Annotated in this window: 56 protein-coding genes, 3 tRNA genes and 1 rRNA gene; 55 read left to right on the top strand and 5 right to left on the bottom strand. The window is 38.0% G+C overall.

Going from position 1 to position 54,906, the window contains the following annotated elements:
- Nucleotides 1-158: 158 nt before the first annotated feature.
- The 12 genes from rrf (at nt 159) to rsmI (ending at nt 8,568) form a co-directional block, all read left to right on the top strand.
- Nucleotides 159-274 (top strand): 5S ribosomal RNA (rrf, locus tag PI85_RS16185).
- 110 nt (nt 275-384) lie between these two features.
- The gene (locus tag PI85_RS16180) at nt 385-822 is read left to right on the top strand and encodes a CoxG family protein (protein ID WP_036122005.1); all 438 of its coding nucleotides are present in this window, start codon (nt 385-387) and stop codon (nt 820-822) included.
- Between the two features lie 186 nt (nt 823-1,008).
- A complete protein-coding gene (locus PI85_RS16175; protein ID WP_036122008.1) occupies nt 1,009-2,442 on the top strand; it encodes an aminotransferase class I/II-fold pyridoxal phosphate-dependent enzyme in 1,434 nt (477 codons plus the stop codon).
- 18 nt (nt 2,443-2,460) lie between these two features.
- Nucleotides 2,461-3,090, top strand: a complete 630-nt coding sequence (gene tmk, locus PI85_RS16170) for a dTMP kinase (protein WP_036122013.1) — start codon at nt 2,461-2,463, stop codon at nt 3,088-3,090.
- A 146-nt stretch (nt 3,091-3,236) separates the two neighbouring features.
- A complete protein-coding gene (locus PI85_RS16165) occupies nt 3,237-3,566 on the top strand; it encodes a cyclic-di-AMP receptor (protein WP_004229230.1) in 330 nt (109 codons plus the stop codon).
- A 131-nt stretch (nt 3,567-3,697) separates the two neighbouring features.
- Complete coding sequence (locus tag PI85_RS16160) at nt 3,698-4,138, top strand: YaaR family protein (RefSeq protein ID WP_008179711.1); 441 nt, start codon at nt 3,698-3,700, stop codon at nt 4,136-4,138.
- 301 nt (nt 4,139-4,439) lie between these two features.
- Entirely contained in the window at nt 4,440-5,444 is a 1,005-nt protein-coding gene (gene holB, locus PI85_RS16155; RefSeq protein WP_036122015.1) for a DNA polymerase III subunit delta', read from the top strand.
- On the top strand, nt 5,437-6,252 hold the full coding sequence (locus tag PI85_RS16150; RefSeq protein ID WP_036122018.1) for a stage 0 sporulation family protein: 816 nt from the start codon (nt 5,437-5,439) through the stop codon (nt 6,250-6,252). Before holB ends, PI85_RS16150 begins: the two co-directional genes overlap by 8 nt.
- Before the next feature lie 27 nt (nt 6,253-6,279).
- The gene (gene yabA / locus PI85_RS16145) at nt 6,280-6,636 is read left to right on the top strand and encodes a DNA replication initiation control protein YabA (protein ID WP_025116340.1); all 357 of its coding nucleotides are present in this window, start codon (nt 6,280-6,282) and stop codon (nt 6,634-6,636) included.
- Nucleotides 6,637-6,699: 63 nt separating this feature from the next.
- On the top strand, nt 6,700-7,449 hold the full coding sequence (locus tag PI85_RS16140; protein ID WP_036122021.1) for a tRNA1(Val) (adenine(37)-N6)-methyltransferase: 750 nt from the start codon (nt 6,700-6,702) through the stop codon (nt 7,447-7,449).
- Nucleotides 7,433-7,696 carry a GIY-YIG nuclease family protein gene (locus PI85_RS16135; RefSeq protein WP_008179720.1) on the top strand — a complete coding sequence of 88 codons (264 nt, stop codon included), beginning with the start codon at nt 7,433-7,435 and terminating at the stop codon, nt 7,694-7,696. The genes PI85_RS16140 and PI85_RS16135 overlap by 17 nt, the downstream gene beginning before the upstream one ends.
- Nucleotides 7,693-8,568, top strand: coding sequence for a 16S rRNA (cytidine(1402)-2'-O)-methyltransferase (gene rsmI, locus PI85_RS16130; protein ID WP_036122024.1), 876 nt, complete (start codon nt 7,693-7,695; stop codon nt 8,566-8,568). Before PI85_RS16135 ends, rsmI begins: the two co-directional genes overlap by 4 nt.
- A 183-nt stretch (nt 8,569-8,751) precedes the next feature.
- Here rsmI and PI85_RS16125 read toward each other — a convergent pair whose 3' ends face one another.
- The gene (locus PI85_RS16125; RefSeq protein WP_004229214.1) at nt 8,752-9,030 is read right to left on the bottom strand and encodes an AbrB/MazE/SpoVT family DNA-binding domain-containing protein; all 279 of its coding nucleotides are present in this window, start codon (nt 9,028-9,030) and stop codon (nt 8,752-8,754) included.
- 334 nt (nt 9,031-9,364) lie between these two features.
- Here PI85_RS16125 and metG point away from each other — a divergent pair, with 334 nt between their 5' ends.
- The 25 genes from metG to PI85_RS16000 all read left to right on the top strand — a co-directional run bounded on the left by metG (nt 9,365) and on the right by PI85_RS16000 (nt 33,486).
- Nucleotides 9,365-11,356 carry a methionine--tRNA ligase gene (gene metG / locus PI85_RS16120; protein ID WP_254636231.1) on the top strand — a complete coding sequence of 664 codons (1,992 nt, stop codon included), beginning with the start codon at nt 9,365-9,367 and terminating at the stop codon, nt 11,354-11,356.
- A 253-nt stretch (nt 11,357-11,609) separates the two neighbouring features.
- Complete coding sequence (locus tag PI85_RS16115; protein ID WP_008181618.1) at nt 11,610-12,380, top strand: TatD family hydrolase; 771 nt, start codon at nt 11,610-11,612, stop codon at nt 12,378-12,380.
- Nucleotides 12,381-12,515: 135 nt separating this feature from the next.
- On the top strand, nt 12,516-13,727 hold the full coding sequence (locus tag PI85_RS16110) for a G5 and 3D domain-containing protein (protein ID WP_036122029.1): 1,212 nt from the start codon (nt 12,516-12,518) through the stop codon (nt 13,725-13,727).
- 193 nt (nt 13,728-13,920) lie between these two features.
- Entirely contained in the window at nt 13,921-14,487 is a 567-nt protein-coding gene (gene rnmV / locus PI85_RS16105; protein ID WP_036122031.1) for a ribonuclease M5, read from the top strand.
- A complete protein-coding gene (rsmA, locus tag PI85_RS16100; protein ID WP_036122032.1) occupies nt 14,480-15,361 on the top strand; it encodes a 16S rRNA (adenine(1518)-N(6)/adenine(1519)-N(6))-dimethyltransferase RsmA in 882 nt (293 codons plus the stop codon). The genes rnmV and rsmA overlap by 8 nt, the downstream gene beginning before the upstream one ends.
- A 156-nt stretch (nt 15,362-15,517) precedes the next feature.
- The gene (gene veg, locus PI85_RS16095) at nt 15,518-15,778 is read left to right on the top strand and encodes a biofilm formation stimulator Veg (RefSeq protein WP_004229199.1); all 261 of its coding nucleotides are present in this window, start codon (nt 15,518-15,520) and stop codon (nt 15,776-15,778) included.
- 115 nt (nt 15,779-15,893) lie between these two features.
- Nucleotides 15,894-16,073, top strand: a complete 180-nt coding sequence (locus tag PI85_RS16090) for a small, acid-soluble spore protein, alpha/beta type (protein WP_025116349.1) — start codon at nt 15,894-15,896, stop codon at nt 16,071-16,073.
- A 220-nt stretch (nt 16,074-16,293) separates the two neighbouring features.
- The gene (gene ispE / locus PI85_RS16085) at nt 16,294-17,160 is read left to right on the top strand and encodes a 4-(cytidine 5'-diphospho)-2-C-methyl-D-erythritol kinase (RefSeq protein ID WP_036122035.1); all 867 of its coding nucleotides are present in this window, start codon (nt 16,294-16,296) and stop codon (nt 17,158-17,160) included.
- Nucleotides 17,161-17,216: 56 nt separating this feature from the next.
- The gene (gene purR / locus PI85_RS16080; protein WP_036122037.1) at nt 17,217-18,050 is read left to right on the top strand and encodes a pur operon repressor; all 834 of its coding nucleotides are present in this window, start codon (nt 17,217-17,219) and stop codon (nt 18,048-18,050) included.
- Nucleotides 18,047-18,421, top strand: a complete 375-nt coding sequence (locus PI85_RS16075; protein ID WP_008181603.1) for a RidA family protein — start codon at nt 18,047-18,049, stop codon at nt 18,419-18,421. Before purR ends, PI85_RS16075 begins: the two co-directional genes overlap by 4 nt.
- A 224-nt stretch (nt 18,422-18,645) precedes the next feature.
- Nucleotides 18,646-18,948 carry a septation regulator SpoVG gene (gene spoVG / locus PI85_RS16070; protein WP_036122039.1) on the top strand — a complete coding sequence of 101 codons (303 nt, stop codon included), beginning with the start codon at nt 18,646-18,648 and terminating at the stop codon, nt 18,946-18,948.
- A gap of 271 nt (nt 18,949-19,219) precedes the next feature.
- On the top strand, nt 19,220-20,590 hold the full coding sequence (gene glmU / locus PI85_RS16065; RefSeq protein ID WP_036122041.1) for a bifunctional UDP-N-acetylglucosamine diphosphorylase/glucosamine-1-phosphate N-acetyltransferase GlmU: 1,371 nt from the start codon (nt 19,220-19,222) through the stop codon (nt 20,588-20,590).
- A 24-nt stretch (nt 20,591-20,614) separates the two neighbouring features.
- Nucleotides 20,615-21,574: a ribose-phosphate diphosphokinase gene (locus PI85_RS16060; RefSeq protein ID WP_036122044.1), complete on the top strand. Its 960-nt coding sequence runs from the start codon at nt 20,615-20,617 to the stop codon at nt 21,572-21,574.
- A gap of 267 nt (nt 21,575-21,841) precedes the next feature.
- The gene (locus PI85_RS16055) at nt 21,842-22,438 is read left to right on the top strand and encodes a 50S ribosomal protein L25/general stress protein Ctc (protein WP_036122047.1); all 597 of its coding nucleotides are present in this window, start codon (nt 21,842-21,844) and stop codon (nt 22,436-22,438) included.
- A 156-nt stretch (nt 22,439-22,594) separates the two neighbouring features.
- Nucleotides 22,595-23,155: an aminoacyl-tRNA hydrolase gene (gene pth, locus PI85_RS16050; protein ID WP_036122048.1), complete on the top strand. Its 561-nt coding sequence runs from the start codon at nt 22,595-22,597 to the stop codon at nt 23,153-23,155.
- A 202-nt stretch (nt 23,156-23,357) separates the two neighbouring features.
- On the top strand, nt 23,358-23,585 hold the full coding sequence (locus PI85_RS16045; protein WP_008180264.1) for an anti-sigma-F factor Fin: 228 nt from the start codon (nt 23,358-23,360) through the stop codon (nt 23,583-23,585).
- Between the two features lie 138 nt (nt 23,586-23,723).
- Nucleotides 23,724-27,233 carry a transcription-repair coupling factor gene (mfd, locus tag PI85_RS16040; protein WP_036122050.1) on the top strand — a complete coding sequence of 1,170 codons (3,510 nt, stop codon included), beginning with the start codon at nt 23,724-23,726 and terminating at the stop codon, nt 27,231-27,233.
- Nucleotides 27,234-27,481: 248 nt separating this feature from the next.
- Complete coding sequence (gene spoVT, locus PI85_RS16035; protein ID WP_012291886.1) at nt 27,482-28,018, top strand: stage V sporulation protein T; 537 nt, start codon at nt 27,482-27,484, stop codon at nt 28,016-28,018.
- A 159-nt stretch (nt 28,019-28,177) separates the two neighbouring features.
- A complete protein-coding gene (locus PI85_RS16030) occupies nt 28,178-29,800 on the top strand; it encodes a polysaccharide biosynthesis protein (protein WP_036122053.1) in 1,623 nt (540 codons plus the stop codon).
- Between the two features lie 8 nt (nt 29,801-29,808).
- Complete coding sequence (gene mazG, locus PI85_RS16025; RefSeq protein ID WP_036127494.1) at nt 29,809-31,278, top strand: nucleoside triphosphate pyrophosphohydrolase; 1,470 nt, start codon at nt 29,809-29,811, stop codon at nt 31,276-31,278.
- Nucleotides 31,275-31,565, top strand: coding sequence for an RNA-binding S4 domain-containing protein (locus PI85_RS16020; protein ID WP_008180273.1), 291 nt, complete (start codon nt 31,275-31,277; stop codon nt 31,563-31,565). Before mazG ends, PI85_RS16020 begins: the two co-directional genes overlap by 4 nt.
- A gap of 139 nt (nt 31,566-31,704) precedes the next feature.
- The gene (yabP, locus tag PI85_RS16015) at nt 31,705-32,004 is read left to right on the top strand and encodes a sporulation protein YabP (RefSeq protein WP_004229167.1); all 300 of its coding nucleotides are present in this window, start codon (nt 31,705-31,707) and stop codon (nt 32,002-32,004) included.
- Entirely contained in the window at nt 32,001-32,492 is a 492-nt protein-coding gene (yabQ, locus tag PI85_RS16010; protein ID WP_036122056.1) for a spore cortex biosynthesis protein YabQ, read from the top strand. The genes yabP and yabQ overlap by 4 nt, the downstream gene beginning before the upstream one ends.
- Nucleotides 32,493-32,509: 17 nt before the next feature.
- Nucleotides 32,510-32,914: a septum formation initiator family protein gene (locus PI85_RS16005; RefSeq protein ID WP_008180279.1), complete on the top strand. Its 405-nt coding sequence runs from the start codon at nt 32,510-32,512 to the stop codon at nt 32,912-32,914.
- 134 nt (nt 32,915-33,048) lie between these two features.
- Nucleotides 33,049-33,486: a S1 domain-containing RNA-binding protein gene (locus tag PI85_RS16000; RefSeq protein ID WP_008180281.1), complete on the top strand. Its 438-nt coding sequence runs from the start codon at nt 33,049-33,051 to the stop codon at nt 33,484-33,486.
- Nucleotides 33,487-33,576: 90 nt separating this feature from the next.
- On the opposite strand, the gene PI85_RS15995 is transcribed toward PI85_RS16000, so the two are convergent.
- The 4 genes from PI85_RS15995 to PI85_RS15980 all read right to left on the bottom strand — a co-directional run bounded on the left by PI85_RS15995 (nt 33,577) and on the right by PI85_RS15980 (nt 34,210).
- The gene (locus PI85_RS15995; protein ID WP_036122059.1) at nt 33,577-33,828 is read right to left on the bottom strand and encodes a hypothetical protein; all 252 of its coding nucleotides are present in this window, start codon (nt 33,826-33,828) and stop codon (nt 33,577-33,579) included.
- A 143-nt stretch (nt 33,829-33,971) separates the two neighbouring features.
- Nucleotides 33,972-34,043 (bottom strand) — tRNA-Glu (locus PI85_RS15990).
- 5 nt (nt 34,044-34,048) lie between these two features.
- A tRNA-Met gene (locus PI85_RS15985) sits at nt 34,049-34,125 on the bottom strand.
- Nucleotides 34,126-34,135: 10 nt separating this feature from the next.
- A tRNA-Gly gene (locus PI85_RS15980) sits at nt 34,136-34,210 on the bottom strand.
- Nucleotides 34,211-34,659: 449 nt separating this feature from the next.
- Here PI85_RS15980 and PI85_RS15975 point away from each other — a divergent pair.
- The 18 genes from PI85_RS15975 (at nt 34,660) to PI85_RS15890 (ending at nt 54,405) form a co-directional block, all read left to right on the top strand.
- Nucleotides 34,660-37,044 carry a SpoIIE family protein phosphatase gene (locus tag PI85_RS15975; protein WP_036122061.1) on the top strand — a complete coding sequence of 795 codons (2,385 nt, stop codon included), beginning with the start codon at nt 34,660-34,662 and terminating at the stop codon, nt 37,042-37,044.
- 37 nt (nt 37,045-37,081) lie between these two features.
- Nucleotides 37,082-38,488: a tRNA lysidine(34) synthetase TilS gene (tilS, locus tag PI85_RS15970; RefSeq protein WP_036122062.1), complete on the top strand. Its 1,407-nt coding sequence runs from the start codon at nt 37,082-37,084 to the stop codon at nt 38,486-38,488.
- 67 nt (nt 38,489-38,555) lie between these two features.
- Entirely contained in the window at nt 38,556-39,098 is a 543-nt protein-coding gene (gene hpt / locus PI85_RS15965; protein WP_008180288.1) for a hypoxanthine phosphoribosyltransferase, read from the top strand.
- A 283-nt stretch (nt 39,099-39,381) separates the two neighbouring features.
- A complete protein-coding gene (gene ftsH / locus PI85_RS15960) occupies nt 39,382-41,412 on the top strand; it encodes an ATP-dependent zinc metalloprotease FtsH (protein WP_036122064.1) in 2,031 nt (676 codons plus the stop codon).
- Between the two features lie 162 nt (nt 41,413-41,574).
- A complete protein-coding gene (locus PI85_RS15955) occupies nt 41,575-42,408 on the top strand; it encodes an aldo/keto reductase (RefSeq protein ID WP_036122065.1) in 834 nt (277 codons plus the stop codon).
- Between the two features lie 179 nt (nt 42,409-42,587).
- Nucleotides 42,588-43,355: a type III pantothenate kinase gene (locus PI85_RS15950; RefSeq protein ID WP_036122067.1), complete on the top strand. Its 768-nt coding sequence runs from the start codon at nt 42,588-42,590 to the stop codon at nt 43,353-43,355.
- 21 nt (nt 43,356-43,376) lie between these two features.
- Nucleotides 43,377-44,258, top strand: coding sequence for an Hsp33 family molecular chaperone HslO (gene hslO / locus PI85_RS15945; RefSeq protein WP_008180295.1), 882 nt, complete (start codon nt 43,377-43,379; stop codon nt 44,256-44,258).
- Nucleotides 44,242-45,213 (top strand): peptidyl-prolyl cis-trans isomerase, encoded by a 972-nt coding sequence (locus PI85_RS15940; protein WP_036122069.1) that lies wholly within the window; start codon nt 44,242-44,244, stop codon nt 45,211-45,213. Before hslO ends, PI85_RS15940 begins: the two co-directional genes overlap by 17 nt.
- Before the next feature lie 274 nt (nt 45,214-45,487).
- On the top strand, nt 45,488-46,417 hold the full coding sequence (gene cysK / locus PI85_RS15935) for a cysteine synthase A (protein ID WP_008180299.1): 930 nt from the start codon (nt 45,488-45,490) through the stop codon (nt 46,415-46,417).
- Between the two features lie 150 nt (nt 46,418-46,567).
- The gene (locus PI85_RS15930; protein WP_036122071.1) at nt 46,568-47,977 is read left to right on the top strand and encodes an anthranilate synthase component I family protein; all 1,410 of its coding nucleotides are present in this window, start codon (nt 46,568-46,570) and stop codon (nt 47,975-47,977) included.
- Entirely contained in the window at nt 47,974-48,555 is a 582-nt protein-coding gene (gene pabA, locus PI85_RS15925) for an aminodeoxychorismate/anthranilate synthase component II (RefSeq protein ID WP_036122072.1), read from the top strand. Before PI85_RS15930 ends, pabA begins: the two co-directional genes overlap by 4 nt.
- Nucleotides 48,556-49,395 carry an aminodeoxychorismate lyase gene (pabC, locus tag PI85_RS15920; RefSeq protein ID WP_036122074.1) on the top strand — a complete coding sequence of 280 codons (840 nt, stop codon included), beginning with the start codon at nt 48,556-48,558 and terminating at the stop codon, nt 49,393-49,395.
- Nucleotides 49,396-49,408: 13 nt separating this feature from the next.
- A complete protein-coding gene (gene folP / locus PI85_RS15915) occupies nt 49,409-50,263 on the top strand; it encodes a dihydropteroate synthase (protein WP_036122077.1) in 855 nt (284 codons plus the stop codon).
- Nucleotides 50,263-50,628, top strand: coding sequence for a dihydroneopterin aldolase (folB, locus tag PI85_RS15910; protein WP_036122082.1), 366 nt, complete (start codon nt 50,263-50,265; stop codon nt 50,626-50,628). The genes folP and folB overlap by 1 nt, the downstream gene beginning before the upstream one ends.
- The gene (folK, locus tag PI85_RS15905; RefSeq protein ID WP_036122085.1) at nt 50,628-51,140 is read left to right on the top strand and encodes a 2-amino-4-hydroxy-6-hydroxymethyldihydropteridine diphosphokinase; all 513 of its coding nucleotides are present in this window, start codon (nt 50,628-50,630) and stop codon (nt 51,138-51,140) included. The genes folB and folK overlap by 1 nt, the downstream gene beginning before the upstream one ends.
- Nucleotides 51,141-51,207: 67 nt before the next feature.
- Nucleotides 51,208-52,248 (top strand): tRNA dihydrouridine synthase DusB, encoded by a 1,041-nt coding sequence (gene dusB, locus PI85_RS15900; RefSeq protein WP_036122088.1) that lies wholly within the window; start codon nt 51,208-51,210, stop codon nt 52,246-52,248.
- 177 nt (nt 52,249-52,425) lie between these two features.
- Complete coding sequence (gene lysS, locus PI85_RS15895) at nt 52,426-53,928, top strand: lysine--tRNA ligase (RefSeq protein WP_191967810.1); 1,503 nt, start codon at nt 52,426-52,428, stop codon at nt 53,926-53,928.
- Between the two features lie 195 nt (nt 53,929-54,123).
- Nucleotides 54,124-54,405, top strand: coding sequence for a hypothetical protein (locus tag PI85_RS15890; protein WP_008180315.1), 282 nt, complete (start codon nt 54,124-54,126; stop codon nt 54,403-54,405).
- Nucleotides 54,406-54,906 lie beyond the last annotated feature (501 nt).

Here is a 54,906-nt window from a genome sequence, read left to right as displayed (position 1 = left end):
TCCAGTTTTGAAAGAACAATTTCTTTTATGAAGGGTTTCAAGATACGAGTAGTTCGAGGAAGCAATGGAGAGAGGGAAGGAGCGTACTTCAAGTACGTGACTGACTGAACGACAGAAGCTGACGAAGAAATGCGATGTATATTGAAAGCCGAAAATAGTCTAGTGATGATGGCAAAGAGGTCACACCCGTTCCCATACCGAACACGGAAGTTAAGCTCTTTAGCGCCGATGGTAGTTGGGGGCTTCCCCCTGTGAGAGTAGGACGTCGCTAGGCAATTGTAACCGCTGAGATATATCTCGGCGGTTTTTATTTTTGTCTGTCTTTGTAAGCACCGAAAATGGTAAAATTCAATAGTAAAGATTGGACAAAGGGGATGAAATAGAGTGGCTACAGGACTATATACTAGTGATGCAATTTATATACAGAGAGAAAAGGTAGAGAGCTTTATTCAAAATAGAGAAAAGTGGGCTGTTTTAATACCAGGTTATTTGCATCATGAGTTGCTAAATGAAAATAACATGATTTGGGTTTTTCAAGGTGACTTCGGCATCATTCAAAAGGCTGTGAAGGTGGAGCTTCAATTGAAACCTTCAGAACCACATCAAGTCTTATTTGATTTAATTGGCCTATCGGATCCGATAAATGGTGATGGGTCATTCGAAATTAAGCACCAAGATGAATCAATCCAACTTACTGGTAGCTTAACTATGAAGGCTAGTGGCTTTTTAGCAGGAATGATGAATCCTGTATTAGAAAAATTTGTTCCACAATTGGTGGAGCAACTCGTTAGTCAAATGGCTTTGACGGTAGCAAAAGAATAATAGTTTCATTTATAAAGGGTGGAGAACCGATTATTGCAGAAGGTGGCAATGGTCGGTTTTTATAATAGTAAGGCATTTTATTGAAAAATTATAACTTTACCTGTAAATATAGAACAGCTTGCTGAAGGATGACTTTTTTATCGCGTTATAATCTCGTATAATTAGATGAGAATATAACGAAAATAGGTGTTTGTTTTGCAAAAGAAAAAGCCGATTATCGAGGGGTTAGAACGTTTTCGACAACAACAAAATATTTCTTTTCATGTCCCTGGCCATAAGCATGGCGAACTGTCTCACCTTCCGCAAGCATTTAAGGATGTTATGCGTTATGATGTAACTGAATTATCAGGACTGGATGATTTGCATTATCCTGAGGAAATGATCTTAGAAGCAGAACATTTATTAGCTGATACATATGGAGCGATGAAAAGTTTCTTTTTGGTAGGAGGCTCTACCGTTGGAAATTTAGCAATGATTTACGCTACTTGTCAAAAAGGCGATACCATTATTGTTCAAAGGAATGCGCATAAGTCTATATTTCATGCCATTGAACTTGTTGGGGCCAAGCCTATTTTCGTGTCACCGATATGGGATGAACGAACATTAACGGCAACACATGTTACGTTTCAGGATTTAAAGGAAGCTGTAGAAAATTATTCAGAGGCGAAAGCAGTTGTTTTAACATATCCTACTTATTATGGGGTAACCTCTAGTGAAATACAGCAACAAATTGCTTATTGCCATGAAAAGGGGATCCCTGTATTGGTGGATGAAGCACATGGCGCTCACTTTCATGCATGTTCATTATTTCAACCATCAGCTTTGTCTCTTGGGGCAGATGTTGTCGTACATTCAGCGCATAAAACTCTACCTGCGATGACGATGGCATCCTTTATGCATGTGAGATCGGAGTTAATAGAAGCTGACAAAATTCATCACTATTTACGTATGCTACAATCTAGTAGCCCATCTTATGTGCTATTAGCTTCATTAGATGATGCTCGTTATTATGTACAGACATATATGGAGAGTGATGGGGCATATATAATAGAAAAAAGGAATCAATGGGTTGAAGCATTACGATCGATTGGCTCTTTGGAAGTTATTGAAGTAGATGACCCTCTCAAATTACTTTTACGTGTCAAAGGTTATACTGGCTTTCAATTACAGAAGGCGCTAGAGGCAGAGCATGTCTACGGGGAGTTAGCTGATAGGAATCAAGTTTTATTCATATTACCATTACTCAAGCAAGGACATACCTATCCGTTTGCTGAAATAAGAGTCCGCATAAAGGAAGCTGTAACATTGCTATTAGAAACAGCAAAAACTGATAGCAGCCAGGCTTCTCAAGCGGCTTATAAATTTGTTCAGATAACTGAGCCTATTTATACTTTCAATGAGATTGCATCTTTAAATAAAGAATGGTTACCATATATGCGTACAATGGGACGAATATCGGCAAGTATGATTATTCCATATCCACCCGGCATTCCATTACTAGTGCCAGGAGAAAGAATAACAGTAGCAAAACTAAGTCAGTTAGAAGAATTACTAGCAGCAGGTGCAACATTTCAAGGAAATCATCGTTTAACAGAAAAAATGATTCAGGTCATTAAATAGTTGGAGGCAATTAACAGCATGAAGAGCAATTTATTTATAACATTTGAAGGTCCAGAGGGAGCAGGGAAAACAACCGTCATTCAAAAGATTGCAGAGCGGTTAGCAGAAAAAAATATTGATGTTCTAGCAACAAGAGAACCTGGTGGAATTGAAATTGCAGAAAAAATAAGAACGATTATTTTAAATCCTGCACATACAGCAATGGATGAACGAACTGAAGCATTGTTATATGCTGCAGCAAGAAGCCAGCATTATTTTGAAAAGGTTCAACCTGCTTTAGATGCTGGGAAGTTGGTAATATGTGATCGCTTTATCGATTCATCTTTAGCCTATCAAGGTTATGCAAGAGGTATAGGTATTGATGAGGTGCTTTCCATTAATGAATTCGCTATCGGAAAGAAATTACCTGATATGACGTTATTATTTGATATTGCACCAGAAGTAGGGTTAGCACGTATTTATGCAACGGGAAATCGTGAAGTAAATCGTTTAGATGTTGAAAGTTTACCGTTTCATCAAAAGGTGCATGAAGGATATTTACTACTCGTTGAGCGTTATCCAGAACGTATACGTATTGTGAATGCTGACCAAGATATTGATAGTGTTGTTGAAGATGTATGGTCATTATTATTGGACGCAATACAGTAAATACATGAAGTTGTCTATAACAATGTGATATAATGATACTATCCATTATTTTATCTTCAATTAGATTATTAATAGTGGAAGTATTAAAAGCTTATGAATAATATTGAAACCTATTTAGGTTAATTTTATAAAAGGGGTGAGTGCGAATGAAGTTAGTCGTAGCTGTAGTGCAGGATCAGGATAGCAGCCGCTTATCAAATGCTTTAACGAAAAATCAGTTTCGCGCAACTAAATTAGCGAGCACAGGAGGATTTTTACGTTCAGGAAATACGACGTTTCTTATAGGAACTGAAGACTCTCTCATACCCAAACTTTTAGATATTATTCGGGATAATTGTCGTGCTCGGGAGCAGATGGTTGCGCCAGTTTCTCCACTAGGGGGAAATGCTGATTCCTATATTCCTTATCCTGTAGAGGTTGAGGTAGGAGGAGCCACTGTCTTTGTTTTACCGATTGAACAATTCCATCATTTTTAAAAAAGAGCCTCCTCATAAACATTAGGGTTCACTGTTTGAAAGGCAGAATCATGATTAGGGTTTGGCCTATTGTTATCCTAAAGCAATCATGCTGAGGAGAAATAGATAAAGATCGTGGGGGCGAAACAAGCTTGAAAATTAATCAAGATATACGCGTCGGGTTAAATACAAATCGTAAAGAGCCACTACAAAATAATAATCAAAATAACCGATTTGGGGATATGGTCGTCAAGCAAGGAACAAAGTTGCAAACTGAGCAATTGACAAGGTTGTTAGGGGATATATCTACTGCAGGTGACCGAGTTGCGAGATCGCGTAATTTACGAGAACTTGCTAGGTTTAAAATGCTAGTTAAACGATTTCTACAAGAGACAGTAGAACATGGTATGGAATTAAAGCAATCTCATACTTGGAATCGTTTTGGTGAAGGAAGACGTTTGAAAATCATTGACACGATTGATACACGTCTGGTTGAACTTGCGCAAGATCTTTTAGACGAAGAGAAAGAAGCGATTGACCTCCTTGATAAAATCGGTGAGATTAAAGGCTTACTAATTAACTTATATATGTAAAACCCGTGTCTCATTCTCCTATAGGCGCGGGCTTTTTTCGAATATGTACCTTCATTCAATAGTAGACCCATGATCATTGAAAACCAATAACGTTAAAATACTAATCATTTCACTTTTGAGTCAGTCAAGAGTATCTGTTAATTAAAAACGCAGTGATTATCTTCCTAAACGTGTGAGGTGACAATGGCAATTTTACACAAAACGCAATCGCCAATAAAGAACTACTGCAATGTTTCTATGGAAAGTTAAGAGTGGGAACAGTCCCATCTTTACAATAGAAACAGGAAGGAATTTTAAATATATGGCCAAGAATGTTGAAGAGCTATTCGCGCTACAACCAGTTGTAATGAAGCAACTTCAAACGATTTTTGACAAAAATAGATTAGCACATGCGTACATTTTTGACGGTGAAAAAGGGACAGGCAAAGCAGATATTATGCATTTTTTTGTCAAACTAATGCTATGTGAGCACCCAAATGAAAATGTTCCATGTGAAACATGTCGAAATTGCAGACGTGTGGATTCGGGAAATCATCCAAATATTCATCAAATTTATCCAGAGGGTCAATTTATTAAGATTGATCAAATGCGTGAATTAATTGGTGAAATGAAAATGATGGGCGTAGAAGAGGGACGCAAAATCTATGTTCTTCATCATGCAGATCGTCTCAACACGGCTTCTGCCAACATGATACTTAAATTTTTAGAGGAGCCAGATGGTGAGGTTACTGCTATTTTATTAACAGAGCAAATGCAATCGATACTACCAACAATCCGCTCGCGCTGCCAACACATAAAATTCCAAAAAATGCCCCGTCATGTTTTATTACAGCATTTACAGGAAAATAATATTTCGCATTCGATGGCTTCAACCGTAAGTATGATGACGAACGAGGTCGAAATGGCGATATTTTTAGCAAGTGATGAGCAGTTTGCACTTGCTCGAAAAACAGTGTTAAAATTAGTAGAAGCTATTCGGCAAAATGTACATGAGGCCATGCTTATTGTGCACGAGGAGTGGCTACCACACTTTAAAGAAAAAAGCGAAATAGAGCAAGCATTGGATTTACTACTATTTGCTTACCGTGATATAGTGTCAATAAAAGCTAATCCCGAGGCAGCTTGTACTTATCCAGACATGTTACCACTATTCAAAGAAGTCGCGTTATATTCCACTTATGAGCAATTGTCTAAGCAAATGGAATCTATTTTACAGGCGCGTGCATCTTTACAGCGTAACATGAATAGGACGTTATTGATGGAGCAGTTAATGCTAAATCTGCAGGAGGGATATACATTTGTATAATGTAGTAGGAGTCCGCTTTAAAAAAGCGGGTAAAATATATTATTTTGATCCAGCATCATTTCTATTAGAAGATAGTCAATATGTTATTGTTGAGACAGCGCGCGGGGTCGAATATGGTAAAGTGGTTGTCCCTCAAAAAGTAGTAGGTGAGAATGATGTTGTATTACCACTTAAACAAGTACTTCGACCGGCGGATGATCGTGATCGTATACAAGTAGAAGAAAACGCTGCTGAGTCAAAACGAGCATTTGAACTTGCAAGTACTAAAATTATAGAACATAATCTAGAAATGAAGCTTGTAGATGTTGAGTATACATTTGATCGTAATAAAATCATTTTTTATTTTACAGCTGAAGGACGAGTTGACTTCAGGGATCTTGTAAAAGATTTAGCTTCGGTATTTAGAACACGTATCGAACTCCGCCAAATCGGTGTTCGTGATGAAGCAAAATTATTAGGAGGCATTGGGCCTTGTGGTCGTATGCTATGTTGCTCTACATTTTTAGGAGATTTTGAGCCAGTTTCTATTAAAATGGCTAAAGATCAAAACTTATCTTTAAATCCTTCAAAAATATCAGGACTTTGCGGACGTTTAATGTGTTGCTTAAAGTATGAGAATGATGAGTATGAAGAGGCAAAAGAAGGTATGCCAGATTTAGGTGAAGTAGCTATGACACCAGATGGCCGCGGTAAAGTTGTAGGTTTGAATGTGCTGGAAAGACTTATTCAAGTATATTTACAAGAGCAGGAGCGCACAGTTGAGTATACACTAGAAGAACTGCTAGCATGCGAAAAAAATCTTATATAAGATAGAGAATTTAACGAGGTGGCTTGGGTGAAGGACCGTAATTTCTTAGATACCGTTATGGAGTTCGAACAACAGCTCGAAGCAATGCAGGAGCAATTTGGTGCATTGAAACAATTTGTAGCGTTAATGATGGAAGAGCATAAGGCACTCGAAACAGAAAATCATCATCTTCGCACACGTCTAGAAGAACTACTTTCAAATACACACTCCGTACAAGCTGCTGAAGTAAAGAAAGAGAGTCCGCTAGATATAGGTGAAGGCTATGATAACCTAGCTCGTCTATACCAGGAAGGTTTCCATGTTTGTCATGTTCATTTTGGAAGCTCTCGAAAAGGTGAAGATTGTCTGTTTTGTCTATCATTTTTAAATAAACAAAATGTATAATAGAAGGCTGATTCCCACCACGGTGGTATCAGTCTTTTCTTTTGTAGCATAGGAGGAATTAGCATGGAAAAATGGCTAAAAGGTGATGAACGTCTAGACTATTTATTGGCTGAGAATTTACGTATTATTCAAAGTCCATCTGTCTTTTCATTCTCATTGGATGCGGTATTGCTTTCAAAGTTTGTCAATATTCCCTCTCATAAAGGAAATATTGTGGATTTATGCTCGGGAAATGGTGTAATCCCTCTCTTTTTAAGTGCACGAACGAAGGGGCAAATAATAGGAGTTGAGCTTCAGCCACGCCTGCTTGATATGGCAGAGAGAAGTGTTCGCTATAACCAATTAGAAAATCAAATTCAAATGATTCTTGGAGATGTAAAAGTAATACCGAAACAACTGGGCATTGAAAAATATGATGTTGTTACGTGCAATCCCCCTTATTTTTTAGCGCATGAAGCAAGTGATAAAAATCTTAGTGAGCATCATGCTATTGCACGGCATGAACTCTATTTAACATTAGAAGAGGCCATTCAATCAGCAAGCAAATTATTAAAGCAAGGTGGGAAAGCAGCATTTGTGCATCGACCAGGGCGATTATTAGATATAGTCACGGCAATGCGTGCAAATCGTTTAGAGCCAAAACGAATGCAGCTTATTTATCCGAAAGAAGGAAAAGAAGCCAATACATTATTAATAGAAGGAATAAAGGATGGGAAGCCTGATTTGAAAATATTACCACCATTGTATGTCTATAATGAGAATAATGAATACACTGCAGAAGTGAGAGAGATTCTTTATGGAAAAGAGCAATAGTCACTATTTTTACGTGCTAGAGTGTGCGGATCAATCACTTTACGCAGGCTATACAAATAATTTAGAAAAGCGTGTAGCTGTACATAATGCTGGCAAAGGGGCAAAATATACAAGAGCTAGAGGGCCAGTAAAGTGTATTTATAAGGAAGAATTTGAAACAAAGGAAGAGGCAATGCGCGCAGAATATGCTTTTAAGCAACTAACAAGAACTCAAAAAATAATGTATATAAGGAGGGGTGAATCGTGAAATCACAAAAAAGTACAATACACGATCAGACAGGCTGTTTATATCTTGTAGGAACACCTATCGGAAATCTAGAGGATATTAGTGTACGGGCGCTCCGTATTTTAAAAGAAGCGGATATTATTGCAGCAGAGGATACTAGAAATACAAAGAAATTATGTAACTACTTTGAAATTGACACACCTTTAATGAGTTACCATGAACATAATTTAGCTGTAGGTGGAGAAAAATTATTAACTTTTCTACAGGAAGGGAAGACCATCGCATTAGTGAGTGATGCAGGTTTACCTTGTATTTCTGATCCTGGAGCAGATATAGTTGAAAAAGCAATTGCTCAAAACTTTCCGGTTGTGCCTATACCAGGTCCAAATGCAGCAATAACTGCATTAATAGCTTCAGGATTAACACCCCAGCCATTTTTCTTTTATGGTTTTTTAAATCGTGGAAAAAAAGATCGTCGCCAGCAATTAGAACAATTAAAAAAACGACAAGAAACGATTTTATTATATGAAGCACCTCATCGCTTAAAGGAAACATTAAAAGACATGGAAGCTATTCTAGGAAATCGTCGTATTGTTTTAGCGCGAGAGCTGACTAAGAAATTTGAAGAATTTTTGCGTGGGACCCTAGCAGAAGCTATAGAATGGTCACAAACAGAAGAAATACGTGGTGAATTTTGTATAGTCCTTGAGGGGAATCAGGAAGTTGAAGTGGAAGATTCTGAAGAGGCTTATTGGCATACACTGTCTATTATCGAGCATGTGGATTATATCCTTCAACAAAACGATGTAAGTTCTAAAGAAGCCATTAAAGAAGTAGCCAAGGAACGACAATTAGCGAAGAGAGATGTCTATAACGAATATCATAATCAATGACATCAAGAGTTACCTTAGGGTAGCTCTTAATTTTTTGGATTGATTACAAATATAAATAATAGTAACCTTACATATAAAGGTCTGACATGGACATTATAAGGGGTTCACAATTTGGGTATAGTAGATAGTATACGTTTATATTAAAAACACCTAAATCACTGTCTTGATTTAGGTGTGTAAGCATTATTTTTTTAAGTTTGATTGAATTTCTTTTACTAACATTTCAGCGCCTTCTGGACTTAAAATTAATTTGCCTCCAACTAGACGGAAGTTATCATCTGAAACTTCGCCAGTAACAGCACATGTCATATTAGGCATATATTTTTTTAAGATGATTTTATCATCATCCACATAGATTTCTAAAGCATCCTTTTCAGCGATACCTAGTGTACGGCGTAATTCGATAGGTATTACTACACGACCTAACTCATCGACTTTACGAACAATTCCTGTTGATTTCATAATAGTTTTCCTCCTAATTTATAAAAGTTATATTGGCATTTCGTCAAATTTCGACATCATTTCTTTGTCTGATAGTTATCATACCAAGTAATGCCATAAACGTCAATTAATTAATGCACTAATATTATGGTTTTCTAAAAAAATTTTTGAGAAGAATGCTGTTATTTCTGTTTTTTTAAAAGGTTTTTAATAAATATTTTTGATTATAGTATAAAAGGTTCTTATTTAAGTCAGTAAATGGATTAAATATATTATTCGACAATTTTCGCGAATAATAAACTTTCATTGAAACGAATTTCGGACTTCGTTAGAATAGAAAGTATATTGTAAAACAATGGAGGCAGTTCTTGTGAGTGAACAAAAGAAAACATTCTATATAACAACACCCATTTACTATCCAAGTGGGAAGTTTCATATTGGTACGGCATATACAACAGTTGCATCAGATGCGATAGCACGTTATAAACGTTTACGTGGTTATGATGTTCGTTTTTTGACAGGTATGGACGAGCATGGACAAAAAATTCAAGAGAAGGCAGCAGAAGCGGGCAAACATCCTCAGGATTATGTCAATGAAATTGCAGAGGCTGCGAAAAAGCTTTGGGCGTTAATGGATATTTCTTACGATGATTTTATTCAAACAACGCAAGAACGACATACAAAAGCTGTCGAAAAGATTTTCCAAAAGTTTTTAGATAATGGAGATATATATAAAGGTGAGTATGAAGGCTGGTATTGTACGCCTTGTGAATCATTCTTTACAGAGACTCAACTAGTTGATGGAAATTGTCCAGACTGTGGTCGCCCCGTCCATAAAGTAAAAGAAGAATCGTACTTCTTTAATATGAAGAAATACGCGGATCGTTTATTGTCTTATTATGAGGAAAACCTTGGATTTATTGAACCGGAGTCTCGAAAAAATGAAATGATCAATAACTTTATTAAACCGGGGTTAGAAGATTTATCAGTATCGAGAACATCCTTTGACTGGGGTATTAAAGTACCTGGGGATCCCAAACATGTTATCTATGTATGGGTAGATGCATTAACGAATTATATTACATCATTAGGATATCTTTCAGATGATGAAACATTATTCAACAAATATTGGCCAGCAGATGTGCATGTAGTAGGGAAAGATATCGTTCGCTTCCATACAATATATTGGCCAATTTTCTTAATGGCTTTAGATTTACCATTACCAAAAAAGGTTTTTGCTCATGGTTTTATTATGATGAAAGACGGGAAAATGTCTAAATCAAAAGGTAATGTCATTTATCCAGAAATGTTAATCGAACGTTATGGCCTTGATGCAACACGTTATTTCCTTTTACGCGAATTACCTTTTGGTTCAGATGGAGTATTCTCTCCAGAATCATTTATTGAACGCACAAACTTTGATCTTGCAAATGATTTAGGTAATTTATTAAACCGTACTATTTCGATGATTAACAAATATTACGATGGCATTATTCCTTCAGAGAATCTTCAATCGACAGAATTTGATACAGCATTAAAAGAGCAGGCTGAGTCGGTACGTATTAAATATGAAGAAAGTATGGAAAAAATGCAATTTAGTGTGGTATTGGCAGACTTATGGACATTAGTATCACGCACGAATAAGTATATAGATGAAACACAACCATGGGTATTAGCAAAAGAAGAAGCGGATAAACCAAAATTAGGTTCAGTAATGCGGAATTTGGCAGAAAGCTTACATCAAATTGCGGTCATGTTACAACCATTTATGACAACAACACCTAAACGTATGATGGAACAGCTTGGTTTGGATGACAAATTCTTAGCATGGGATACAATTGAAACATTCGGCAATACTATTCCAGCAAACATTAAAGTGGTAGAAAAAGGGATACCTATTTTCCCTCGTTTGGAAAATGAAGTTGAAATTGCTTATATCCGTGAAGAAATGCGTGGTTCAGTAAAAACTTCACAAGAAGAAGAAGTTAAAAGTGAGACAAAGAGTGATGGAAACCCAGAAATTCCTGAAATTACTATTGATGATTTCATGAAAATTGATTTGCGTGTTGCGACTGTAACTGCTTGTGAAACGGTGCCTAAAGCTGATAAATTATTAAAGCTTCAAGTCGACCTAGGATACGAGCAACGCCAAGTAGTTTCAGGTATTGCGAAATTCTATTCTCCAGATGAATTAGTTGGTCAAAAAGTGATTGTCGTAGCCAACTTAAAACCAGTTAAATTACGTGGTGAATTATCACAAGGTATGATCCTAGCCGGTGAAAAAGATGGGATTTTAAAATTAGCATCTGTAGATTCAAAACTTGAAAATGGTGCAAAAGTAAAGTAACAAACGAAGAATGGCCTGCTGAATAGATATTATTCAGCAGGCTTTTCAAATCTGCCGGTAGAATTAGCCTTATTATTATTTCGAAATAATTTATATGCTGTAAAATTAATGGGTTTTTAGGTATATAGGGCCAAATCGAGCTTTGTCGATTAAGTGGATTGTCACAAACCCGAATCGTTTGTAACAAATTTGTAATGCTTACGAAAAATATGAAATAATAAATTTTAATAAAATCTATGTTAGGAGAATGAAGATGTTTATTGACACACATGTACATTTAAACGCAGATCAATACGAGGAAGACCTTCAAGATGTAATCAATAGAGCTTTAGAAGCTAAAGTAGAAAAAATGGTGGTTATCGGTTTTGATCGTAAAACCATTGAAAGAACTATGGAGCTGATAGAGCAATATGATTTTGTTTACGGTGTTATTGGATGGCATCCTGTCGACGCCATTGATTGCACGCAGGAAGATTTAGAGTGGATTGAGGAATTAGCAGCACATCCAAAAATAGTCGGTATTGGTGAAACTGGGTTGGACTACTATTGGGATAAATCACCAAAGGATGTTCAACAGGCACTTTTCCGCAAACAAATACAGTTAGCGCAAAAGATTGATTTACCAATTATCATTCATAATAGGGATGCAACAGGGGATGTTGTAAATATTTTACGTGAAGAAAATGCAGCATCTGTAGGGGGTGTTATGCACTGCTTTAGTGGGAGTGTAGAGACAGCACGTGAATGTATTGCTATGAATTTTATGATTAGTCTTGGGGGACCCGTGACATTCAAAAATGCACGTTTGCCAAAAGAAGTGGCTACGGATATCCCTCTTGAGCACTTGATGATTGAAACTGATGCCCCTTATTTAGCACCACATCCTTACCGTGGAAAGCGCAATGAACCCGCTTTTGTGCCATTAGTGGCGGAAGAAATTGCACGTTTGAAAGGGTTGACAATCGAGGAAATTGCACAAGCAACTACCGACAATGCGAAAAAATTTTTTGGGATTGACAGTTAACTAGCTAAGATGCCTCCAATACAGGGTTTACGGTTGGCAAAAACAAAGAAGTCAATTTTCAAAGAAATACTTTCGGGTTGACAGTGCCAAAACTAGTCCGTATAATCCAACCTTGTATTAAGGAGGCGTTTTTTCATGTCAAATAATTCCATGAAAAACTTGTTCTTAGGATCATTGAGGAGTAAGCAAGCAGTGATAAGAATTATTTCACTTGTCCTGTTTGTATCTGTAATCTCTTTCGTGCTTTATCAAGGTACGAAAAAAGCCGTAAAGCTTGAAGCAAATGGAGAAACAATCGAAGTATCCACACATGCCAAAACTGTAGAACAATTATTACAAGATCAAAATATAGATGTAGCAGCGCATGACAAAATATCACCCTCTCTGAACACCAAAATTGTTAATGGCTTAGCAATTCAATGGGAACAGGCAAAAGAAGTAACAATTTCAGTTGATGGAAATCAGTCAAAAGTATGGACAACTGAAACACTAGTGAAAGACATTTTGAAGGAAGCGAATATTGAAGTATCTGAACATGACTCTTTAGCACAAGGTCTAGATACTGAGCTAGGCGCAGAAAACAAAATCGATATTCAAAGAGCGTTTCAATTAACGCTTGTCGATGGCGTAAACAAAAGACAAGTATGGTCCACTTCGACTACGGTCGCTAACTTTTTAAAACAACAAGGAATTCAGTTAAATGAATTCGATCGTGTCGAAAATAACCTGGAGGACGTTCTTACTCCGGCGAGTAAAATCACAGTAGTTCGCGTAGAAAAGGTTATCGATGTAGTGGAAGACTCTTTAGATTTCGCAGTTGAAAAGAAGCAAGATGCTTCATTGCAAAAGGGGAAAGAAAAGGTAGTAGCAACAGGACAGAAAGGTTCTGTTTCTCGTACGTATGAAGTTGTCAAAGAAAATGGGAAGGTTGTAGCAAAGAATCTACAATCTGAGGCAGTTTTAAAAGAGCCGAAAAAGCAAGTAGTTGCAGTCGGAACTAAAACTGTAGTTGCAAGTGCAGCGACTGTATCGCGTGGTTCAGCAGAGCCATCAAGCGGTAAAGAGTTCTATGTAACAGCAACAGCCTATACACCATATTGCAACGGTTGCTCAGGTACATCGGCAACTGGTATAAACTTGCGTTCAAATTCCAACTTGAAGGTGGTAGCAGTAGACCCTTCTGTTATTAAGCTAGGCTCAAAAGTTTGGGTTGAAGGGTATGGTACAGCTATTGCTGGAGATACTGGTGGCGCAATTAAGGGTAATAAGATCGATATACTTGTACAAACAGATGCCCAAGCACGTAACTGGGGACGTAAGAAAGTGCGTATTAAAGTATTAAATTAAAAAAATTGTAAAATAAATCAAAATGTTTTTCACTAAGGCTTTCCTGTTTTGACTGGCGGGAAAGCTTCTTTTTTTATTTTTAGCGGCTAAGCAATAGTATATGTATAGGTATGTATAAGTCTTGTATTCCTGTACAAACAGTATCATGCAGTTGTAAAATGGTCAGAAGATAAGGTAGAAAAGAGGAGCCTTTTTGCAAATTAAAGAAATTATCGTGGTTGAAGGAAAAGATGATACGACAGCAATTAAGCGAGCCGTACAAGCAGATACTATAGAAACAAATGGATCTGCTATATCTGAAGAGACGTTGAAACGTATTCAGCATGCGCAGGAGAAGCGTGGAGTTATTGTATTTACCGATCCTGATTATCCAGGACGCCGCATACGTGCCATTATTGAGGAGCGCGTTCAAGGGGTCAAGCACGCTTTTTTACCGAAAGCAAAGACAATTGCGAAGAATGGCAAGGGATTAGGGATTGAGCATGCAGCAGACGACGATATTCGTGAAGCGCTACGACTTGTCTATACCCCTAATCTTGATGTACCAAACGAAGATGATATAACACTAGAGGATTTAATGACAGCTCGTTTAATTGGTCATCCGCAGGCAAAGCATCGTCGTGATCGTCTTGGTGAATTATTAAATATAGGGGCTACAAATGGTAAGCAGCTCCATAAAAGATTGAAAATGTTTCAAATTACAGAAAAGCAATTTGGTGCCGCAGTTGCACAGCTAGATCAGGAGGAAAATGATGCATAAGGATATTGCAACCCCAATTCGAACGCAGGAAATTTTAAAAAAATACGGATTCTCATTTAAAAAAAGCTTAGGACAGAACTTTTTAATTGATCCAAATATATTAAGAAATATAGTTAGCCATGCCAACTTAACAGAAAATAGTGGGGCGATTGAAGTTGGCCCAGGTATTGGGGCATTAACCGAACATTTAGCCAGAAGTGCTAAAAAGGTCGTTTCCTTTGAAATTGATCAACGACTATTACCTGTGTTAGAGGATACACTTAGCCCCTACAATAACGTGTCTATTGTCCACTCTGACATTCTAAAGGCCGATGTTGCTAAAGTGATTGCAGAGGAAATGCCAGGAATTGAAGATATTATGGTTGTGGCCAATTTACCATATTACGTAACTACACCAATTTTAATGAAATTATTGAATGATCGATTGCCAATTCGTGGATTCGTTGTCATGATGCAAAAAGAAGTGGCCGATCGTATAACGGCTAAGCCAGGGACAAAGGAATATGGTTCATTGTCGATTGCCATCCAGTATTATGTAAAGGCAGAAATAGCTATGACAGTCCCTAAGACGGTTTTCATGCCACAGCCTAACGTCGACTCAGCAGTCATTCGCCTTATTAAGCACGATGAGCCGCCAGTAAAGGTTATTAATGAGGATTTCCTTTTTGTCGTGACGCGTGCCTCTTTCGTACAACGTAGAAAAACGATATATAATAACTTACAATCAGGTTTGCCGAATGGTAAAGCACAAAAGGACTTCATTCTAGAGGCTTTAACTGCTGCTAGTATCGAACCAACCCGTCGTGGTGAAACTTTAACGATTCAAGAGTTTGGAAAATTAGCCGATGCGCTATATCCTGTATTTGCAAAGTAAAAAATTTTGTTAACATTTTTTCTTAGATGTAAAAAAATATACGTTTTTTATAAAAAATAAGTTGACAAGATTTATGAGGTGCTGATAAAATATTATATTTTGTTGACATTTTTGGGCGATTCGCTTATACTAGTTATTAGTGAGGTGTAAGCGAAAATGCCAAAAACTTTAGCGGACATTAAAAAGTCGTTGGATTGTCATTTGGGTAAACGTTTGCAATTAAAAGCAAACGGTGGTCGCAAGAAAACGGTTGAGTGTGCAGGGATATTACGCGAGACATATCGCGCCATCTTTGTAGTTGAACTTGACCAAGAAGACAATACGTGTAAGCGCGTATCGTATAGTTACACAGATATTTTAACTGAAGCAGTAGAGATTACATTTTTAGACGAAGCAAAGGCTGCTGTCGCAAAATAGTTTCTAGTACTTATTTCTATATTTTTGAAACACTCATGTATGTTAAAAACTACATGAGTGTTTTGCGTTTTCCCGGGGCATACTAATGTGGTCAGTTGTTAAAGGAGGAGTTTATATGCCTAGAAAGGGTATCATGTCACCTCGATTAAAAGAAGAGATCGCAAAAGAACTTGGATTTTATGATGTTGTGCAAAAGGAAGGCTGGGGCGGCATAAAAGCTCGAGATGCTGGTAATATGGTCAAACGTGCCATTGAAATGGCTGAACGAGCAAGTAATGAGCAAGAGCGTAAGTAGACTATTTCTAATAAAATAGACGACTTATTAAGTTTCATTCAGTAAGGAGGAAAATCCTTACTGACACAACAAATACAGCTGACGAGAGAGAACCGTTACTCCAAACAGGGTATACGGTTCTTTTTTTCCATTTTCGTAATCTCAGTATGGTAAAATAAAATGAATAATCTTGTGCGAAAAAGGAATTGTTTATATGTGTTGCTATAAGGGAGGAAGAAAAATGCTTTATGTAAAGGCGCCTGCAAAAATTAATTTAACTTTAGATGTACTTTATAAAAGACCTGATAATTTTCACGAAGTAGAGATGGTTATGACAACCGTCGATTTAGCTGATCGTATCAGTCTTGAATCTCGAGAAGATGGAGTGATCCAAATAATTTCAACAGATAATTTTGTACCGAACGATCATCGTAATTTTGCTTATCAGGCAGCGCGTCTCATTAAAGATACATATGGCATTAAACAAGGTGTATCCATTACTATTGAAAAAGAAATCCCTATTGCTGCCGGCCTTGCTGGAGGTAGTAGTGATGCAGCTGCTACACTTAAGGGCCTTAATGAACTTTGGAATTTAGGGTTATCGATAGATGAATTGGCTGAACTAGGTGCTAAAATCGGTTCAGATGTATCATTTTGTGTCTATGGTGGCACAGCACTTGCCACAGGACGCGGTGAAATAATAAAGGAAATCCCTGCCCCGCCTAACTGCTGGGTAGTATTAGCAAAACCTAAAATCGGCGTATCCACTGCTGAAGTATACGGTGGTCTTAAAGTTGAAGGATTGGAGCATCCAAATACGAAGCAAATGATACAGGCTATTGAAACGAAGGATTATGAGCTATTATGTTCTTCATTAGGAAATGTTTTGGAAACTGTAACATTTAAGCTACATCCAGAGGTCGTCATGTTAAAGGAACAAATGAAACGCTTTGGAGCAGATGCTACGTTAATGAGCGGAAGCGGTCCGACTGTTTTTGGGCTAGTCGATAGTGAAGCTCGTGTCAGTCGTATTTATAATGGTTTACGTGGGTTTTGTGAAGAAGTTTATGCAGTAAGAATATTAGGTGAGCGAAATACGCTTGCTTAGAAACGCAAATTTGTGTTAATTTTACCTATAAATATTCGTGTTTAGGAGAGGGTCGCATGAAATGGAAACGTAGTGAACGACTAGTTGATATGACGTACTATTTACTAGAACATCCACATCAGCTGATCCCGCTAACTTATTTTTCAGAACTATATCAATCTGCGAAGTCATCCATTAGTGAGGATTTAACGATTGTAAAAGAAACTTTCGAAGAAAAAGGAATCGGGTTATTGATGACAGTGCCGGGTGCTGCAGGAGGAGTAAAATATATTCCTAAAATGTCCGAGCTAGAGGTGCGTTCAGTTATTCAGGATTTAAAGGCAGAGCTTGAGCATTCAGATCGCTTATTGCCTGGTGGTTACTTGTTTATGACAGATTTACTAGGGAACCCAGATTTAATTAACCGCGTAGGGAAGGTTTTTGCTTCTGCTTTTGCAGATCAACAGATCGATGTCATAATGACAGTAGCAACGAAGGGTATATCTATAGCACATGCTATTGCTAGACATTTAAATGTGCCAGTAGTTGTTGTGCGAAGAGATAGTAAGGTAACAGAAGGTTCTACAGTAAGTATTAATTATGTGTCTGGTTCTTCCAGAAGAATTCAGACAATGGTATTATCAAAAAGAAGCATGAAGAGTGGACAACGTGTCTTGATTACCGATGACTTCATGAAAGTTGGCGGTACTATGAATGGCATGAAAAATTTATTAGAAGAATTTGATTGTCAATTAGCTGGCATTGCAGTGCTTGTTGAGGCTGAACATGCGGACGAAACGTTAGTAGACGATTACTATTCGCTTGTAAAGCTTCATGAAGTGAATGAAAAAGATCGAACAATTGCATTAAGTGAAGGTAACTATTTTTCTAAAAGGGGACATGACAAATGAAAGTAGTAGCAACATCAAATGCACCAGCAGCAATTGGACCATATTCACAAGGGATTATTGTGAACGGTATATTTTATAGCTCAGGACAAATTCCATTAACAGCTACAGGTGAATTAGTGGAAGGCGATATTACTGTACAAACAAATCAGGTATTCGCCAATGTAAAAGCAGTATTAGAGGCAGCAGGATCATCTTTAGAAAATGTTGTAAAGACTACAGTGTTTATGAAGGATATGAACGACTTTGTCGCAATGAATGAAGTCTATGCAAGCCACTTTGGGGAGCATAAGCCTGCACGTTCGGCTGTAGAGGTAGCTCGACTTCCTAAAGACGTAAAAGTAGAAATCGAAGTTATTGCTATTGTTAAATAAAGAATAGATTAATGAAGCCCACTATGAAGAGCATTCGTTCTGTTTAGGGGGCTTTTTTTATCGTTGACAAACAATTGTCAAAAATTCCGTAAATAAGAAAAAATATTATTCTCTAAAGTATTCAAATTTTTTAGAAAATTTGATAGACTATAAAAAGGAAAATATTCGGTAATTAAGAATATGATAATTTTTATTTAGGCACCTAAGAGAGAGGTGGTGAGAAAATGGAAGTTACTGATGTGAGATTACGTCGGGTACAGACGGATGGTCGCATGCGTGCGATTGCTTCCATTACACTTGACAATGAGTTTGTTGTTCACGATATTCGTGTAATTGATGGAAATACTGGATTGTTCGTAGCCATGCCAAGTAAACGAACACCAGATGGTGAATTTAGGGATATCGCTCATCCAATTAATTCGGATACTCGTAATAAAATTCAAGAGATTATTTTAAACGCCTATCATAACTCTAGTGAATTAGAGGAAACGGGCGAAGAAGTAGAATTAGAGAGCATTGGTGTATAGTTAAAAGGTAATAACTAACTATTTAAGAAGTAGTTGCAATTTAAAGTTAATTTTATTAGTCAGAAATTTTAGGAACTCTTCAATTTTGAAGAGTTCTTTTTATTTTGATAAAAAGAGAAAACCAGCAGTTTTAGGATATACTTCATGACATTCGAGCAGAAGGTGCAGTGGTTTTTGGAATTCATCTTTTTGTCAACTCTACATGCCTTGAAAATAGATGAATTATGCTATATAGTCATAAGAGAAAATGAGCGTATTGGAGGACTTACAGATGAGCAATATTTTTGCTGTCATTTTGGCTGCAGGTCAAGGTACACGTATGAAGTCCAAATTATATAAAGTGCTCCATCCAGTTTGTGGGAAACCGATGGTACAACATGTGGTGGATCATATTCAAACGTTAGATGTGAATCGCATTGTAACGGTTGTTGGACATGGTGCAGAAAAAGTGCAACATCAGCTTGGAGATAAAAGTGAGTATGTTCTTCAAGCCGAACAGTTAGGGACAGCACATGCTGTTCAACAAGCTGAGGGAATTCTAGGGAATGAAGAAGGAACAACTTTAGTTGTTTGTGGTGACACACCGCTAATTCGTCCCGAAACTATGCAGGCTCTATTTGAGCATCATCAGGCAAAGAATGCTAAAGCAACAATTTTAACTGCAATTGCGGAAAATCCAACTGGCTATGGTCGTATTTTACGTAGCGAGAATGGGCAAGTAGAGCAAATTGTTGAACAAAAGGATGCTTCAGCAGCACAGCAATTAGTAAAAGAAATAAACACGGGCACATATTGCTTTGATAACAAGTTGCTATTTGAAACATTAAAATTAGTGAAAAATGACAACGCTCAAGGTGAATACTATTTACCAGATGTTATTGAAATTCTACAAAAGCAAGGTGATATTGTAGAAGCATATGTGACAGATGATTTTGAAGAAACGCTGGGTGTCAATGACCGTGTTGCTTTATCACAGGCAGAGACATTAATGCGTGCGAGAATTAATGAAAAGCATATGCGTAACGGTGTGACAATTATTCACCCTGAAACGACATATATTAGCGCGGAAGCTGTTATTGGAAGTGATACTGTCATTCAACCTGGTTGTATGATAGAAGGAGCCACTGTAATCGGAGAAGATTGCAATATTGGCCCAAATACTCAAATTGCAGATAGTCAAATTGGAGATCGTACAACGGTGCATTCTTCAGTTGTGCGTGAAAGCGCTATTGCGGAAGATGTAGCCGTTGGACCATTTGCTCATATTCGACCACTTTCAGACATCGGTAGCCATGTGAAAATTGGTAACTTTGTAGAAGTGAAGAAAAGCAAGCTAGGTAATGACACAAAAGTATCACATTTAAGCTATATTGGTGACGCTGAAATTGGCAGTAACGTCAATGTTGGCTGCGGTTCCATTACAGTTAACTATGATGGAAAAAATAAGTACAAAACAATTATTGAAGATGATGTATTTGTAGGATGTAATACTAACTTAGTAGCGCCAGTGAAAGTTGGAAAAGGTTCATTTATTGCAGCAGGTTCTACAATTACAAAAGAAGTACCTGAAGATGCACTTGCTATTGCTCGTGCAAGACAAGAAAACAAACCTAATTATGTAAGCAAATTAAATTTAAAATAATTATCAACTAAACAGGAGGCCATCATGCCGTATCATTATGCAAACTCACAATTAAAAATATTTTCTCTAAATTCAAATAACCCGTTAGCTCAAGAAATTGCGCAAGAAATGGGTGTAGAATTAGGGAAATCTTCTGTTAAGCACTTCAGCGATGGAGAAGTTCAAATTAGCATTGAAGAAAGTATTCGTGGTTGTGATGTGTTTATCGTGCAGTCAACTTCTGCACCAGTAAACGAACATTTAATGGAGCTTTTAATTATGGTAGATGCAGTTAAACGTGCATCTGCTCGTACAGTAAACGTCGTAATGCCTTATTATGGTTATGCACGCCAAGATCGTAAAGCAAAAGCGCGCGAACCAATTACAGCTAAATTAGTGGCAAACCTACTTGAAACAGCAGGTGCAACACGAGTAATCGTATTAGATTTACATGCACCTCAAATTCAAGGTTTCTTCGATATCTTAATCGACCACTTAATGGCAGTACCATTATTATCAGATTACTTTAAATCTAAAGGTATTCCAGAAGATCAAATCGTTGTTGTTTCACCAGACCATGGTGGGGTAACACGTGCTCGTAAAATGGCGGAACGTTTAAAAGCACCAATTGCAATTATTGACAAGCGACGTCCAAAACCAAATGTTGCGGAAGTTATGAACATTGTGGGTAATGTTGATGGTAAAGTGGCAATCTTGATTGATGATATTATTGACACTGCAGGTACAATTACGATCGGTGCAGATGCATTACGTGCAGCCGGTGCAAAAGAAGTTTATGCTTGCTGTTCTCACCCTGTACTATCTGGCCCAGCAATTGAGCGTATCGAAAACTCTTCTATTAAAGAATTAGTGGTGACAAATACAATTCAGCTTGCGGAAGATAAAAAATCTCCAAAAATTACAGAGCTTTCTGTAGCTAAATTAATGGCTGATGCAATTTCTCGCGTGTACGAAAACAAATCTGTAAGTACTCTATTCGATTAATTATAAAGAATAAAGGGCAAATCTATCTTTTTAGATGGATTTGTCCTTTTTCTCTTTATTTAATGAATGGAAAGAGTATATTATGTGTGAATCTCCTAATAAAGGGGTATAATAGTAAATGTGTCTTCATAATATTTACACTACTTTAAAAAATAGAGGTAAATATTATTATAGCCTTAAACAAGATAGTCACTAAAATGCTGAGTGGCTGAGTGGCTGATTGTTGATAAGGCGTAAATAATTTTCTTGGAAGGGGAATAAAGAGATATGAGTACAGTATTAAGTGTTACAAAGCGCGAAACTGGGCATCGTTCGACATTAACCCAACTTAGAAAAGGGGGAGCCATTCCTGCAGTTATTTACGGCTATAAGTTAGATTCAACCCCAATTTCTATTTCTGCAAAAGAATTTAAGAAATCCATTCAAAAAAATGGGCAAAACAGTGTGTTTTCACTAGATTTAGAGGGGAAAAAAGTGAATGTAGTTGTATCAGAAGTACAGCAATGTTCATTAAAAGATGAAGTTAATCATGTAGACTTTTTAGCGATTAATATGGCGGAGGAATTAGAGGCCGATGTGCCAATTAAATTAGTTGGTCAGTCAGTTGGAGTGAGTGAGGGCGGTATTTTAATGCAGCCTAACTTAGAATTAAAAGTGAAGGTGAAACCAGCTGAACTACCTGATTCCATTGAAGTTGATATTTCATCACTGAAAGTAGGGGAATCCCTGACTGTAGCGGAGATTCGAAATCAAACGCCTGTCGAAGTTATTAGTGAAGATGATTATTTATTAGTAACGATTGTTGCTCCTGTTTCGGCAGAGCAAGAAGAAGCTACTGCTAGTGTGGAAGAAGAGCAAGTGTAAAATAAATTATTTATCAGGCTAGTAAGAAAGCTAAAAACTTTCTTGCTAGCTTTTTTTTGTAGCGTTAAAATGGCATTTAGCAATTGTTCAAAATGCTTTCTAGGCATGTGGTATGGTAAAATAATGACTATTAGATTTGAAAGAAGAGAGGTACTTATGAAAATTATCGTTGGTTTAGGAAACCCGGGTAAACCGTATGAGCACACTAGACATAATATTGGTTTTGATGTAATTGATGCGTTAGCAGAAAAATGGGGGGCACCTTTAACAAATTCAAAATTTAATGGTATGTACACAACTGTTCATCGACCTGAGGGGAAGGTTCTACTTGTTAAGCCTTTAACATATATGAATTTATCAGGGGAATGTGTAGGTCCCCTAATGGATTATTTTGATATTGATGTGGAAGATCTAATTGTCATATACGATGACCTAGATTTGGAAACTGGAAAATTACGCTTGCGCCAAAAAGGAAGTGCGGGTGGCCATAATGGCATTAAATCCTTAATTCAACATTTAGGTACGCAGGAATTTAATCGAATCCGAGTAGGCATTAGTCGACCACCAACTGGCATGAAGGTTGCAGACTATGTATTAGCAAAGTTTTCAAAGGAAGATCAGGTTTATATGAAAGAAGCCATTGAAAAGTCTGTAAATGCTGTAGAAGTATCTCTTTCAAAGCCATTTCTTGATGTGATGAATCATTTTAACAAGTAAAGTCGTGAATTTAGTTAAAATTTTTGGATACAAAAGTCTAAGTTAAACTCATGCTTATATGGATAAGTCTTGCCTATAAGCAAAAATTAATTCTCCCATTTTTAAGTTCATACAATACTGAAGACACGAAGATAGTGCATAATCCAATTTATAAATGTCTATACTTTAAGTAGAAAGTTGCTTAAAGGAGGATGATTTGGAGATGTCAGTTCGCTATCGATGTCGGCATTGTGAAGTAGAAATAGGGACACTACCATTTGATGCAGATGATACAATTCGAAAACTACATATTTTCGAATTGGGAGAAGCCGATGATTATGTTGAGAAAGATCAGCATGGTCATACGACTGTGCACTGTATTTGTGAGCAATGTGAGGATTCGCTGAGACAATATCCAGATTATCATGCACTCAATAAATGGATTCAATAATTGGAAGGATGCTTTGACACACTTCATGTGTGTTCAAGGCTTTTTCCATTTTGTAAAATGGCTAATAAATATATACAAACTAGCACTAGAATGCTAGTAATGACAAATAGAATTTTTTGCTGAAAGGAGCTTTTGACTGTGGAAGTTTTACGACAGCTTGTGTCGAGAGATAAACATATTACATCATTTTTACAGGAGATTCAAAGCGGTCAAACTGCATCACAGCTTATTACAGGTTTAACTGGAAGCGCACGTCCCGTTATGGTCGATGCGTTATTTGAATATGTAAAGAAGCCGATATACATTGTGTCTCCTAATCTACTGCAGGCACAAAGAATGGTGGATGAGCTTGCTGGACTATTAGGTGAAGAAAATGTTCACTATTACCCAGCGGACGAATTTATTGCTGCAGACCTTTCTGTGGCCTCTCCAGAATTACGAGCAGAGCGAATCGCAACGCTTGATTGCTTAGCTAGGGGGGAGAAGGCTGTTTACGTGATCCCCGTTGCAGGTTTGAGGAAGATCATGCAGCCGAAGGAACATTGGCTACACTATTTTTTACAAACAACTGTGGGCGATGAAATTGAAGTGGATGCATGGCTACAAACATTAGTTGAAATGGGCTATGTCCGAAATTCCATGGTGACTACACCTGGCGAATTTGCCTTACGTGGAGGCATACTTGATATTTATCCACCGTATTTAGAATCACCTATTCGGATTGAATTATTTGATACAGAAGTAGATTCTATAAGAACATTTTCGGCAGATGACCAACGTTCTATTGATAAATTACAAAAAATTCGTATACTTCCTGCTTCTGAGGTTATTCTGACAAAATCAGAAAGACAGAACTTGGCAGGTCGTTTAGAAAAAGCGTTAGCCGCAAGTCTAAAGAAAGTTAAAAAGCAGGAAACAAAAGAACTCCTTTATCAGCATATTCAGTATGATATTGAATTGCTACAACAAGGAAATCTTCCTGACTATGTTAATAAATATGGGTCATTACTATATGATAAAACGGCTTTTTTAGGCGACTATTTTGCGCAAGATGGAATTGTTTTATTTGATGAGCTTGGACGTATCCAAGAAGTTATGGATGCTTGGGAACGTGAAGAAGAGGAATGGTTTTTATCTTTAATTGAAGAAGGGAAAATGGTTCATGATGTTAAACCAGCCTTCACATTAAAGGAAATAGTGGCAATGTTGTCGCAACAAAAGCTGTCCTTTTCATTATTTTCACGTACATTTTCGGGAATAACGTTTAATAAGACGACTAACTTTTCTTGCAAGCCAATGCAACAATTTCACGGACAAATGGCATTGCTACAAAGTGAGATTGAACGCTGGTTACTTGGCAAATTTACAGTACTCATCGTAGCTAGAGATAAAGAGCGTGTGAAACGTGTTCAGCAAATGCTAGAAGAGTATGATATCCATGCAGCTATAGGTGAGCCTACAGATGCTGGAATTTATATTGTCGATGGAGTATTGTCGAGTGGTTTCGAATTACCGCTCCAACGTTTGGCCATTGTCACTGAGGATGAACTATTTAAGCAGCAGGCTAAGAAAAAAGCACGTACGCAAAAAATGACGAATGCTGAACGCATTAAAAGCTATACGGAAATTAAACCTGGTGATTATGTTGTTCATGTTCACCACGGAATAGGGAAATATATTGGTGTAGAAACATTAGAGGTAAATGGAACACATAAGGATTACTTGCATATTCGATATCGTGCAGACGATAAATTATATGTACCTGTCGAGCAAATAGACTTAATTCAAAAGTATGTGGCATCCGAGGACCGAGAACCGAAGCTACATAAATTAGGTGGCGCAGAGTGGAAAAAGGCTAAAGCTAAGGTATCGTCAGCTGTACAGGATATTGCAGATGATTTAATTAAACTTTATGCAAAGCGAGAAGCTGAAAAGGGGCATGCATTTACACCTGATAATGATGATCAACGTAACTTCGAGGCAATGTTTGCCTATGAAGAAACAGAGGATCAGCTGCGTTCTATTGTTGAAGTAAAAAGAGATATGGAACGTGAACGTCCTATGGATCGCCTTGTCTGCGGTGACGTTGGCTACGGTAAAACAGAAGTGGCCATTCGTGCCGCATTTAAAGCTATTCAAGATGGCAAACAGGTTGCCTTCCTTGTTCCTACAACCATTTTAGCGCAGCAACATTATGAAACCATTCGTGAACGCTTTCAGGACTTTGCTATTAATGTAGGGTTGCTATCACGCTTCAGGTCAAAGAAAGAGCAAACAGCTACTTTAAAAGGGTTAAAAGAAGGGCAAGTCGATATTGTTATCGGTACACACAGAATCTTATCGAAGGATTTATTATTCCAAGACCTTGGTTTATTAATTGTTGATGAAGAACAACGTTTCGGTGTAACGCATAAAGAAAAAATTAAGCAGCTAAAAACAAATGTCGATGTGTTAACGTTAACAGCGACACCTATTCCGAGAACGCTCCATATGTCAATGGTAGGGGTCCGAGATTTATCTGTTATAGAAACACCACCAGCCAATCGATTCCCGGTTCAAACATATGTGATGGAACATAGTGGGGCACTAGTTCGAGAGGCAATCGAAAGAGAGATGGCACGTGGCGGACAAGTGTTTTACTTATATAACCGAGTAGAAGATATGGCTAGAAAAGTTGAGGAAATTCAAGTGCTCGTTCCAGAGGCACGAATAGGTCATGCACATGGGAAAATGTCAGAGTCTGAATTAGAATCAGTCATATTATCCTTTTTAGAAGGAGACTATGATGTACTTGTGACAACGACTATTATTGAGACCGGTGTAGATATTCCCAATGTTAATACTTTAATTGTCCACGATGCTGATCGAATGGGCTTAGCTCAGCTCTATCAATTGCGTGGACGCGTTGGGCGCTCTAATCGGGTAGCCTATGCTTATTTTATGTACCAGCGTGATAAAGTATTGACAGATGTTGCTGAGCAAAGATTGCAGGCTATTAAGGAATTTACGGAGCTGGGTTCAGGCTTTAAAATTGCTATGAGAGATTTATCTATTCGAGGCGCCGGGAATTTACTTGGAGCGCAACAACACGGCTTTATTGATTCGGTTGGTTTTGATTTGTATTCACAGATGCTCCAAGAGGCAATTGAAGAGCGTCAAACAGGTGTGAAAAAAGAAGAAAAACCTGAGATTGAAATTTTATTAAGTGTCGATGCGTATATTCCCGATGCCTATATCCCTGATGGATACCAAAAAATTCAAATGTATAAACGCATTAAAGCGATGGATCAGGTGGAAGAGTATGGTGAAATCATGGAGGAATTAGAAGATCGATTTGGTGATCTTCCAATTGAAACAGAGCGTCTACTTCGTGTAGCACGAATGAAAGTATGGGGATTAGGTGCGGGAGTAGTCTCTGTAAAGGATAAGCAGAAACTTATTACAATCTTGCTATCCGAACAGGGAACAGCAAATGTTGATGGTAGTAAAATTATTGAAGAGTCCATGAAATTTGAACGTGCTGTTGGTTTTGGTATGGATGGCATGCAATTAAAACTAACCATTGATGAGCGGAAGTGCGGAAAACATCAACCCTTTGACATTTTGGAAGAACTGATGCAAATTATTGATCAAGCAAAGAAGCTATAATAAAAAGGCAGTCCTATCTTTTGAAGTAAAGATAAGACTGCCTTTTTTCGCTACAACTTTAATCAATTAATTATAGAAACGTATTCCTTGGGTACTCTAATAATGAGTTGATTGATGTAATGCAAGTTTTTTGAAAAAAATTGATGGTTGTGAAATCCTTTTTCTTCAGTTTTTGCATAGATTGCTTAAATAAAAACCATACTATAGTTGAATAAAAAATTTTATTGTAGCGAAAGCGAGGCATTAGAATGAAGGCAACAGGAATTGTTCGTCGTATTGATGATTTAGGGCGTGTAGTTATTCCAAAAGAAATTCGTAGGACGCTACGTATTCGTGAAGGCGACCCGCTTGAAATTTATACGGACCGTGAAGGTGAAGTCATATTAAAAAAATATTCTCCAATTAACGATTTAGGAGAATTTGCAAGAGAATATGTTGAAACATTATATGAAACATTAGGAACACCAGCATTTGTTACAGACCGTGATGAAGTAATTGCCGTAGCAGGGATTGGTAAAAAAGAATATATCAATCGTCGTATTACGTCCTTTGCAGAAGGCTTCATGGAAGAACGCTCTACAAAGATTGAAAAAATGGAGACATCCATTGAAATTGTTCCTGGACAATATGAGCAAGTAAAATCGTACTGTGCAACACCTATTATGGTGAATGGTGACCCAATTGGCTGTATTATAGTATTGTCTAAAGTGCATTTTGTTGGTGAGGTAGAAGTGAAAGTAGTGGAAACGGCTGCAAACTTCTTAGCGAAACAAATGAATAGCTGATGCATGTAAAAGTTATTGCGATGACCTTTTAGGCCGTGTAATAACTTTTTTTGCGTACATAAATATGGGCCAAATTAGGAACAGTATTGTCGCCTGGCGCGTCAAACTTTTTAGATATGCTATACTATTGGCATTGTTAAGAAGGAAAGAGGGCAATTTATGTCGCAACGTTTTGGTATGAAAAGCTACATGAAGGGAGCGGCCTTATTAACAATCGCTGCCCTTATCGTAAAAGTACTTAGTGCCTTTTACCGTGTACCTTTTCAAAATCTAGTTGGTGATGAAGGTTTTTATATTTATCAACAGGTATATCCAGTCATTTCAATTTTCGTTGTTTGGACATCTAGTGGCTTTGCTGTAGCCATTTCAAAAATGCTTGCAGATAATGATTGCATAGTTGATACAATAGAACGTAATGAAAAAAGAAGCATGATCATGCGTGTCGTTTTCCGTTATTTGACGGTGCTCTCATTATTGTTTTTTGCTGTCCTATTTGGAGGGGCTGAAAAAATAGCCCAGTTGATGGGTGATATTCAACTGGCACCTTTGATACGCACGGGCTCCCTTGTAGTATTGGTAATGCCAGCACTTGCTATTTTGAAGGGCGGTTTTCAATCTAGAGGGATTATGGAGCCTATTGCCTATGCTCAAGTCGTTGAACAGGCGATAAGGGTAACCGTTATTTTAACAGGAACCTTTGTCATTATGACTACCACAAAATCCCTATATGCTGCGGGGAAAATGGCCGTTATAGGTACAGTCATAGGAGAAATAACTGCATTATTATTACTTGCCTATATTTTTTCTAAACGCTTTGGGTTATTCCGTGTGCATCTACGTCTACACAAGGCTAAAAGCTTACCGATTATTAAAGAGGTTACATGGCTTAGCTTAAGTGTAAGTATGAGTGGCCTTTTGTTACTAGGCTATCAATTAGTTGATTCCTTTACGATCTATTCGTTATTAATCGATCACGGTATGGACTCTACAGTTGCTAAAGAAACCAAGGGGATTTATGATCGTGGACAGCCGCTCGTACAACTAGGCGTTGTTATCGCATCCTCGCTATCCCTTGCAATTGTTCCACTTGTTGCTCATCTATCGAAAAAACAAGAAGGGCGAAGTGCCATTCCATTTATCCAATTAACATATAAAGCGTCTATTTTGTTTGGTTGGGCTGCTTCACTCGGATTAATGCTTGTTATGCCCTTTTTAAATGAAATGCTTTTTAAAACCAATACATTATCCGAAGTATTAATTGTATATGTATTCCAAATCGTGCCTTTGTCGATTATTCTTACATTTACAGCCATTTTACAGGGCTATGGAAAATTAAAGAAGCCAGCATTATTCTTAATGATAGGGTTTGTATTAAAAATAATATTAAATGTTCGTTTGATAGGCTGGCTTGGTGTATTAGGAGCAGCTATTGCAAATGATATAGGATTACTATTAACAGCGTTCTTGCTTATTGTTTATTTAAAAACAATGACTGGTATTCAATTAGCACCCACCGAATTTTATAAAAAAGTGGGGCTCGCATCAATAAGTATGGCAGTGGTTGTATTGGTATGGCTACAGATGGTATCTGCTTTTTTAGGCCATTTATTGTCATCACGTTCAGTAGCGGTGATCGCAGGATTTACTGCAGTAGGCTTGGGAGCGTTTGTTATGCTTACAATGATTGCGAAGAAACGAGTGTTAGTAGAAAAAGAGTGGTATTTATTACCGTTCGGACGTAGAATGGCCGTTTACCAACTATGGCTAAATTCAAAGAAGTAGGTGGAAATGTGAATACTTTAACTATTATTGGTCTAGGTGCAGGGGATTTTAATCAGCTGCAAATGGGCGTTTATAAAAAATTGAAAGCTGCTAAAAAATTATTTGTTCGTACAGTCGATCATCCAGTACTAGAGGAATTAGCGGCAGAAGGTATAACGTTCGAAAGCTTTGACAAAGTTTATGAAAAACACGACGCATTTCAGCCAGTATATGCAGAAATTGCAGAATCACTTATAGCAGCTACAGCTATAGAGGATAGTATGTATGCGGTACCAGGTCATCCATTGGTTGCAGAACAAACAGTGCAATTGCTTATAAAAGCAGCGGCTGAGGGTACTTTCAATCTTGTCATAGAAGGTGGACAAAGTTTCTTGGATCCGATTTTTGGTGCATTGAAAATTGATCCGATTGAAGGTTTTCAATTGCTGGATGGCACTAGCTTTTCCATGCATGACATCAACATGCGTCAGCATATCTTAATTGCCCAAGTGTACGATACATTTAGTGCTTCAGAAGTGAAGCTAACATTGATGGAAAAATATGAGGACGAGTACCCAGTGACCGTAGTTACGGCTGCGGGATCTTCACAGGAAAAAATTGTTACTGTGCCACTCTATGAACTCGATCAAAGTGTGGAGGTTAATAATTTAACAACCGTCTATGTGCCACCTGTAAATTCACAGGAAGAGGCCTTAAGAGATTGGACAACATTCCGTACCATAATTGCAACATTAAGAGGTCCAAATGGCTGTCCATGGGATCAAAAGCAAACTCATGAGTCCTTGAAAAAGTATTTACTCGAAGAAGCTCATGAATATTTAGCTGCTGTAGATGCTGAAGATGATTTTGCAATGATTGAAGAACTTGGAGATGTGCTTTTACAAGTGTTCTTACATGCACAAATAGGAGAAGATCAAGGGTACTTTACGCTTGAAGATGTTTTAGCTTCTGTTAGTGAGAAAATGATTCGTCGCCATCCACATGTCTTTGGAGATGTTGCAGTGGAAGATGCTGATGGTGTTGTAGCCAATTGGGAGGCTATAAAGGCTGAAGAAAAGGGTATGACTGATAAACCACTATTAGAAGGGGAGTATAGGGCGTCCTCGGCGCTACAGACAGCCTTTAATTATCAAAATAGAGCTGCCAAAGTAGGCTTTGACTGGCCGGATGTAGAAGGTGCATGGGATAAGTTTGCGGAGGAGTGGCAGGAATTTCGCCATGAAGTGACGAATGGCTCTAGTATATCCAGACTTGATGAATTAGGAGACGTATTATTTACATTAGTGAACTTAGCACGTTTCTATAAATTATCTCCAGAAGAGGCAATCCTGCATGCGAACGAAAAGTTTGCTAGACGATTTGGCTATGTGGAAGCTCAAGTAAAGGCAAGTGGAAAATCATTTGCTGACTTTACTTTAGATCAATTAGATAGGTTCTGGAATGAAGCGAAGCAACTAGAAAGGGAGAAAGAACTATGAGATTAGATAAATTTTTAAAAGTTTCACGTTTAATCAAACGTCGTACTTTAGCTAAAGAGGTGGCAGATCAGGGGCGTATCACTATCAATGAGAAGGTAGCGAAAGCAAGCAGCTCAGTAAAAGCTGGAGATGAACTGGCCATCCGATTTGGTCAAAAAATAGTAACAGCACGTGTAGAAGAAATACGTGAGACAGTGAAAAAAGAAGATGCAGCCAAAATGTTTACCATTTTGAAAGAAGAGAGACTAGAAAAAATTGAGCCTGAATTTATAGATGATGAAGAATAAATTTCTTTTTTAACCTCCTAATGTTGTTCCTGCTTCCATTTATGGATGAAAGTAATAGACAACTTAAATAAAGTTGTCATGCTTTGATGGTTGTCCGCATAAAGTGAACAGAAGCTAGGACGACTAAAGGAGGAAAAAAATGACGCTACATCAAGAAAGTAATCGTTACACAATTCCATCTGGAGAGCATATTTTAACGATTCGTAATCGTAAAAGAATGGACATGACTTCTGTAAAATCAATTGAACGCTTTGATCAGGAAGAGTTTTTCATTAAGACGTCCCAAGGGCATTTGTTAATCCGTGGAGAGGAACTGCATATCGTTCATTTAGATGTTGACAAAGGATTATTGACACTTGAAGGAACTGTAAAAACATTACAGTACGACGAGGAGGAAAGTGGCTTCTCGAAGGGTTTCCTTCATAAGTTATTTGGATGATTGTTAGTGAACAATTCTTTCAATTAATTGTCATGGTTTTGAGCGGTATTGCAGTTGGTTTCATTATTGATAGTGTAAGGCTTATTGTTTTTTCAACTCCAAAAAGGTCAAGCCTTCGAAAGTGGATGATGATTTTTGAGCTACTAACATGGATTCTACTTGGAGGGCTGACATATTATTTATTATTTTGGCTAAAAGACGGCGCATGGCGGGCATACGACCCGCTTGCGCAAATAGCCGGAATTTTTTTGTATCAATCATTTTTTCAAACTATTTTACGTTTCATAGCTAGAGTTTTGGTGAATATTACATGGAGACCCTTTTGGTTCATTGTGCGCTTCATCGTCTCGGTTATTCGACATATTTTGCAGTTTTTTTTAGATATAGTAATGTTTGTTATAAGACCTTTTGTCAAAATTTATTCGTATTTGTCCTACACTTTTTTAAAAAAGTTACGATATTTGAAGTATAATAAAAAGCAACAATAATTTTCGGAGGTGCGGGCATGACTAGACGTCATTCATCAAATGATGAACAACAGAACTTTACAAAGCTTGATAATGACTATGTCCGTAACACGGATAAAGCTATAAATCGCAAGCAACAGGCACGGAAACGTAAATTACGCCGTATTGTCTTTTTTGCGATTGTACCAGTCATTATTATCGCCCTTCTCTTAAATGTGCTATCCAACCAACAGGAAACATTAGCAATCAAAGAGAAATCAAAGGAAGAAGCGAAACAGCATCTCTCTGAATTGAAAGAGGAACAGGATTCTTTAAATCTTAAAATCAAACAATTACAGGATGATGAATATATCGCAAAACTATTAAGAAAAGAGTATTACTTGTCTGAAAAAGGTGAGGTTATTTTTATAATTCCAGATAAGGAAGATAAAAAAGACGACTGAAAAGCTATGTATTGTTGACACTCTTTTTTAGTTATATATAATGAAAAGAGAAGCTTATTGCAGTAAAAAGTTTAATTAAAATGATTACATGGCTCAAAAGAGTCGCTTAATTTTTAAGGAGGAGCATTTTTTTTATGTCAATTGAAGTAGGCAGCAAGGTACAAGGTAAAGTAACAGGAATCACAAATTTTGGAGCATTCGTTGAGCTGCCAGATGGCAAAACAGGCTTAGTTCACATTAGTGAAGTTGCTGACAATTATGTAAAAGATATCAATGAGCATCTAAAAGTTGGAGATGAAGTTGAAGTAAAAGTGATGAATGTTGAAGCGGACGGAAAGATCGGTCTTTCAATCCGTAAAGCAAAGCCTCAAGCTGAGAGACCAGAGCGTCCAGAGCGTCCAGCGCGTCCACGTCGCGATAATCGCTCTAACGATCGTAACGACCGCCACCAGCCAAAAGAAAATTTTGAGCAAAAAATGGCACGCTTCTTAAAAGATAGTGATGAACGTCTAGCAACACTTAAACGTGCTACAGAGTCAAAACGCGGAGGTCGCGGAGCTAGAAGAGGGTAGTTTGCTGACTGTTTTAATCGTAGAAAAAGTGTATGATATAGAGCTGGGATTAGCTTTGATAAAAAGCTAATCCCTTTTTTGTGGACTGACCTATAAAGTTGAGGAAGGTCCCTTTTTCTTTTTGATAGGTGTGACTACTTTTTCATCAGTAGGAGCAATGGATGCTTTTTCTGCTGGTCGAATAACCATTTTAACAAGTAAAAAGACGCCATATACGCTTACAGCAAGCCCGGAAAGTAGCAACATTATTTGAACAACAAATGGTAAATTAATAAGTATTGAAACAAGAATAATCATTGAGCCACTTCCACAAATTAAAGCAGCTTTAGTTAATGCGCTCAAGGAAAATAAACCTCCTAAAAATACAATCTTATATGTAGTATGCCATATTTTATATGTAGTCACATAGTCGAACCTTATACATATCATATTGCAGAATAAAAAATAGGCGCCTCAGAATATCATTCTGAGACGCCTATTTGAGATGACCCCTACGGGATTCGAACCCGTGTTACCGCCGTGAAAGGGCGGTGTCTTAACCACTTGACCAAGGGGCCTACTATGGTGGCGGCCGAGGGGATCGAACCCCCGACCTTACGGGTATGAACCGTACGCTCTAGCCAGCTGAGCTAGGCCGCCAATTTTTTTATGGAGCGGAAGACGAGGTTCGAACTCGCGACCCCCACCTTGGCAAGGTGGTGTTCTACCACTGAACTACTTCCGCATGTCGTTTAAGCAACAAGTTAAATAATACAAGCCATTGGTCTTAGTGTCAAGAAGATTAATAAAAAAATATCAAAAAATATATTTTACAATAAAATTCTTTAAACAAGATGAGACAGAGTCAGCTATATAAAGATATTTTAGCGGATTTTTTGTTCTTAAGTAGAATTGTCTTGCCGTAATCATTGAAAAGAGTGGGGAATAGTTGATAGAACGCCTATTTAGAAAGATTCCCTGTTAATGGTGAGATGATACCTGATATATTGTCTGGAACAGATAACTTCATATAGGACCACAATGACCGACAATTACAAAAGAAATTATTGCCAATTCACGTATTTATGTATACGTATTCGTCGAAATGTTTATATTTTTTAATGCCAACGTCAGACAATCTTTCCATGCATAATTCTTTATAATAGCCAAAAGTGCGGGAAAGGGGATAAATAAATGACAAGTATCGAATGGTATAATACAGCGAATGTAGACGACCGAAAATTAGGGATAAAAAAGAAGCAAGTCTTCATAGGTACCCTATTTTTTTTAACATCCTTTTTTTTGGCTCAATCCGTTGTATTTGAAGCAGCAGTACCGTTCTCAGTTCCTTTTTGGGCAATTATTCGAACAAAGTATAGGGAGTACGCCAAATTCGTTTTATTTGGAAGTTTGGTCGGCTGTTTTTTCCTGGGCTTTGGACAAGTTGTTATTTTAGCATTACAAATCATCATGTATGAATGTATTATGCGTTTCCGTTACTGGAGACTTCCTCAAAGTATTGCCGTCTCTTTAGCTGTTTTATTGGTGCAAATTATGTGGCAAGGGGCGATGTATCAAGGCTTACCACCAGTGCTTGTACAATTTTATGTAGGCTGTGAAGCGGCACTAGCTCTAATTATGACCCTCTTTATGCAAGTGCTTTTCGTCAATTCATATGAGTGGTTTACGAGTCATTGGACTTACGAGAAGCTTGGGTCAGGATTAGTCGTGTTTGCTGCCATGCTTACGGGGATGCAAGCAGTTGTGTTTAGCTATTTTTCGCTCCCTATATTTTTATTGCAGCTTTTTATTTGTTTTGGTGCATTAGTTGGAAGTGTACCGTTAGCAACAGTAATCGGAGCGGTGTTAGGAACACTCATTGGTGTTGCTAAGCTTTCCTTTACCGGTATGCTATCTGTTGCCACCTTAACAGGACTTTGTGCAGGTATGGGGGCTAAAGGTGGTAGATTCGGGGTTGCAATCGGAAGTATCTTACCTAGTGTGTTTTTTTTATTTTATGATGCAACATTGCCATTAGATAGTGTGTATTTCACTTCCATTGCCATTGGAAGCGTTCTTTTCCTAACGATCCCTAGAAAATATTCAGATAAGGTGAGGGACAAGCTCTTCCCACAACGGGAGGAAATTTTACTCGCAAGACAAAATTGGTTAACTGAACACGTCACATACAAATTAGAACATTTTCAGCATTTCGTGCAATTTATGAAGGAGCTGGTATTTGATCGTTTTATGACCGCGCCAGTTGAAGAAGCGAAGGAAGTATCCCCGATGAATACATGTTTAAGCTGTTTCCGTCATGATCATTGCTGGGGAGCTCAAAATAATGGGATGGACAAGCTGATGACAGATTGGTTTCATATGAAGGGAGTAGGTAAAGAATCAGCTATTCATCGTGTAGAAGAACAAATCCGCTATAAATGCGTGAAATCGACAAAGATTTTTGAAGAGTTGGATACGGAATTATACAGGGAACGTATTAACGGGCAGTACTTTCATGGTAAAAAAATGATTGCACTACAGCTCCGTGATATGAGTAATCATTTAAACCAATTAATTGCTGAGATGAAGGAGGATACGATTTCTTTTGTAAGTGTTGAAAAGGATATCATTGAGCGTTTAAAGGATGCTCATATTGAATGCTTTCAGCTAGATGTCCTTAACAATAAGCCAGGGGCTAGAAAGATAGTTTGTGCTTTGGCGCCAGCCCGTGTTGATTGGGAGAAAGATACAACATTAGCTGAACGGATGATTTTGCCGATTCTTTATGAAATTTTTAATGAGCCATTTGAAATTGAAAAAGTAGTGGCTTGTGAAATGCCGTTTCGTCATATACAAATATGCTTTAGATCAGCTATTAGCTTTGAAGTAGAGTATGATATATATAGCATGTCTAAAGATGCAACTTTGTATTCTGGGGATTCACATGCACTTTTCCAATTGCATCCAGGTCTTTTTGCCATTTTATTATCGGATGGTATGGGGCAAAGTAAAGAAGCACAACATGAAAGTAGAAAATTAATACATTTAATGCGAGAGTGCCTCAATTACAATATGAATCCTGAAACGGCAATGCATACATTGCATTATGTCATGTCATTAAAACAACAGGATGATATGTATGCAACCTTGGATTTTGCACTAGTGGATTTACAGCATGGTGATTTGTGGTCATGGAAGGCTGGGGGAATGTCGACCTATATTTTGCGTGGGAAGGAAGTCATAAAGGTTGAGAGTAATGCAGCACCTGTAGGTTTTCTATCGATTTCTGCGGTTGAGGCTGAAAAAAGAAAGCTGAAAGCAGGGGATGTCATTTTAATGCATTCAGATGGACTGTTTTCTAGTGTTGCCGATTGGGATGAGCAAGAGGAGACATTTTTAGCTTATGCACAGCAGGTAGCCAGTACAAATAATACTATTCAAGAAAAGCTAACAACGATTATGCAGTCATTCCAAGATTACTTTGAAATAGAAGATGATTGTACTGTACTCATGTTAGAGGTGACACATGTTGTTCCGACATGGGCTGTATTTAGACCAGCTCAATATTCTGTGAGCTAATCATTTTTTGTATGATCGAAAAGGGGAGGAGAAGCGTTTGTCATTTGAATTAAAGGTTAAGACATTTATTGAAAAAGAGCAATTATTACAGCAAGACGACCATCTTCTCATCGCCGTTTCGGGTGGAGTAGATTCTATGGCTTTACTCCATTATTTTGTTGAAACACAAAAGCACTGGAACATTCGGGTGGAAGCAGTACATGTCGACCATATGCTTAGGGGAGAGGCTTCTGCTGAGGATAGGGCATTTGTAGAAAAATATTGTGATGAAAATGACGTTTATTTACATGCCACAGCGATCTCCATACCAACAATACTGGCACAGGAGAATGGAAATACTCAGCTGATATGTCGTAGAGAAAGGTATCGATATTTTAAAGAGATTTTGTACAAAACGAATGCGAATAAGCTTGTAACTGCACATCATGCGGATGACCAACTGGAGTCAGTATTAATGGCCCTGACAAAAAATGCGACGATGAATAGCATGCAAGGCATACGCCCTCAGCGACTTTTTGAAGGAAAAACATTAATTCGTCCGTTTTTAACGGTTACAAAGACTGAAATAGGGGAATATTTACTTAGAAAAGGTTTAAATTATCGAGAGGATGTCAGTAACTTCAAAGATACTTATGTCCGAAATCGCTTCAGACATCATGTCGTGCCTTTACTGGAGGCTGAAAATCCGAGAGTGACCGAACAGGTGACCCATTTTACATCGCAATTGCAAGAAGACAATACCTTTTTAATGACATTAGCCGAAGGTGTATTTTCCAAAACCATTAAAAGAAGTAATGAAAATACATATAGCATGGAAATTGAGGCTTTTCAATTGGTACCACTTGCTTTACAAAGGAGGCTCATTTTAATACTATTAAACTATCTTTACAAAGATTCAAATACGATACAAAGTTATGCTTTATTGACTTCAATTTTAAAGCTTTGTGATACGACAGCAGGGTATGCTGAAATTCACTTGCCTGAAGATTTCCTTGCAGTTCGCCGTTACGGAAAATTAATGATTCAGAAGAATAGTTCAACAGAGGACTACCCTTCTTCTGAAAAAATAATTATTTCGGCTGCTAATGGGTGGACAACATTGACGAATGGTAAACGCTTATGCGTAGTCAAGTTGCACGATTTATCGTCCGAATTGATGACGGATACTGCACAACTTTTTTATTTTAACGCTAGCAAACTCCACCTTCCGCTCTCTATTCGAGCACGCAAGGATGGAGACAGAATGCTGTTAAAAGGAATGGATCAGCCAAAACGCTTATCTCGCCTTTTTATAGATGAAAAGATTCCTTTAAATGAGCGGAATAGCTGGCCGTTACTGATTTCTCAGTCTGATGAGGTGGTAGCGGTAATTGGTGTGCGTATGGGAATGTTTTTTTCAACCACTCCGCAACCAAACGATGATACAGTGCTCATCGTAGACTAAGGTCTTTGTAAAATATTTCACCGTAATTGGTTGAAGATTTGTTGATACATCACGAGGAGGAATCGATATGTTACAAAATGACATCGAAAAAGTAATGATTACAGAAGAACAATTGCAAGAAAGAATTGCAGATCTAGGTGCACAATTAACTGAGGAATACAAAGATGCATTCCCGTTAGCTGTTGGTGTACTTAAAGGAGCAATGCCATTTATGACAGATCTCATGAAACGCTTCGATTCTTTCATTGAGCTAGATTTTATGGATGTTTCTAGCTATGGCAATGCTACCGTGTCATCTGGAGAAGTAAAGATTTTAAAGGATTTAAATACGAGCGTTGAAGGACGTGACGTATTAATTATCGAGGACATCATCGATAGTGGTTTGACGTTAAGCTATTTAGTAGATTTATTTAAATATCGTAAAGCCAAATCCATTAAAATTGTTACATTACTTGATAAACCATCAGGTCGAAAAGTGAACCTATCGGCTGACTATGTTGGTTTTAAAGTTCCAGACGGCTTTGTAGTTGGATATGGTTTAGATTACGCTGAAAAATATCGTAACCTACCTTATATTGGTATCTTGAAACCTGAAGTTTATTCATTTTAAGATACAAAACGACCAGCTTTAAAAGTTATGGCCTCCAGCGCAGTCAAGTGTTTTTCATTATGGCTAACATAATTCGAAATCTTGACACAATGTTCAGCTATTTCGAGCCCGTGGAACAGGTACAATTACGCTGGGATGTATTAAGATGGCCTAAAAACTGTTTTGATAATAGCAAAAAATGAACGAAACATTTTTTTTAAGTAGGGCTTTTCGTTGTATGATGAAATCATGATATGTTAAGATTTTACTTATAATTTTTCTGTTTGTAATGAGGAGGCTGGAGATGAATCGAATATTTCGATATACCATATTCTATCTACTGATTTTCCTAGTGATTATCGGTATTTTTGGTACTTTCAACGGTGGCAATTCACCAACGAAAGAGTTAACTTATCATGAGTTCCAACAAGCTCTAGATAAGAAAGAAATAACAAGTGCTACAATTCAACCTGATAAATCAGTTTATGTCGTAGAAGGTACATTAAAAGGTTATGAAAAGGGTCAAAGCTTTACAGTGAACATCCCTCGCGATAACCAATCATTAATGGATCGCATCGATGAGGCTGCTAAGGAAAAAAATAGTAATATTAAATATTTAGCAGCGCCAGAAACGAGTGGATGGATTCAATTCTTTACAGGGATCATTCCTTTCATTATCATCATTTTCTTGTTCTTCTTCCTAATGAGCCAATCTCAAGGTGGCGGTAATAAAGTGATGAGCTTTGGTAAGAGTAAAGCTAAACTTTATGATGACCAAAAGAAAAAGGTTCGTTTTACAGATGTAGCAGGTGCTGATGAAGAGAAAGCGGAGCTTGTAGAAGTTGTAGACTTCTTAAAAGACCATCGTAAATTCACAGAGATTGGTGCACGTATTCCAAAAGGTATCTTACTTGTAGGTCCTCCAGGTACAGGTAAAACATTACTTGCACGTGCTGTGGCAGGCGAAGCAGGCGTTCCTTTCTTCTCAATTTCAGGTTCTGACTTCGTAGAAATGTTTGTCGGTGTCGGTGCATCACGTGTCCGGGATCTATTCGAAAATGCGAAGAAAAACGCACCATGTATTATCTTTATAGATGAGATTGATGCAGTTGGTCGTCAACGTGGCGCTGGTCTAGGCGGGGGTCATGACGAGCGTGAACAAACACTGAACCAGTTGCTAGTAGAAATGGATGGTTTCGGGGCAAACGAGGGTATTATTATCATCGCTGCAACAAACAGACCAGATATTTTAGATAAAGCGTTATTACGTCCAGGTCGTTTTGACCGTCAAATTACAGTAGGACATCCTGATGTAAAAGGACGTGAGGCGATTCTTAAGGTACATGCACGTAACAAGCCTTTAGCAGATACAGTTGATTTAGCAGCAGTTGCACAACGTACGCCAGGCTTCTCAGGTGCTGATTTAGAAAACTTACTAAACGAAGCTGCTCTTGTAGCCGCTCGTAAAAGTAAACGTACCATCAATATGGCAGATATCGATGAAGCTTCTGACCGTGTAATCGCTGGTCCAGCTAAAGCGAGCCGAGTATATTCAGCCAAAGAGAAAAAACTTGTATCCTTCCACGAAGCTGGTCACGTAGTTGTTGGTCTAGAGCTTGATGAAGCGGATACAGTCCACAAAGTAACAATTGTTCCACGCGGTCAAGCGGGTGGATATGCTATTATGTTACCGAAGGAAGAACGTTTCTTTACAACAAGACAAGAGCTTTTAGACCGTATTGCTGGACTGCTTGGTGGTCGCGTAGCTGAAGAAATCGTTCTTGGTGAAGTCTCTACGGGGGCACATAACGACTTCCAAAAGGTTACAAGTATCGCACGAGCTATGGTTACTGAATATGGAATGAGTGAAAATCTTGGTGCAATGCAATTCGGTTCAAGTCAGGGTGGAAATGTATTCCTTGGCCGCGACTTTAATTCGGACCAAAATTACTCTGATTCTATAGCTTATGAAATTGATAAAGAAATGCAAAAAATTATTGATACGCAATATGAGCGTACGAAACGTATCCTAACAGAGAATCGTGAGTTACTTGATTTAATTGCTAATACGTTAATGGAGAAAGAAACATTAAATGCGCAAGAAATCGAGCATTTACGTGATCATGGTGTTTTACCAGCACCAGAGGCTGTCGAAAAAATTGAGGGGAATGACACTCCGAAAGTGGAAACGAAGCCAACGTTAGATACGATTGGTGAGCCAGTTGTTGAAAAAGAGCTATTAAGTAAAGAGTCAAACCCAACAACTTTAGACCTTGCAAAAGAAGGCAAGGAATCAAATGAACCACCTAAGGGTATCGACGAAAAACGTGAATAAATGAGAAAGACTGTTTACTGCAAAATGAGTAAACAGTCTTTTTCTTTGCCTTTTATTATAAAAAAGCATTAGGATATTAGTGGAAGACAGCTACATATGACTTCGCACAAATGGTGGAGACAAGATGTATTTGTAAAGACAAATGGATAGGAGTGTTTTCGCATGGGAACTGTAACGTTAAATAATGGACTTAAAATGCCTTTGGTTGGTTACGGTGTATTTCGTGTTCCAGAAGGAGAAGATCTAGCTGAAGCTGTAAAAACGGCTATTGCGAAAGGTTATCGAAGCATCGATACGGCACAAGTATATCGTAATGAAGAAAGTGTTGGACGAGGGATACGAGCAGCCATAGAAGAAGGTTTGGTTACGCGTGAAGAACTATTTATAACATCTAAAGTTTGGAACGATGGACTTTCCTATGAAGAAACACTTGCCGCTTATGATAGCAGTTTAGAGAAAATAGGATTAGACTATTTGGATCTATATTTAGTACATTGGCCAGGCATTGACACAAATTATGTAGAGGTCTATAAGGCACTGGAAAAGATTTATCAAGATGGACGTGTGCGTTCAATTGGTGTTAGTAACTTCCATGTACATCATTTAGAAAAACTTTTGAAAGAAACTAAGGTTATTCCTGTTATTAATCAAATCGAATTCCATCCACATTTAACGCAAGAGGAAGTACGTGCTTATTGTACAGACAAGGACATCCAAGTAGAGGCTTGGTCTCCTTTAATGAATGGCGCCTTATTGGAGGAAGCATTGATTCAAGAGTTAGCATCTAAGTATGATAAAACACCTGCTCAAATCGTATTACGCTACGATGTACAGCACAACGTTGTAACTATCCCAAAAACGATGACAGCCACTCGTATGGTGGAGAATCTGGATGTTTTTGACTTTACATTAACAGATGGCGAAATGGCTCAACTGGATGCTTTAAATGACGGTCTACGCTGTGGTCCAGATCCGGAAAAATTTAATTTCAAATAATTTTTTTAGGAGCGTCCTAGCTTAGGATGCTCTTTTTTTAAGAAGGTTGGAATACTATTTCCTAGCATAAAAAGTATGGTATCATTTTCTAAAGTGTTTTAACTTCAAGATAGATGGATAATGTAAGTTGTAACAGTAGGTTGGCGAAAGTTACAATGATGGTATGGGGGGTGTCAACCATGATTTTAGTTTTAGATGCAGGGAATTCTAATATTGTGTTAGGTGTTTATGATGACAACGAACAATTAGCCTTCCATTGGCGTATGGTGACAGACCTTTATAAAACAGAAGATGAATATGCTATGCAAGTTCTTTCGTTTTTTAATCATGCAGGCATTTCATTTGAACAAATTACGGGCATTATAATATCCTCAGTTGTGCCACCAATTATGTATTCATTGGAGGCAATGTGTCAGAAGTATTTTCGAAAAAAACCTCTAGTAGTGGGTCCTGGTGTTAAAACGGGTTTGAATATTAAATACGAAAATCCTCGAGAGGTTGGTTCTGACCGTATTGTTAACGCTATAGCAGCTTTAGACTTATATAAAGCACCTTGTATTATAGTTGATTTTGGTACAGCAACAACTTATTGTTATTTAAATGAAAAAGGCGACTATATGGGTGGTGCGATTGCGCCGGGTATAACCATTTCGACAGAGGCACTTTATACTCAAGCTGCTAGACTGCCGCGTATTGAAATATTAAGACCTACACATATTGTAGGAAAAACAACCGTTTCCGCCATGCAGGCCGGAATTTTTTATGGCTTCGTAGGACAAGTTGAGGGCATTGTTAATCGGATGAAGGCACAAAGTAAAGAGGAGCCATTAGTAATTGCTACAGGTGGATTAGCAAATCTAATTGCAGGAGAAACGCAAATTATTGATGTTGTGGATCCGTTTTTAACGTTAAAGGGTTTATATAAACTGTATAAACGTAACCAATAAGAAATGAGGGACATTTCATTTATGAATGATTATTTAGTTAGAGGTTTAGGATTTAATGGACAGGTACGTGTATTTGCAGCCCGTACAACAGCAACAGTTGGAGAAGCGCAACGTCGTCACGATACATGGCCAGTTGTATCAGCTGCTCTAGGGCGCTCTATGACAGCGGCTGTAATGATGGGTGCTATGTTAAAAGGTGAAGAGAAGATTACAATCAAGATTGAGGGTAATGGTCCGATTGGTCCAATGGTAATCGATAGTAATGCACGTGGAGAAGTACGTGGATTTGTCACGAATCCTCATGTTCATTTCGATTTAAACGAGCAAGGAAAGCTAGATGTGCGAGCAGGCGTTGGGACTGAAGGAGCTCTAACAATCGTTAAGGATCTTGGTTTGCGAGATATGTTTTCAGGCCAAACACCAATTGTTTCAGGTGAAATTGCTGAAGATTTTACTTATTATTTCGCTACATCTGAGCAAGTACCTTCATCAGTTGGTTTAGGTGTATTAGTTAATCCGGACAACACAATTCTTGCTGCAGGAGGATTTATTCTGCAATTAATGCCAGGCTGTGAAGAGGAAACAATCAATGAAATCGAACAGCATCTTGCTACAATAGAGCCAGTTTCGAAAATGATTGAAAAAGGCTTTACACCTGAGCAAATTTTAGAAGCTGTATTAGGAAATGGTCATCTACAAATTTTAGATTCCATGCCAGTTGAATTTAAATGTCAATGTTCAAAAGAGCGGTTTGGTGCAGCAATTTTAGGTCTAGGAATAGCTGAAATTAAAGAAATGATTGAAGAGGATGACAGTGCAGATGCACAATGTCATTTCTGCTTAGAGACCTATCATTTTTCAAAAGAAGAGTTAGAAGGGTTTATTGATGAGCTCAAATCGTAATAGACGACCTTCTGCCACTACGACACCAAACCAAACCCCTTTATTACAGCGCCGTTTAAAAACAAAACCAGCGCTGGCTGTCATTGCGGTATTGTTATTAGGTAATATTTTATGGTTCATTGCATGGGCTATCCCAAATAAAAGTCAGGAAATTGGTAGCGACGAACAAGTCGCTGCCATTGACGGGGATGTTATCACGCGCCAAGAGTGGATGATTGCTATGGAAGAGCGATATGGCAAAGAAACACTACAAAATTTAGTCAATGAATCTGTAATGGAAAAGGCAGCAAAGACATATAAAATTAAAGTTACTGATCAAGAAATTGATCTCGAATTAGCCTTAATGCGTTCTGCTCAAGATAAATTTGATACAGCGATGCAAAATCTCTCAGCGGAGCAATTACGCCAAAAAATTCGTTCACAACTTATTTTAGATAAGGTACTCACAAAAGATGTAGTGATAAGTGAAGAGAGTATTGAAAAGTACTATGAGGAAAATCAAGGACTATATAATACAAAAACAAGCTATCGTACCAATTTTATTGAGGTTGACGCCAAGAAAGCTGCTGATGAGGCGCTGGGTGAACTAAAAAATGGCTCTGATTTTTCAGTGCTAGCCCGCGAGATTTCCTTAGACAGTGCTTCAGCGAGTTTAGGGGGAGATGTTGGTTTCCTGACGGAAAATCAGGAAAACGTGGATCCTGCCATTATTAATGCTGTGAAATCTACAAAGGCAAATGAGGTAAGTAAAGCCTTTAAGTTAGATAATGGTCATTATGGCATTGTTCAGGTGCAAGAGGTTTTAGAGGGACAATCCTTTACATATGACGATGTGAAAGAACATATCGAGCGTGAATTAGCTTTAGAGCAGTTGCCACAATCTGTTACACCTGAAGCGTTTTGGTCTGAATTTAATGCTACATGGTATTATGGAGAATCTAAAAAAGAAAAATAATAAATGAAAGAATCTGCAAGTTCTTTGCGGGTAGCATAAGTCTAAAAAACTTGCAGACAGTGGATGTCATCAGAATGGACTTACCCGACAAATGGTGCAGATTCTTTTTGTCTTTATGAGATGTTTGATGGACTAGTAAATGCTCCATCCATCGACAGTAGATAAATATTCTGAAAATACAAGTTTTATTTATTGACAATCGAATGGAAAAATTGATAAAATACAAAATAAGTAAAACCTATAAAAATAGTAGGGATTGGGAGTGGATTATTAAATGAGTAGATTAGCGAACTCGATAGCTGAATTAGTTGGTAAAACACCAATCGTTAAATTAAATCATGCAACAAGTGAAAATGAAGGTACTGTTTATGTAAAATTAGAATATTTTAATCCAGGAAGCTCAGTGAAAGACCGTTTAGCATTAGCCATGATTGAAGCGGCAGAAAAAGATGGAACGTTACAACCAGGTGGTACGATTATCGAGCCGACATCTGGTAATACAGGTATTGGTCTTGCGATGATTGCTGCTGCTAAAGGCTATAAAGCAATCTTAGTGATGCCAGAAACAATGAGCTTAGAGCGACGAAACTTACTTCGTGCATATGGTGCAGAGCTTGTATTGACTCCTGGACCAGCGGGTATGAAAGGTGCTATTGCTAAAGCAGAAGAATTATCTGCAGAACATGGCTATTTCCTACCACAACAATTCACGAACCCAGCGAATGCTGTTATTCACCGCCTAACTACAGGCCCTGAAATTGTAGAAGCATTCGATGGCTTAACACTAGATGCATTTGTAGCTGGAGTTGGTACTGGTGGTACTATTACAGGTGCAGGTGCCGTATTAAAAGAAAAGTATCCCAATGTTGAAATTATCGCTGTAGAGCCAAAAGATTCACCTGTTCTTTCTGGTGGTCAACCTGGCCCTCATAAAATTCAAGGGATTGGAGCAGGGTTTGTGCCGACGGTTTTAGATACAGAAATTTATTCGTCTGTATTCCCTGTTGAAAACGAGGTAGCTTTTGAAGTAGCTCGTAAAGTTGCGCGTGAAGAAGGTATTTTATGTGGTATTTCATCAGGCGCTGCGATCTATGCTGCAATTGAAGCTGCAAAACGTTTAGGTAAGGGTTCAAATGTCCTTGCTATTGTGCCTTCGAATGGTGAACGTTATCTATCAACACCTCTCTATCAATTTGAAGACTAATTTAAGTTAATAGAAAAAAGACTCCTTCCTGATAAGGAGTCTTTTTTAGTGCGCTTAGAATTTTATAGAGCCTTATAAAAATATTCGCATCTATGTAATATTCACGTTAAGATGGAATCACATCAAATGATTTAAAAGGGGAAAGCTAACTTGAAGACAATTTTGACGAAAACAGTAGAGATGGATGCAGATTCATTTTTTTATAGTTATAAAAAGCAAACTGAGACACAAGATTCGCATGTCTTTTTAGAAAGTGGACGAGGTGGTCATTTTACAATAGCTGCTTGGGATCCATTAGCAACCGCACAATCAGTAGAGGACGGACTTTTAGTAAATTGGAGAAATGGCAGAAGCGAAGTTTTACCAGGAGAATCTCTTGCATTATTGGAAGAACTCGTGGCGGAATACCAGGTTCCATTTAATAAGGAACTTCCAGTTTTTCAGGGGGGCGCTATTGGATTTGTAACATATGATTATGCGCGCAATATTGAAGTGCTTCCTAATACAGCTAATGACGATCTACAAATACCAAATATTTATTTTTATTTGTTTGATAGCTGGGCAGTACATGATGTGAAACACAATACGGTCACTTTAATGAAGCTAGAAGATTGTGTTGTTGACTTAGAAGAGTGGGCTACTAATTGGCAAACTTCAGCCCTTGATGGACTAGCTACGCGTAAATTTGAAAAGACCAATGCTATAGAAGTAGTCAATGACGAGAGTGAATTGCTTGTGTCATTCGCAGGGACTGACTTTGAGGCGGCGGTGCAGAAAATTCAAAAATATATCGCACAAGGTGATGTGTTTCAAGTCAATTTATCAGTTCGTCAATCTAAAAACTTAAATGCGACAGCGATGGATGTATATGAGGCATTAAGAGCCTTTAATCCGTCACCGTACATGGCTTATATGGAAGCCCCGGATTTTGCGGTTGTTTCTGGATCACCTGAGCTTTTAGTTAAACGCCAGGGTCAAGAATTATCAACAAGACCCATTGCGGGAACGCGTCCAAGAGGGAAATCTGAAGAGGAAGATTTAGCATTAGCTCAGGAATTAATTGACAATGATAAAGAACGCGCAGAGCATGTGATGTTAGTGGATTTAGAGCGTAATGATTTAGGGCGAGTATCAACTTATGGGACAGTAGAAGTAGATGAGTTCATGGTCATTGAACGCTATTCGCATGTTATGCACATTGTATCCAATGTTCGGGGAGAAATAGCGGAAGGCAAAACAAACGCTGATGTTATCCGTGCAATGTTCCCAGGCGGCACTATTACTGGTGCACCAAAAATACGAACAATGGAGATTATCGAAGAATTAGAGCCTGTAAGACGTGGCTTATACACAGGTTCTATTGGCTGGCTCGGCTACACTGGGGACATGGAGTTTAATATTGTGATTCGTACAGCATTTATAAAAGATGGGGTCGCGCATATTCAGGCAGGAGCAGGTATTGTCATTGATTCTGTTCCAGAAAGAGAATATCAGGAATCTTTAAATAAGGCGAAGGCCATGTGGCAGGCAAAGGCAATGGCGGAGGAGCGAGCAAAATGATTTTAATGATCGATAACTATGATTCATTTATTTATAATATCGTACAATATTTGGGCGAATTTGGTCATGAAGTAATAGTAAAACGAAATGATGTATTAACAATAGAGGACATAGAACAACTTGCACCTGATATGATAGTTATTTCACCGGGGCCGTGTAGTCCCAATGAGGCGGGTGAAAGTCTGAATATTATTCGATATTTCGCGGGAAATATTCCAATCTTAGGTGTTTGTCTTGGACATCAGGCTATTGCGCAAGTGTTCGGTGGTCAGGTAATACAGGCTGAGCGCCTTATGCATGGGAAGACATCTCCTGTATTACATGCTGAAGTTGGCTTACATAAAGCTATGCCAAGCCCGTTTCAAGCTACTCGCTATCATTCTCTTATTGTAGAAAAAGAGACGCTACCGACTTGTCTAGAAGTAACCGCTTGGACAGAAGAGGGAGAAATTATGGGGCTTCGTCACAAGGATTATCCAATAGAGGGTGTGCAATATCACCCAGAATCTATTATGACTGAGCAAGGTAAACAACTCCTTCGTCAATTTATAGATATGTACGTAGAAGGAGTTAAATAGATGCAGTGCTGGATGAATGGAAGCTATATGGCAGCCGAAGATTTGCGGATTTCCCCTTTTGACCATGGTTTTTTATATGGTTTGGGCTTCTTTGAAACGTTCCGAACATATGAGGGGCAGATATTTGAATGGGATGCACATATGAAAAGATTACAGCAGGCTTTATCACAATATCGCATTCATTTAACCTATCCTGAAAGTGTATTATTTGAAGTTGTGCAACAATTAAATCAGCAAGCTGGTGGTCAGGATGGCTATTTCCGTCTTAATGTTTCAGCAGGTGAACATAGTATTGGTTTGCAGCCAACAGAATACACGCAACCCAATATCATTATCTTTCGTAAAGAATTACTGGATACACCTCGTGGAACTGAAAAGACAGCTCAGTGGCTTACTACCCCACGTAATTCACCTGAACAAGGGGTGCGCGTCAAATCACATCATTATGGCAACAATGTGCTTGGTCGTTTCGAGCTGCCGTCATTGGCACAGCAAGAAGGTTTCTTTTTAACGGAAGCGGGCTATGTTGCAGAAGGTGTGACCTCAAATGTTTTTTGGGTAAAAAATGATATACTATATACGCCTTCCTTGGAAACAGGCATACTACCTGGTATTGTTCGAGCTTGGGTTATAAAGAAAGCTGATGCTCTTGGTCTTGAAGTAAGAGAAGGCTTTTATACGAAGGAAGATTTACGACAAAGTACGGAATGCTTTATTACCAATTCTGTGCAGGAGCTTGTACCGATAATTCATATAGAGAACCAGCAATTATTGGGTAATAAAGGACCTGTATATACGCGTTTACATGATGCATTTGCTCAAGAAGTGGAGCAACGATAGAGGGAGCGTTTGTATGCTAGATAAATATATGAAGCCATTAACGATTAATGGTATTACATTAGACTTTACAAAAGAAACGTTTGTAATGGGTATTTTAAATGTTACACCAGACTCCTTTTCTGATGGAGGGAAGTTCAACAGTGTTGAAGCTGCGGTAGCTCAAGCGAAAAAAATGGTGGCCGATGGTGCTAAAATTATCGATGTAGGCGGAGAGTCTACACGTCCTGGTTATGAGCGTATTTCAGATGAAGATGAAATTACACGTATTGTACCTGTTATACAAGCATTATTGAAAGAAGTAGATGCGATTATTTCAGTTGATACGTATAAAGCAAACGTAGCGCAAGCTGCCATTGAGGCGGGGGCGCATATGATAAATGATATTTGGGGAGCAAAAGCTGAACCGGAAATTGCAAAGGTTGCAGCTGATTTAGATGTTCCAATAATTTTAATGCACAATCGTGAAAATATGGATTATGGTGTTGATTTTTGGTCAACGGCGAAAGCGGATTTAGATGAAAGTATTGCTATCGCACATCAAGCGGGGGTTCCTGATCGTCATATTATCCTAGATCCTGGTATCGGCTTTGCTAAAAACACTGAGCAGAATATAGCCATGATGCAACATCTAAAGGATTTAGTGGGAATGGGCTATCCTGTGCTTTTAGCAACATCTCGTAAATCCATGATCGGCAATGTTTTGAAGCTGCCAGTTGATGAACGTCTTGAAGGTACGGGAGCAACGGTAGTTTATGGAATTGAAAAGGGCTGTCATATGATACGCGTTCATGATGTAAAGGAAATGGCACGTGCAGCGCATATGGCTGATGTGCTAGTAGGCAAACGACTGTATAAGGAGGAGGCATAATGGATTATATTCATTTAAAAGATATGCAGTTTTATGGTTACCATGGTGTATTAGCGGCAGAAACAACTCTTGGTCAACGTTTTCGAGCAAATGTTTCACTGGCTGTAGATATGACAAAGGCTGGAGAAACGGATGACCTCGCTTATACGGTAAATTATGCAGAGGTCTATGCTTTATGTCGTGATATTGTAGAAGGAGAACCTTTTAAGCTTATTGAGTCACTTGTTGTGAAAATAGCAAACATGATTTTAACAACATACCCTGAAAAAATAAAGGGCGTTCGTGTAGAGTTGATTAAGCCAGACCCACCAATACATGGCTATTACAAAGAAGTGTCTGTTGAAGTAACGAGAGGTGATTTTTAATGAAGGATGTCTATTTATCAATAGGTACAAATATAGGTGAGAGATATGAAAATCTTCAACAAGCTGTTGCTCTTTTAAGAGAAAAGGAGAACATTGAGGTTGTACGTGTTTCATCTGTTTATGAAACAGCAGCAGTAGGCTATACAGATCAGGCAGACTTTTTGAATATTGCTGTTCATCTCAAAACTGATGCATCATCTACTGAAATGCTGAAGATTTGCCAATCGATTGAACAAGAGTTAGGGCGTGTGCGAGAATTTCGTTGGGGTCCACGAATCATCGACCTTGACATATTACTTTACAATCAAGAAAATATTGAAACAGAGAATCTACTTGTTCCTCATCCAAGAATGTATGAGCGAGCTTTCGTCTTAGTGCCACTCGTAGAGATTACCCCAGCACCTTTCGGAGATCAGCTACAACAAGCACATCATTTATTGCAACAGATGGACCGTGAGAGTGAAGGTATAAACTTGTGGCAGCCGACTAACGAACCGCTTATAGTGAGTTAGGTAGGCGCTTTATATAATTTTAAATTAAGGATAAATAGGTACATGCCTATATAGGAGGAAGACAACGTTGAGTCAAACAACAGAGAAGCCCTTTCAAATTGGCGATATTGTCATGGACAACCGTGTTGTATTAGCTCCAATGGCAGGGATTTGTAATTCTGCTTTCCGATTAACCGTTAAGGAGTTCGGAGCAGGGCTTGTATATGCTGAAATGATTAGTGATAAGGGTATTGTTCAAAAAAACGAAAAAACATTAGGTATGCTTTATATCGATGAACGTGAAAATCCTCTGTCACTACAAATTTTTGGTGGAGATAAAGAAACATTAGTAGAGGCAGCTAAGTATGTAGATCAAAATACAAACGCTGATATTATAGATATTAATATGGGGTGCCCTGTTAATAAAATCATTAAATGTGAAGCGGGAGCTCGTTTGCTTTTAGATCCTAATAAAGTGTATGAAATGGTAGCAGCTGTGGTGGATGCAGTGAAAAAGCCTATTAGCGTAAAAATGCGAATTGGTTGGGATGATGAGCATATCTTCGCTATTGAAAATGCCCGGGCTGTTGAACGTGCCGGTGCATCAGCGGTAGCGGTTCATGGTCGTACACGTGTACAAATGTACGAAGGGAAGGCGAATTGGGATATCATTCGTCAGGTAAAGGAAAACGTGAAAATCCCTGTTCTTGGTAATGGTGATGTAGAAACGCCACAGGACGCTAAACGTATGCTAGAAACTACAGGTGTAGATGCAGTGATGATTGGTCGTGCCGCTTTGGGTAACCCATGGATGATTTATCGTACAGTTCAATATCTAGAAACTGGTGAATTAAAGGAAGAACCGAGTGTACGTGAAAAAATGGACGTCTGTCTACTTCATTTTGAACGTCTGCTCCAATTAAAAGGAGAAGGTATAGCAGTTCGTGAAATGCGTAAGCATGCTTCTTGGTATTTGAAGGGAATTAGAGGTAATGGTAAAGCACGTAACGCTATTAACCAAACTGAAACGGCAGCAGAGCTTCGCGCGTTATTAAATGGCCTTGTTCAAGAGTATGAAGAATCCGAGTCCAATCTCATGATCCCTGAAGCAAAAGAATTAATTATTTAAGATAAAGATACCGTGAGCGTCTCAAGTTTTGCCAGAGACGCTTTTTTTTGCGCGCTTTAATTTTTAGAATTATTAATTATCTTATCTTGTATTGAAAATAAACTGAAACAGATGATTACAGCATTAAAATTGTGTACAATAGAAATATTATGGACGTAAACGCTATTTATTTAAGGAGTGAAACAAGTGTCAAACATAGAAGAATTAAATGACCAGCTTTTGGTGAGACGCCAAAAAATGACAACTATATTAGAGAACGGACAAGATCCATTTGGTAGCCGTTTCGAACGTACGCATTTGTCAACAGAAGTAAAGGAACAATTTGCAGATCAAACAAAAGAGCAACTAGAAGAAAATCTGCAAGAGGTTATTATTGCGGGTCGTATAATGACGAAGCGCGGTAAAGGAAAAGCTGGCTTTGCACATATTCAAGATTTGGGTGGCCAAATTCAAATCTACGTTCGTCAAGACCATGTAGGTGAAGAAGCGTATGAATTATTTAAACAAGCTGATTTGGGAGATATCGTAGGTATCCGAGGAAATGTATTCCGTACACAGGTTGGCGAGCTTTCAGTAAAGGCAGAGGAATTCACATTCCTTACAAAGGCGCTACGTCCTATGCCAGAGAAGTTCCATGGTTTACAGGATGTTGAACAACGTTATCGTCAACGCTACTTAGATCTTATGACGAATGAAGAAAGCAAATTAACATTTATAGCACGTTCTAAAATTATCCGTGCTATCCGCAACTATCTTGATAACTCTGGATATTTAGAAGTAGAAACACCAATGCTTCATACAATTGCTGGTGGTGCGGCTGCTCGTCCATTTATTACTCATCATAATGCACTTGATATGGAATTATATATGCGAATCGCAATCGAACTGCATTTAAAACGCTTAATTGTGGGCGGTTTAGAAAAGGTTTATGAGATCGGGCGTGTATTCCGAAACGAAGGGATCTCTACACGACATAACCCTGAGTTTACAATGATTGAGCTCTATGAAGCATACGCTGACTATCAAGATATCATGTCTCTTACTGAAAACCTTATAGCTCACGTTGCTCAAGAAGTTCTTGGAACGACTACAGTTCAATATGGAGAAGATGAAATTAACCTAGCAGTGGGCTGGAAACGAGTTCACATGGTTGATGCCGTAAAAGAAGCAACTGGTGTAGACTTCTGGCAGCCGATGACAAAGGAGCAAGCTCAGGCTCTTGCAAAAGAACATGGAGTAGAAGTGAAAGATGTTCATGAAGTAGGCCATATTATCAATGAATTCTTTGAGCAAAAAATAGAAGAAACACTTGTACAACCTACATTTGTATATGGTCACCCAGTGGAAATCTCCCCTCTTGCAAAGAAAAATCCAGAGGACGAGCGTTTCACAGATCGCTTTGAGCTATTTATTGTTCGTCGTGAGCATGCAAATGCCTTCACAGAATTAAATGACCCAATCGATCAACGTCAGCGCTTTGAAGCACAGTTAGCAGAGAAAGCGGCTGGTAATGATGAGGCGCATGAAATGGACAATGATTTCATTGAAGCTTTAGAATATGGTATGCCTCCAACTGGTGGACTAGGTATCGGTATTGACCGATTAATCATGCTATTAACAAACTCACCTTCCATTCGTGATGTATTATTATTCCCGACAATGCGTCATATTACCAAATAGTCGTAGCATCTTTTCTAACAGTAAGATAAGAATAGAATGAAGAGGAGAATTTGCTGGATAAGGCAATTCTCCTCTTTTTTGTATTAAAAAAATTAAGTTGTTTAAACGTGGATTATATTTAGGTTATACTTTTATAGTTCTATGTTTTATAAACGACAGTAGATAAAAAAGAAGTATTTTTATTGGGGGCATATAATGAATTACAAAATTATTAACAAACAAGTATTTGAACAGGCTCAATTACGTTCTGTATCAGATGTTCCATTTACAGAAGAAGAACTTGAGCATGGAATGAAATTAGTAGTTGCCAAAAAAGACGAGAATCTTACTTTATATTTAGTAGAGATCGACGGACATAAGAAGTTTGATGTTCGCTGGGATGATTCTTCTGAAATTTTTAGTGGCTGGTATTCCGCATGGGATAATTTCCTGTGGTGCTTAAATATAGTTGATCCACAAGATGATGGCTTAAAGTAGTAGAGCGAAGCTTGAATAGCAAACGATGAGGTTTATAGTTGAGTAAGCAGGAGAAAATGAAGCAGATGCTTTTAACTCCTGCTTCTATGTTTTAGTTTTTAATTAGTTGAGTTTTAAAAGAAAGCAATGTATAGTAAAACAAATCATTTAAGTTAGAACAGAGAATGATATAAAATCTACATTCTCATAAGTGTATGAAATAGCTTACTAAAGCGCGTTTTTTCAATAATATCGTTTTCTATGAAAAAAACACTTGCGAAGTAATTGCGAACATGATAAATTATTACTTGTCGTTAAAACGACGTAAGAACAACAACATTATAAAGAATCAATAAACGAAAAAAGTTGTTGACACTAAAATGTAGTTGTGATATGATTTAAAAGTTGTCTCTCGTAAATGAAAAAACTTTTTTGAAAAAAGTTGTTGACGGTGATAACTGAATATGTTATAATTTAAGAGTTGCTATCAAAAACTTAGCGACAAAATGAACCTTGAAAACT

This window comes from Lysinibacillus sp. A1, from assembly GCF_000801965.1.
Classification (GTDB): Bacteria; Bacillota; Bacilli; order Bacillales_A; family Planococcaceae; genus Lysinibacillus; species Lysinibacillus fusiformis.
Note: the sequence above shows the minus strand (reverse complement) of the source record. Positions and strands in the feature narration are given on the sequence as shown.

Excerpts from the sequence above, each read along its gene's own strand:
- tmk (WP_036122013.1), top strand. The coding sequence starts at position 2,461 with ATGAAGAGCAATTTATTTATAACATTTGAAGGTCCAGAGGGAGCAGGG.
- PI85_RS16165 (WP_004229230.1), top strand. The coding sequence starts at position 3,237 with ATGAAGTTAGTCGTAGCTGTAGTGCAGGATCAGGATAGCAGCCGCTTA.
- holB (WP_036122015.1), top strand. The coding sequence starts at position 4,440 with ATGGCCAAGAATGTTGAAGAGCTATTCGCGCTACAACCAGTTGTAATG.
- PI85_RS16140 (WP_036122021.1), top strand. The coding sequence starts at position 6,700 with ATGGAAAAATGGCTAAAAGGTGATGAACGTCTAGACTATTTATTGGCT.
- PI85_RS16135 (WP_008179720.1), top strand. The coding sequence starts at position 7,433 with ATGGAAAAGAGCAATAGTCACTATTTTTACGTGCTAGAGTGTGCGGAT.
- PI85_RS16125 (WP_004229214.1), bottom strand. The coding sequence starts at position 9,030 with ATGAAATCAACAGGAATTGTTCGTAAAGTCGATGAGTTAGGTCGTGTA.
- metG (WP_254636231.1), top strand. The coding sequence starts at position 9,365 with ATGGAGGCAGTTCTTGTGAGTGAACAAAAGAAAACATTCTATATAACA.
- PI85_RS16115 (WP_008181618.1), top strand. The coding sequence starts at position 11,610 with ATGTTTATTGACACACATGTACATTTAAACGCAGATCAATACGAGGAA.
- PI85_RS16110 (WP_036122029.1), top strand. The coding sequence starts at position 12,516 with ATGTCAAATAATTCCATGAAAAACTTGTTCTTAGGATCATTGAGGAGT.
- rsmA (WP_036122032.1), top strand. The coding sequence starts at position 14,480 with ATGCATAAGGATATTGCAACCCCAATTCGAACGCAGGAAATTTTAAAA.
- veg (WP_004229199.1), top strand. The coding sequence starts at position 15,518 with ATGCCAAAAACTTTAGCGGACATTAAAAAGTCGTTGGATTGTCATTTG.
- PI85_RS16090 (WP_025116349.1), top strand. The coding sequence starts at position 15,894 with ATGCCTAGAAAGGGTATCATGTCACCTCGATTAAAAGAAGAGATCGCA.
- ispE (WP_036122035.1), top strand. The coding sequence starts at position 16,294 with ATGCTTTATGTAAAGGCGCCTGCAAAAATTAATTTAACTTTAGATGTA.
- purR (WP_036122037.1), top strand. The coding sequence starts at position 17,217 with ATGAAATGGAAACGTAGTGAACGACTAGTTGATATGACGTACTATTTA.
- PI85_RS16075 (WP_008181603.1), top strand. The coding sequence starts at position 18,047 with ATGAAAGTAGTAGCAACATCAAATGCACCAGCAGCAATTGGACCATAT.
- spoVG (WP_036122039.1), top strand. The coding sequence starts at position 18,646 with ATGGAAGTTACTGATGTGAGATTACGTCGGGTACAGACGGATGGTCGC.
- glmU (WP_036122041.1), top strand. The coding sequence starts at position 19,220 with ATGAGCAATATTTTTGCTGTCATTTTGGCTGCAGGTCAAGGTACACGT.
- PI85_RS16060 (WP_036122044.1), top strand. The coding sequence starts at position 20,615 with ATGCCGTATCATTATGCAAACTCACAATTAAAAATATTTTCTCTAAAT.
- PI85_RS16055 (WP_036122047.1), top strand. The coding sequence starts at position 21,842 with ATGAGTACAGTATTAAGTGTTACAAAGCGCGAAACTGGGCATCGTTCG.
- pth (WP_036122048.1), top strand. The coding sequence starts at position 22,595 with ATGAAAATTATCGTTGGTTTAGGAAACCCGGGTAAACCGTATGAGCAC.
- PI85_RS16045 (WP_008180264.1), top strand. The coding sequence starts at position 23,358 with ATGTCAGTTCGCTATCGATGTCGGCATTGTGAAGTAGAAATAGGGACA.
- spoVT (WP_012291886.1), top strand. The coding sequence starts at position 27,482 with ATGAAGGCAACAGGAATTGTTCGTCGTATTGATGATTTAGGGCGTGTA.
- PI85_RS16030 (WP_036122053.1), top strand. The coding sequence starts at position 28,178 with ATGTCGCAACGTTTTGGTATGAAAAGCTACATGAAGGGAGCGGCCTTA.
- PI85_RS16020 (WP_008180273.1), top strand. The coding sequence starts at position 31,275 with ATGAGATTAGATAAATTTTTAAAAGTTTCACGTTTAATCAAACGTCGT.
- yabP (WP_004229167.1), top strand. The coding sequence starts at position 31,705 with ATGACGCTACATCAAGAAAGTAATCGTTACACAATTCCATCTGGAGAG.
- yabQ (WP_036122056.1), top strand. The coding sequence starts at position 32,001 with ATGATTGTTAGTGAACAATTCTTTCAATTAATTGTCATGGTTTTGAGC.
- PI85_RS16005 (WP_008180279.1), top strand. The coding sequence starts at position 32,510 with ATGACTAGACGTCATTCATCAAATGATGAACAACAGAACTTTACAAAG.
- PI85_RS16000 (WP_008180281.1), top strand. The coding sequence starts at position 33,049 with ATGTCAATTGAAGTAGGCAGCAAGGTACAAGGTAAAGTAACAGGAATC.
- PI85_RS15975 (WP_036122061.1), top strand. The coding sequence starts at position 34,660 with ATGACAAGTATCGAATGGTATAATACAGCGAATGTAGACGACCGAAAA.
- hpt (WP_008180288.1), top strand. The coding sequence starts at position 38,556 with ATGTTACAAAATGACATCGAAAAAGTAATGATTACAGAAGAACAATTG.
- ftsH (WP_036122064.1), top strand. The coding sequence starts at position 39,382 with ATGAATCGAATATTTCGATATACCATATTCTATCTACTGATTTTCCTA.
- PI85_RS15955 (WP_036122065.1), top strand. The coding sequence starts at position 41,575 with ATGGGAACTGTAACGTTAAATAATGGACTTAAAATGCCTTTGGTTGGT.
- PI85_RS15950 (WP_036122067.1), top strand. The coding sequence starts at position 42,588 with ATGATTTTAGTTTTAGATGCAGGGAATTCTAATATTGTGTTAGGTGTT.
- hslO (WP_008180295.1), top strand. The coding sequence starts at position 43,377 with ATGAATGATTATTTAGTTAGAGGTTTAGGATTTAATGGACAGGTACGT.
- PI85_RS15940 (WP_036122069.1), top strand. The coding sequence starts at position 44,242 with ATGAGCTCAAATCGTAATAGACGACCTTCTGCCACTACGACACCAAAC.
- cysK (WP_008180299.1), top strand. The coding sequence starts at position 45,488 with ATGAGTAGATTAGCGAACTCGATAGCTGAATTAGTTGGTAAAACACCA.
- pabA (WP_036122072.1), top strand. The coding sequence starts at position 47,974 with ATGATTTTAATGATCGATAACTATGATTCATTTATTTATAATATCGTA.
- pabC (WP_036122074.1), top strand. The coding sequence starts at position 48,556 with ATGCAGTGCTGGATGAATGGAAGCTATATGGCAGCCGAAGATTTGCGG.
- folP (WP_036122077.1), top strand. The coding sequence starts at position 49,409 with ATGCTAGATAAATATATGAAGCCATTAACGATTAATGGTATTACATTA.
- folB (WP_036122082.1), top strand. The coding sequence starts at position 50,263 with ATGGATTATATTCATTTAAAAGATATGCAGTTTTATGGTTACCATGGT.
- folK (WP_036122085.1), top strand. The coding sequence starts at position 50,628 with ATGAAGGATGTCTATTTATCAATAGGTACAAATATAGGTGAGAGATAT.
- PI85_RS15890 (WP_008180315.1), top strand. The coding sequence starts at position 54,124 with ATGAATTACAAAATTATTAACAAACAAGTATTTGAACAGGCTCAATTA.